Source organism: Pseudomonas sp., from assembly GCF_040514055.1.
Lineage (GTDB): Bacteria > Pseudomonadota > Gammaproteobacteria > Pseudomonadales > Pseudomonadaceae > Aquipseudomonas.
Map to the genome: position 1 here is coordinate 1 of NZ_JBEVDL010000090.1, position 56,739 is coordinate 56,739.

Consider the following 56,739-nt stretch of genomic DNA (forward strand, 5'->3'; position numbering starts at 1 on the left):
AAAGGGTCAGGGTGAGGGGGACGGCTTATCGCAGGCGACCAGGCTGCGAACGCTAGCCGAACTGCGCCAGACCTGCCCCTCACCCCAGCCTTCTCCCGGCGGGAGAGGGGGCAGATCGGTGTGGTGCTTGAGCACTGCGGCCTGGGCAGTGAGCGCCAGCAGAACCCCGCAGGACAAGCCGCTCCCACGCATCCCCTCTCCCTGGGGAGAGGGTCAGGGTGAGGGGAACGGCCCCCGTGCTTGCCGCAAGATCTCGGCCAACACCTCGGGCAACGCCTGCAGCACCTCCAGGTTGCTGAAGCGGATCAGACGGATACCCTGCGCGCGCAGATAATCGCTGCGCAGTTGGTCGTGGCGCAGTCCTTCAACGCTGAAATGCTGCCCACCATCCAACTCCACCGCGAGCTTCAAGGCTACACAATAGAAATCGAGAATATAGGGAGGCCAGGGGTGCTGGCGACGAAACTTCAACCCGTGCAGGCGCCGATTGCGTAACTGCCGCCAGAGCAATGCCTCGCACTCGGTTTGCTGCTCGCGCAGCTGACGAGCAAAGTGCAATTGCCCGGGACGTACCGGCGGTCGGTCACGCGGCATGGCTTCACATCCTTGTGAATTACCTGAAGGCTCTGCGCGCTCAACGCGTCGCCGGCTAACCAGCATCTGCGGCCTGGGCCCCTTCAGCCCCTTACAAACGCAACCTTAACGCCGACCCAGGTCCAGACCAATCACCAGCGGATCATGGTCCGAACCCCGGTAGGGTTCGGCGTTATACAACAGCGTCTGCTGGCGCGGGGTCTTGAACTCGGTGTTGTAGTCCAGCACCCGCGGCTCGTCGGCGTTGATATGCCACTCCGCGGCGCCACGGACCTGTGCCGCCAGGCTGGGGCTGGCCAAACCATGGTCGAGGTAGCCGGACTGGCCGTCGAACACGTAAGAGTAGCCCTTGCCCACTCCGGCATGACGGGCCACCAGGTCCTGGTACCCGGCGGCACGAATCAGCGTGACCGGGTCTTCCTGGGCATAGGCGTTGAGGTCACCGACGATCAGCACATCCACGTCGCGGGCACGGGTCGGGTCCTTCGCCAGCCAGTCGACCAAGGCTTGCGCCGCGCGCGTACGGGTCAGGTTGCAGTTGCCCTGACCGTCGCCCTTGTCCGGATCAGCCACGTCGGCGCAGCTGGAACCCTTGGACTTGAAGTGGTTGACCGCCAGGGTGAAGCGCTCGCCCGTGTCACGCTCGCGGAAGGTCTGGGCCAGCGCCACGCGGTTCTTGCCGTCATTGAAACGGGCATCAACCTTATGGTCCAGCAAGGCCGCCGACTGGTGCGGCAACGCACGGTCACGCCGGTAGATCAGGCCCACGGCGATCTCGTCGCTGCCCAGGCGCTCCACACCGGGATCGACAAAGGCGAAACGCTGGCCACGGGGCAGTGCGGCATTGAGCCCGGCCACCAGGTCGGCGATGGCGCTGGTGGCGCCGTAGCCGTCGTTCTCGATTTCCATCAACCCGACCACGTCGGCCCGCGACGCCAGGATCGCGGCGATCAGCTTGGCCCGCTGACGCTGGAACTCCTCGGCGGTGTGAGCGCCGCGGGAGGTGGGGAAGCCGGCCCCCAGTCCGTCGCCATTGAAATAGTTGAGCACGTTGAAACTGGCCACGCGCAGGCGCCCGTCGAGTCGCGGCGGTTCGGCCGGGCGCGGATTGCTCGGCAGGAAGTTCGGTGTGATCAGCGGCTGGACCCGGTAACGGCCAATGGCGAAGTCCAGTACCCCTTCGATGCCGCTGGCCTGATCGCCCACCCGCAAACTGTTGTAGGCGCTCAATTCCGGTGCCGGGTAGCGCACCGGATCGGGATTCTGGCCACTGCGGCCATCGTCCAGCAACAGCTGATTGAGGGCATTGCGGGCCTGCAGCGCGAGCGCCGGAGCGCCGGGCAGGACCTGGTTGGTCGGTACCATCAAGCGGCCGCCGGACGCCAGCAACACCTCGCCATAACGGCCGAGGTTGTAGACCTCGGTCACCGTCAGCGTCTGCGGCAGCAGCACCCGCATGCCCTCATAAGGCTCCAACGTCTCGATACCGGCCAATGGCAGTTGCAGCACGGCGGCACTCGGCAACGCCTGGCCTGCGGCGAGGACGCTGACCTGCAAGGTTCCTGCCAGCTGGGTCAGGCCGTTGAACTCACGCACCTGGCCACTGACCCGCACCCGGTCCCCGACCTGCACCGGCGTGCCGCTACCGCCGTCGTAGACGAACAGGCCTTCGGAGGTCAGCGGATCGGCATCCACTTGCTGATCAGGGCTTTGCAGGTAAAACCCTTTCAGCTCGCCGGCCCCCTGAAAGTCACCGACCACGACCCCCTCGACCGTGACCTGTTGGCCGACCAGCGGACTGGCGGCGCCAGACCCCTGGACCTGGTAAATCGCACGCGGGCCGGCATCGCCGGCCGCCAGTGTTTCCAACACCTGTTGGGCGCCACCGATATCGGTGCTGTTGCCCGCCTGGGCGGACAGGCCCAACAACGCAGCGCTGCCAAGCAAGGCCAGCTGCACGGCGAAGCGCAGGGAAGGGGTATGACTCATGGATGGTTCTCCGATCAAGACGATTTCAAAGCAACTGCCTGGGAGAACCGCGACGCCATGGATGACGCAGAATGCCGATACGTCCCTGTCGTGTCGCCAATGCACAACGACTCCAGCCCGGGATCCGACCCGGGCTCGTGGAGCCATTGTTTTTAGTTGACCAGCATGACAAGAAAATGACCAGCCGAGAAAAAGTTCTGTAAGACCCCGACGGGCCTTAACCCTCCGCCAGCTCGGCCACGGGTGCCATGCTGCGCTTTAGCAGCGCATAGAGCACACCGGTCAGCAGGCTGCCGGCCACGATCGCCAGCCCGTACCACAGGGCGTGGTTGATCGCGTTGGGAATCAGCAACACAAACAGGCCGCCGTGGGGCGCCATCAGCTTGCAGCCGAAGTACATCGACAGGGCACCGGTCAGCGCACCACCGGCCACACTGGCCGGAATTACCCGCAGCGGGTCCTTGGCAGCGAAGGGAATCGCCCCCTCGGAGATAAAGCACAAGCCCAGTACACCGGCAGCCTTGCCGGCATCGCGCTCGCGGGCATCGAACTTGCGCCGCGCCAACAGCGTGGCCAATGCCATGCCGATCGGCGGCACCATGCCGGCGGCCATGGTCGCCGCCATCGGTGCATAGCTCTGGGAGGCCAGCAGTCCCACGGAAAACGCATAGGCCGCCTTGTTGATGGGACCACCCAGGTCGACGCACATCATGCCGCCGAGCAACAAACCCAGCAGGATGGCGTTGGTGCTGCCCATGCCATCGAGGAAGGTGGTCAGGGCGACCAGCAACCCGGCCACCGGCTTGCCCACCAGGTAAATCATCACCAGGCCGGTGAACAGGCTGGCCAGCAGCGGGATCAACAGGATCGGCTTGAGCGCCTCGAGACTGGGCGGCAAGCGCAGTCCGCGGTTGAGCGCGCGCGCCGCGTAGCCGGCAAGGAAGCCGGCGATGATGCCACCGATAAACCCGGCGCCCAGGCTGCCCGCCAGCAGGCCACCGATCATGCCCGGCGCCAGGCCGGGACGGTCGGCGATGGAGTAGGCGATATACCCGGCCAGCAGCGGCACCATCAGCTTGAAGGCCGCCTCGCCACCGATCTGCATCAACGCGGCGGCCAAGCTGCCCGGCTCCTTGAACGCTTCGATGCCAAAGATAAAGGACAAGGCAATCAGCAAACCACCGGCCACTACCATCGGCAGCATAAAGGACACGCCCGTGAGCAGGTGCTGGTAAGGCCCGCTCGCGCCACCCGCCGTCGCGGCCACCGCCACCCCCTTGGCGAGGGGCGCCTGGACCTGGGCTTCGCCCAGGGCGCGTTCGAGCACCTGACGCGGTTGCTTGAGCGCCAGGCTGGTGCCGCACCGGAAAACTCGCTTGCCCGCGAAACGGGCCGTCTCCACCTCGATGTCGGTGGCCAACAGCACCACCTCGGCAGCCTCGATGTCCGCCGGTGTCAGCAGGTTGCGCACGCCGACCGAACCACGGGTTTCAACCGACAGTTCGTAGCCCAATTGGGTCGCTGCCTGCTGCAACGCCTCGGCAGCCATAAAGGTATGGGCCACCCCGGTGGGACAGGCGGTGACCGCCACCAGACGCGGGCGGTGCGCTGGGGCCGCGGCAAGGACGCTGGCCTGCAGCACTTCGGCCTGCTCGGCAGCGTCGCGCAGGAAACACTGCGGATCGGCCAGCGCCAGCGCCGGGGTCGACTGCACCAGGCGTTTACCGACGAACCGCTGCAGCGCCAACTCGCCAGTCTTGACCACCACCACCAGGTCGGCAGCGGCGATATCGGCATCGGTCAGTGGCGAGCCGATCGCCTGGGGGTCGTGTACCTCGACCCGGGTGGACCAGCCCAGGCGCTGGGCGGCGGCGTCCAGCAGGCGCGAACAGAGCACGCTGGTGACCCGGCCATTGGGGCAGGCAGTGAGAATCAGCAGGTTCATAGAGAAGGTCTCTTATTCTTGTGGGACGTTCGGTGCTAGCACTACGCCGGCCTGCAGATGCGCCAGCTGTTCCGGGTCCTGGATGCCAAAACCCAGCTGGGTCACGGCCTGGGCCGCCACCGCGGTGGCCAGGCGCAGGGTACGTTCGACCGGCCAGCCTTCGAGCAGACCGTGCAGGCTGGCCGCCAGCAGGGAATCCCCGGCGCCCACCGTGCTGCGCACCTCCACCTGAGGCGGGCGTGCCTGCAGGGCGAACCCCGGCCCATGCCAGTCGACGCCATCGCGGCCTCGCGACAGCAGCACATGCTCGATGCCGTCACGCTCACGCAGCGCGCGAACCGCCGCCCGCAGGCTCGGCAGCGAGCGGTCGACCAGGCCACAGGCCTCGGCCAGCTCCTCTTCATTGGGTTTGATCAGCCAGGGCGCCACGCCCAGACCGGCGCGCAGCGCATCGCCGCTGCTGTCCAGCGCCAGTCGCGGGCACAGGGTCTTGAGGACACGCAGCAGCTCGACAAACCAGTCCAGCTCCACACCGGGCGGTAAGCTGCCGGCCACCACCAGGGCGTCATACCCGGGGGCAATCTGCAGCAGGCGTTCCAGCAGTTGAGCGCGATGACTCGCCTCGACCCACGCGCCGCGGCCGTTGAGGTCGGTCACCCGCCCGTCGCGTTCCACCAGCTTGATATTGCTGCGGGTCTCCCCGGGCACCCGGACAAAGGCATCGACAAAATCGCGCCGGGCAAACAGCGCCTCGAACGGCGTCGCATTGGCGCTGCCCAGAAAGCCGCTGACGGTCACCTGGTGGCCGAGGTCGACCAGTACCTGGGCGACATTCAGGCCCTTGCCGGCCGCGGAGCAATGCTGTTCCTGGCTGCGGTTGAGTGTGCCAAGCTGCAGCGAGTCGAACCCTAGGGTCAGGTCCAGCGCCGGGTTCAAGGTCAGGGTCAGAATCCGCGCCATCAGCCCTGCTCCTCCACCAGGGTCCGCACGGCGGCCGCGTTCTCCAGGCCCAGGGCCCGCCGCGCCAGCCCTTGGCAGGCGGCCAGGTTCAGCGTCCGGATACGTGCCTTGACCTCGGCGATCCCCGGAATCGCCAGGCTCAACTCGTCGACCCCCAGCCCCACCAGCAGCGGCACCGCCAGCGGATCGGCGGCCAGCTCGCCGCAAACGCCGACCCACTTGCCCTGGGCATGGGCGGCGCGCACCGTCATGTCGATCAGTTGCAGCACCGCCGGGTGCAGGCCATCGGCCTGGGCAGACAGGATCGGATGGTCACGGTCGATGGCCAGGCAGTATTGGGTCAGGTCGTTGGTGCCAATGCTGAAAAAATCCACTTCCCGCGCCAACTGATGCGCCAGCAGCGCCGCCGACGGCACCTCGACCATGATCCCCAGCTGCAGGTCCTGCAGCGGTATTTCCGCGCGCAAGCGCAGTACCATGTCGCGGGCCTGGCGCCACTCGTCGAGGCCGCCGACCATGGGGAACATGATGCGCAGCGGTCGGTTGTCCGCCGCGCGCAACAGGGCACGCAGCTGGGTCTCCAGCAGCTCCGGACGTTGCAGGCACAGACGGATACCGCGCAGGCCCAGGTAAGGGTTGGCTTCCACCGGGATCGGCCAGTAGGGCAAGGGTTTGTCGCCACCCACGTCCAGCGTGCGCACCACCAGCGGGCGGCCTTGCAGGCCGTCGAACACCTGGCGGTAGTGCGCTTCCTGAATCGCCAGGTCGGGCGCCTGGGCATGGGCCATAAAGAGAAACTCGGTACGCAACAGACCGACGCCCTCGGCGCCCAGCTCCACTGCCCGCACCGCATCGGCGCTGTCGCCCAGGTTGGCGCAGACCTCCAGGCGATGGCCGTCCAGGGTCCGCGCCGGCTCGAAACGCTGCGCCATGGCCGACTGCAGCAGGCTGGCGCGGCGCTCACGGGCGCGTTCGGCCTGGGCCAGGGTCTGCGCGTCGGGCTGGAACACCCAGCGCCCACGCTGGCCATCCAGCAGAACGCTGTCGCCCGTGTTCAATTGCAGCACCAGGGGCCCGGCCCCGACCAATGCCGGGATACCCAGGGCGCGGGCGACTATGGCGCTGTGGGCGGTGGCGCCGCCGCGGGCCGTCAGGATGCCGGCTACCCGCCGCGGGTCCAGGCGCGCCACATCGGAAGGCCCCACTTCGTCCATGACCAGAATATACGGCTGCTCAGGCTCGGCCGTCTGGCCCAGGCCGCAGAGCTCGGCCAGCACCCGCCGACCGAGGTCGCGCAGGTCCGCAGCCCGTTCGGCCAGCAACGCATCTCCCAGACTGGCCTGGTGCAGTGCCGCCGCCTCGACGACTTCACCCCAGGCCGCCGCCGCGCTCTGGCCTTGGGCAATACCGCGATGGGCCTCCTCGAGCAGGGCCGGGTCCTCGAGCATTTCCAGGTGGGTGGCGAAGATGGCGCGAATCGCCTCGGCCTCGCTGCGTGCAATCAACCCCTGCAAGTCGCCGCGCACCTGGTCGAGGGCGCGCTGCAAGGCCTGCCGCTCCTCCAGGTCCGAGGCGCCGCGTAGCGGGAAATCGAAGATCGGCGGACGCGGCGCGTATACCGGCCCCATGGCGAACCCCGGGGCGGCGACAATGGCGGGCAGGACCTGTCCCACCTGGGGCGCCGAGAGACTGGCCGCACAGGCGGCCACAGCCAGCACGCCGGGCAGGGCGGCCAGCGCCTCGACCGCCTCGCCAAGGCCCTGTGCCACGGCGGCCACCAGTGCCGGTAGCGCTTCGGCGGCAATGCCCGGCTCGGCCAGGAACTCCAGCATCTGGCCCGCCCGCGCGCCTAGGCTCAGCAGCTTGCTCAAGCTCTTGGCCGACACCGCCGGACCGTCTTCCAGGCGCACCCGAATCTCGCCGTCGAACCCCTTGGCCAGTTGCGCCAGCTGTTGCGCCGGCCGCGCATGCAGGCCATGGGCATTGGCCAGCCGGACCTGCGCGGTCGGCCAGTCCGGCAGGGCCTCGCCGCCCAGTGCCTGCATCACCTGTTGCCGGTCCTGGGCCAGGCCGAGTGCCTGACCGTGTCCGGCGATCAGCACTTCACACAAACGCTCCAGCAGCGCCCGATGGGCTTCGCCACGACTGGCCAGGCAGAACAGCCCGAGCAGCGGCTGGCCAAGATGACGCAGCGGCCGGGCGGGGGTGACAAAGGCCAGGCCGGGCTGGCGCACCTGCTGTTCGCTGTGCAGCCACCAGAGGCCCTCGCCCAGCGGCAGTGCCTCGACTTGCTGCAGGACGGCGGCGAAGCCGTTGTCGACGCAGCCACCGCGACGCAACAGACGGGCACCGCGCCAGACCAATTCATCGAAGTCTTCCGCCGCCTCGCCCAGCCCGATCAGGCCCGGATCAAGCCGCAGCGCCTCTGGCGAGGCGTGCAGCACCTGCACCAACGCTTCGGCGCTGTCCGCCTGGCGCAGCGCCTCGGCCAGGTCGGTTTCGCCCAGGGCACGGGTCAGGATCTGCAGCAGGTGCAGGTGCTCGTCGGACTCGGCGGCGATACCGATGGCCAGGTAGACCTGCTGATCGGGGCCCCATTCCACGCCTTCGGGAAACTGCAGCAGGCACACCCCGGTACTCAGCACCTGATCACGGGTCTGCGGCGTGCCGTGGGGAATCGCGATACCTTGGCCGAGGAACGTCGAGCCCTGCGCCTCCCGCGCCTGCAACCCGTCCAGGTAGCCGGGGCTCACCCAGCCATCCTCATGCAGCGCCTGGGCCACCAGGCGCAAGGCACTGGCCTTGTCCGCCGCCACCTGGCCCATGCGCACCTGTCGCACTGTCAATTCGAGCATTGTCCTCTCCTGTGCGGCGCCTCTGCAGGCGCCCTTGGCTGCGCCGGATAGCCTCGGACACAGCCTAGCTGAATCGTTTCACCTAATAGGGACAAGGTACGCGATAATGCATAATCCGCAAAGCCCGGCCGTCGTCGACCGGCTGGCGGGCCCACGTACACAGGACAGCGCCTTGAAACTCAGCGATATCGCCCGCCTGGCCGGCGTTTCGGTCACCACCGCCAGTTACGTGATCAACGGCAAGGCCGTGCAGCGGCGCATCAGCGCGGCCACGGTGGCGCGGGTCCAGGCCGTGGTGCAGGCCCACGACTACCGCCCGGATGTCCAGGCGGCGGGGCTGCGTGGCGGGCAAACTCGCAGCCTGGGGTTTATCCTCCCGGACCTGGAAAACCCCAGTTACGCACGCTTGGCCAAATGCCTGGAACGGGGCGCCCGTGCCCGTGGGTATCAATTGCTGATCGCCAGTTCCGACGATCAGCCGGACACTGAGCGGCAGTTGCTCAACCTGTTTCGCGCGCGGCGCTGCGATGCCCTGATAGTCGCCAGCTGCCTGCCCGGCACGGACCACAGCTATCAGCGCCTGCAGGACGAGGGGCTGCCCGTGATCGCGGTCGACCGCGAACTGGACGCGGCGCGCTTCTGCTCGGTGGTCAGCGATGACCACGATGCCAGCCGGCACCTGACCCGCAGCCTGATGCAAGCGCCGTCGCGGCATATCGCCCTGCTCGGTGCCCGCCCGGAGCTGGTGATCAGCCAGGCGCGCAGCGCGGGCTTCCGCGAGGCCCTGGAGGGTTCGGCCAGCGAAGCGCTGCTGGAGCACGGCGAGGCCTTTAGCCGCGCCTGCGGACGACGCCTGATGGAACGCCTGCTGGAGCGCCTGGGCCACCTGCCCGACGCCTTGGTCACCACCGCCTACGTATTGCTGGAAGGGGTCTTCGACGTGCTCAAGGCCCACGGCGAGGTGTTCGACGGCGCTCCCGAGCGCTTGCGCCTGGGTACCTTCGGTGACACCCAGATGCTCGATTTCCTGCCCTTGCCGGTCAACAGCATGGCGCAGCAGCATGATGTGATCGCCGAGCAGGTGCTGCACCTGGCCCTGCTGGCCGTCGAACAGGGGCTGTACCGACCCGGCGTACAGGCGGTGCCACGGACCTTCAAAGAGCGGCGGACAGCGGCAGCATGATGGACCTGATCGATACCCACACCCACCTGGATTTCCCCGAGTTCGATGCAGACCGTGACGCGGTGCTTGCCAACAGCCAGGCGCTGGGCGTGCGACGGCTGGTGGTGCTGGGTGTTTTCCAGGACAACTGGCAGCGACTATGGGACCTGGTGCAGCAGCGGGATGGCCTGTACGCCGCGTTCGGCCTGCACCCGGTCTACCTGCACCAGCATCGACCCGAGCACCTGAGCGAACTGCGCCAGTGGCTGCAGCGCCTGGCGGGCCACCCACGGCTGTGCGCGGTGGGCGAGTTTGGCCTGGACCACTATGTGGCGGGCCTGGACCACAACGCCCAGCAGCGGCTGTTCGAGGCGCAGCTGCAATTGGCCGCCGAGTTCGAGCTGCCCGCCCTGCTACACGTGCGCCGCGCCCACGCCGCCACCATCGCCACCCTGAAGCGCTATCGGCTGAAACGCGGAGGAATCGTGCACGCCTTCAGTGGCAGTCGCGAGGAAGCCCGCGAATACGGCAAATTGGGCTTCAAGCTGGGCCTGGGCGGCGCCGCCACCTGGCCCCAGGCGTTAAGGCTGAGACGGGTGCTGCCGGGGCTGGACCCGGACAGCCTGGTGCTGGAGACCGATGCACCGGACATGGCCCCGGCCATGTACCCGCAGCAGCGCAACAGCCCGGCGCATTTGCCCGCGATCTGCCACGCCCTGGCCGAGGTGATCGGCATCAGTGCCGAGGCGCTGGCCGCGATCAGCAGCCGCAATGCCCGCAGGCTGTTCAACTGGCCCCAGGACTGACCGCCAGCCGTACCAGCACGCGCGACCCTATACGCGAAAGGCGCCGATCAGCTGTTTCAGCTGCGCCACCAGCCCCGACAATTCGCGGCTGGCCTGCTCGGCCTGACCGGCGCCCTCGGCGGTGCGCTCGCCCGCCCGGTTGATCTCGACGATGTTCTGGTCGATGTCATGGGCCACGGCGGTCTGCTGTTCCGCCGCGGCGGCGATCTGCTGGTTCTGGTCGACGATCATGCCCACCGCCCCGAGGATGTTCTCCAACGCCTGCTGCACCTTGCCCGACTCGTTGACCGTACCGTCCGCCATCTGGTGGCTGACGCCCATGGTCTTGACCGCCGCGCCCACGCCGCCGTGCAGCTTGGCGATCATCTGCTCGATCTGCTCGGTGGACTGCTGGGTACGCTTGGCCAGGTTACGTACCTCGTCGGCGACCACCGCAAAACCACGGCCTTGTTCGCCGGCGCGCGCGGCCTCGATGGCGGCGTTCAACGCCAGCAGGTTGGTCTGCTCGGCGATGCCCTTGATCACATCCAGCACCTGGCTGATGGAGGCGCTGTCGGCCGCCAGCTGATTGATCACCAGCACCGACTGGTCGATCTCGTTGGCCAGACGCTGGATGCTGCCCACCTGCGACTCGACCAAAGCCCGCCCGTTGACGGTCTCCAGGTTGACGCTCTGGGCACTGCCCACCGCCGCGGCGGCGCTGCGCGCCACCTCCTGGGCAGTGGCGGACATCTGGTTCATGGCGGTGGCGACCTGGTCGATCTGTCCCAACTGGCCGGCAACCGCCTGGTTGCTTTCGCCGGCGATCAATTCCACCCGCTCGGCCTGTCGCTCGACCTCGACCACGGTCTGTCCAACACGCTCGATCAGGTCGTGGATCTTGCGCACGGTCTCGTTGAAGACCTGGCCCAACTCACCCAGCTCATCGCGACTCTGCGCCTTGAAGCTCACGGTCATGTCGCCCGCGGCGACCTTGTCCATCACCAGGCCCAGGCTGCGCAGGGTGCTGCGGGTCGAGACGTAGAACGCCCCGTAGAGGTAGAAAATCAGCAGAAAAACCAGTCCCAACGCCACCATCAGCACAACCATCTGCGTGCGGTTCTGCACCAGGCGCGCCTGCAATTGCTGATCCAGCAACTGCAGGGCGGAATCGTTGAGCTGGTAGGTCTGCTCCATCAGGGCGCTGACCGACTCGAAAAACTGCGGCCAGGGGGTGTCCAGGGTGTCGGCAATCACCACCCGGTCCTCGAACAGGCTGGCACCGGCCTTCAAACTGTCCTGACTGGCCTTAGCCTGCGCCTCCAGCGCCTGGCGCGCAGCAGGGCTGCCATTGAGCGCGGTCTCCAGGCTCAGGCCGTAGTCGGCGTGAAGCTTTTCCAGCTCCAGCAGCAACTCGTCGAAGGCGGTACTGGACGCGGAGTTGAGAAACCCCTGCCCCAGCGAGTAGGCGCCCATGGCGCGCCCTTCGCTCAGTTTCGAGGTCACCAGAGGGGTTGCCGTGGTGATCAACTCGGTGGTCTGGCGCACTTCCCGTTCCGGGTCCTGACTCAAGCCCGCCTGGCCGGCCACCAGCCTGATAAAGACCTGGGCATTGCCCAGCAGTTTTTCCACCAGGGCCGTTTTACTTTGCAGGGAGGTTTCCGCCTTGGCCGCCTGCAAGGCCGCCTGCATCTCGTCGCGTTTGGCGTTGAATTCCTCAACCTGGGTTGGATCATCCGTCACCGGCACCAGGGCTTTCAGGGCGGTATCCAGCTCCTGCTCGGCCCGCGCGATACGCGCTTCGAGGTCCCCACCCTGACCGGACTGACCGAGCACCACGTTGATCTCCACCAGGTCGCTGAGGTTTTCCAGATCGCGCCGCAAACCCAGGCTGGCCCCCAGCAAATCCAGGCTGTCCAGTTCGGCCCGGGTGCCTACGAACTGCTGATAGGCATCGCGCACCAGGTAATAATTGGTGACCAGCATCGGCAGCAAAAACAGGACGCTGATCAGGCTGAATTTCATTGCAAAACTAAGGCGATTCATCAGCGCGATGGCCGGATACAGCAGGGTCTTCACTAGACGACTCCTCTTTTTATTGTGGTGTACCGGCGAGAACCGACGCTCAAGCCTGAGGCTTGGGCGCGCGAAACACTCGTATAAGCCGACCCGCGGTGGGCCGATCAAGGCGCCCGATAACGCCGTATCAACCAGCGCAATATCACTGAGCCATGAACGACGGGCTACGCCTGTATACCCGATATCGACCCGAGGCTCTGTAACTTAAGGTTAAGGTGAGCAGCCAGCAGGCCCGATTATCGGGCTGCCGCATCGACCGTTCTGGTCTTCGGGCAAGACTAGTCGATGGGGCAGCAGCCAGGGGATGCGCTTAGAGCAACAGGGTCCAGAGGGCAAACACCGCGTACCAGAGCATCGCCGCACGCACCAGCAGTTGCCAGAGCTCATCCAAACTGGCGACCCCCGTCTCGTCCAGCGTCGGCTCGGGCAAGCCGGTGGCGGCACGCCCGGCGCTGGCGACCAGGCGGGGCGCATCCAGCTCCCAGCTCAGCAGGTCCTGCAGCAATGCCCGGCCCACCGCAACGAAATTGCCCACCAGCGCGAAGCTCGCCGCCAAGGCGCGGGCCGGCAGCCAGTCCAGGGCATGCCGCAGCCGATCGGCTCGCTCGCGCAAGCCAGGCTCACGGGCGTGCTCAGCCGTCATGGCGAGCAGACGGTAGGCCAGGGCCACCAGGGGACCCAGCAAGGCGTACCAAAAAATCACCGCGAAAAAACTCTGGTACGCCTGCCACACCAGATAACCTTGGACGTCCAGCAGCAAGCCTCGCTCGTCGGCCGACGACAGGCCCAGGTCGCGCTCGGCAACATGGTAGACCGCCTGCCCATCACCCCGGCGCCAGGCATCACGCAAAGGCCCCAGGGCAGCCAACAGGTCGCCACGTCCCAGGCTGTAAACCAGTACCGCCAAGTGAACTGGCAGCAACAGCCAACCGTAGGCCAAAGGCTTGAGCAGGAGGATCAGCAGGCCCAGCAGCAGCACCGGCAACAGCACCAGCCAAAACAACCCACCCCAGGCCAGTGACGCACTCGACGCCCCGTTCTCGACCCGCGCCAACTGGCGCAGCCAAGGGCCATCGTGCTGAATGCGCCGACGCCAGGCGGACATTTTCTCCACCCAGATCATCAGCAGAAGCACCAGGAAACTCATACCACCTCCTTGCCGGTCGACAATGCGTTACGCACGTAGCCCCAGTCGAACGCCGGGCCTGGATCGGTCTTGCGTCCAGGCGCGATATCACTGTGACCGCAGATGCGTGCCAGCGTGATCGCCGGATAAGCCCTTTGCAAGCACCTGGTCAACGCGATCAACGCTCGGTACTGAGCATCGGTGAACGGCAGCTCGTCCGTTCCTTCCAACTCGATGCCCAGGGAAAAGTCATTGCAGTTCTCCCGCCCCTCGAATTGGGACTGACCAGCATGCCAGGCCCGCTGAAGGCAGGAGACGAACTGTATGAGTTGACCGTCCCGCTCGATCAGGAAGTGCGCGGACACTTTCAGCGCAGCGATCTGCGCAAAATAGGGATGAGCCTCGATCATCAGCCGGTTCTGGAAAAACGCCAGCACCTCACCACCACCGAACTGACCGGGGGGCAGGCTGATGTTGTGCAGCACCAACAGGGATATTTCCGCGAACGGACGCTCATTGAAGTTCGGCGAGGGGCAATGACGAACGTCCTGACACCAACCGGTAGCTGGATCAACCTGCATGCGTAACCCTCCTGCGTCACACCCTGCCGAGCCCTCTTCAAGGCGCGCGGCTCGTAGCCAAAACAACAACGCCCGGCACTGAGGCCGGGCGTCGCTATTTTACCTCAGCGCGGTATCAGGCGCCTTTAAGCCGACGCAGGTTGCCAATCACCGACTCCAGCGCCCGGTCGAACAACAGGGCGTCATCCAGCAAGCGAATAGCGCCGCGGCGGAACTCGACGGCCAGCCCGGTACGGGTTTTTTCCAGCACCTTCATGCCGGTACGGTTGACGAAGACGTACTTGCCGGTGGGTTTGATCATCGCGGCCAGTTTGCAGCGCAGCTTATGATCCTCGTCCTCCTGGAACTCGACCCAGCTGCCCACGCGCAGGTTATCCACTTCCAGCAGCGCTGCGTCATCATCCGGCAGCGCCACTTCAGGCTCGGCCAAACGCGTTTCACCGGGTGCCAGCAGGACAATCTCCTCGACCACCTCGATCATCGCCGGTGGCTCGACAAACACGTCGGCCTCGGCGCTCGAGTCCGCAACCTCGTGCACCTCCAGGTCATCGCCCAACAAGCTGTCCGTGTCCGCCAGAACCTCAACCGGTTCGTTGACCATGGGCCGCTTGAAGCGCTGGAAAGCCTGGACGTGCAAGGCCTCCAGCTGACCGAAGAATTCGCTGGTGGAGAACGGATCGAAGGCCGCGCTGGTCATGCCCTCGCGCAACCCCTTGAGCAGTCCCGGCACCAGCTCCAGCAGGCGCAGACGGGCTTCCGGATCCTCGTGGGGCTCGACGCTCCAGACCAGGTCATCCATGGTGTCGAGGGCGGCCAGCCACTCGGCTGACTCGGTGCCGTGTTTCAGGCAGGTCAGCATCAACACCTTGCTCCAAGCTTCCTGGAGCAGACGCACCACCACTTCCGGCAAGGTTCTGCCAAGCAGACGTTCGTTAAGGGCTTGCTCGACCTGACGCCGTGCCAACTCGGCCTTGGCACTGCCTTCCTCGGCATCCCGAGTGCGTTGCTCGAGCAACTCACTGCGCCGACGCTCGTCGCCGGTAAAGGCCAGGAACTCGGTCAGCAACTCGGAAAAAATACTGGGGTCATCGACGAAGTCATGCAGCAGACGCTGCACCACGTGCTCGATCTTCTGGTACAGGGTGTCGCGCTGGGTATGGTCCTGCTCGCCCCAGCCCAGGGAGGCTGCCGCGATCTCATTGAGCAGGCGGCGTGCCGGATGGCTGCCACGGCTGAAAAAAGTTTTGTCCAGCACCGCGACCTTGAGCATCGGGATCTGCAACCGGCCAATCAACGCCTTGAGCGAATCCGGCAGGGTGCGGTCATCGAGAATGAACTCGAACAACATGGACACTAGGTTGATCACATCTTCATCGACTTCGCCAACCACGCGGGCCTTGCCACTCTTGGCGCTGGCGCGGGTCAGCAGGTTTTCCAACTGGTTACGCAGATCGAACTCATCGGTATCGACCTGCACGGGCAACCGTTGCTGCATATGCGACAACAGGCGCATCAGGTCGTTGCTGGAGATCGGCATGGCATCGGCCGGGGAGGTGCGTTGCGACAGGCCCGCATAACCGACGCCGCGAACTTGCGACAGCAGTTCCTGCAGGACACCGAAGACTTCCTGCACACTTTCTTCGCTGTATCCGCCCTCGCCCGCCTGGCCGCCACGCGTACCCGCCGAGCTGGCGCGGCTAGGGTTACGCCGCGGCGGCGCGGATTTCAGCTCTGGCAGCACGCCGGTCTCAATCAACAACTGATTGGTTTCGGCGTACAGTTGATCAAGGTCGCCCAAGACGTATTTTTCGAACAGCTTGAGGATGATCAGCTTGACCTTGATCTCGACGCCCAGGCTGCTGCAGGCCGCGAGGAAGTACTCGCACAGGAGCGTCGGGCCCAAGGGGTTGGTCTTGTCGTCCAGGCGTTTGCTGATCAGCACATTGAAACGCGAGGTCAAGTGCCCAATGGCCTGGCTGTCGCGACTCATCACCTTGGAGACCATGGTGTCGATGGCTACCGATTCTTCCAGGGCGTCGTTCTGCACCAGCGCGAGCGTGTCGAAAGACACGGCGTCAAGCGGTGGCGCTTTGCCAATTTCGTATTGATTAAGGGCCGCGAAAGCCTCGAAGACCTTCTGCAACATTCCCCGCTCGATGCTCTTGCGCTTGAGTCGCAGGTCGCGCATCGCCTCGAAAAAGGCATTCTGCTCGGCATTGCTGGTCGCACGGTCAGCCATCTCGAACAGAGTGTCGTCCGCGTTATCGAACAGGGCCTGTAGCGCCTGTTTAAGCTGCAGGGCAGCCTTGTCACGCACTTGAGTCAGCGCCACGGGCAGTCTTCCTACCGGCGAAGGGGGCGAGTGTTGTGGTGCCACCTTATTCAGGTGTACCACATTCGCGTCGGTCTTCATTACAAGTCTCCCGCAGACTGCCTTACAAGGTCTGCACAGCGATCAACGGACATCATCCGTAACGTCAAAGGCATGGCGTCAAATTGAGAAGGTAGAGTGATTATGAGACGAGGCTACCATCAACAGGATCTTAATTTCACCCAGACATGACCTGCGTCACAGTTGTTCCTCTCCAACCTCCCAACGGTATCCTGCGCATGACCAACGTAGCCGCCGGTCCAGCAGATCCCAACCCCTGCGCACCAATGGCACAGCGGCGCGGCGCGCCAAGCCTTATAATCGCCCGACTTTGATCCGGAGCCTAGCATGCCCAACCTGATTCTTGCCGACCTGAGTGCTGAAATCGACGCCAATGTGCGTCGTGCCCTGAGCGAAGACCTGGGCAGCGGCGATCTGACCGCGCAGTTGATCCCCGCCGATCGCCTCGCCCACGCCCGGGTGATCACCCGGGAAGCCGCGGTGATTTGTGGCAGCGCCTGGGTCGATACGGTGTTTCGCCAGTTGGATCCGCGGGTGGCCGTGCACTGGCAAGTGGCCGACGGCGAGCGAGTCGAGGCCGATCAGGTGCTGTTCACCCTGCAAGGTCCGGCGCGGGCGCTGCTCAGTGGCGAGCGCAGCGCGCTGAATTTCCTGCAGACGCTGTCCGGCGTCGCCAGTCGTTGCAGGAGTTACGCTGACCTGGTCGATGACACCGGGGTCAAACTGCTGGATACGCGCAAAACCCTCCCGGGCCTGCGCCTGGCGCAGAAATACGCGGTCACCTGCGGCGGCTGCCATAACCACCGCATCGGCCTGTATGACGCCTTTCTGATCAAGGAAAACCATATCGCCGCTTGCGGTGGTATCGCCTCCGCGGTGGCTGCCGCCCGGCAGATTGCCCCAGGCAAGCCGGTGGAAGTCGAGGTGGAAAACCTGGATGAGTTAAAAGAAGCGCTGGATGCGGGCGCCGATATCGTCATGCTCGACGAGCTGTCACTGGCGGACATGCGCCTGGCGGTGGCCCTGACCCAGGGCCGCGCCAAGCTGGAAGCCTCGGGCGGTATCAACCAGGCGTCCTTGCGCCAGGTGGCCGAGACCGGCGTGGACTATATCTCCCTTGGCACCCTGACCAAGGATGTCAAGGCGGTGGATTTGTCGATGCGATTGAGCCTGTGAGCAGAACCGCAGCCGCGTCCGCCGCAAACACTCGGTAAAGGCTGGGCAATCCGGCGGTTGCGCCGATGACACCCGCGCCCCTAACGCTGCCAGATTGCAATCCACCAGCCCCCCACGTGCCAGAACACCGCCATGCCTGCCCGCTACTGCCAGGGCGCCAGATCGACAATGGCGATAACTGCCGCGGATTCTTTATCGATCAATACCACCATGGATTTTACCTTGGCCTTTAGCGGCAACCAGGCATTGGCCTTTGGCCATTCTTGCAACACGGCCTGAACCTTCGCGGCATCGTTGTAACGCTCCAACTGCTCCAGGGGAAAAGCGCGCTTACGCATGGCATCGGCCATTTCCACCAGTGGGCGGTACAGGTTCGGCCGCTGGGCGATATCGACGCCGGCCATTGCCGACTCCAACAGGATTTCCTGACGCTGCTCTGGATTGTCGGGAGAAACAGCACCAACCCAGCCTGGCCCGAACAGCGACGGGTGACGGTAGGGCTCTACCGCTGCGTCCAGTTTGCGCGCATCGATATCTATTACTTGTACCAGATCGAAACGATCGACGTTAAATACCAGCCAGGCGGGTCGTCCTTCGGACACGCTCCACAATCCGTAAGCCAGCGCACAAAGCTGCAGGACAGCAATAACGGTCAAATCGAAAACCAGGGATTTTTTCCCGACCTTGAACACTACCAGGGTCAGCAACGGCCCCAACACAACGTCGACCGCCAACAACAACAGGAAAATATCCGTAACCCCCACCGCCAGGTGCAGCGGCGCGGGGTACCAGAGTTTGAACACCAGCAGCACGACCAGAAACGCAATAAACGCCGACACGGTTAGGTGCAGCAGAAAAGCCTTGAGTCTTGCAGGCATAGAAATATTCCAAGCAATTCAACAGAATCGATAACTTAAACAAAGGATGCAGACAGCACAACGCCCGCAACCAGTGCGGGCGTTGTGTCAACAGCGTGCGGTTCCTGTCAAAGGTGCTGGTAGTGAGTCAACTCAACCAGCCCGCACACCCGTTGGGCAAATCAACCACGGCACTCGGCTGGTGCCAGGTTCATTGGCAGAGTCACGCCAGCAGGAGCGGTGATGCCGCTACCAGCTGGTGGCTGACGGGTGGCGGCGAAGCAGGTCCAAACGATCGGACCAGCTGGGCGAACGCCGTCGTCCAGAGGGGCGTTGTTGGCGCTAGGAACCAGTGCGATGACGTTGTTAGGAGCAGGGGATACACGGTCGCTGAAAGCGATGGTGATGGTACCAACAGCGTTATCGACGGTCAGAGTACGAACGTTGATCGAGCCCGCACCAGCGTTGTCACCCACCATCTGGGTGCAAGGAGCCGGGAGAATGCAAGGAACCGGTACTGCACCAACAGTAGCGATAGACGGGTAGCCAGTGGCCAGACCACCGGTAGCTGGCGGCATAACGTTGGCAGCGTTGTCAGCTACCAGGGTCTTGGCTTCGGCAGCCAACAGCAGGCCTTCAGAAACGCGCGAACGAGCAGTGTAATCCTGGTAAGCCGGCAGGGCGACGGCGGCCAAGATACCGATGATCGCAACCACGATCATCAATTCAATCAGGGTAAAACCCTTTTGCAGTTGAGCTTTCATTCAAGTGTCTCCTGGGACATGGGAAGGTCGTGTGACCTGACATAGATAAAGCAGATAGCGTGCCAGGTTTAAAAAAACGTCTAATCCCTGACCGGCTCCGCCTTAATTCATGGCTCACCGGGCCCGCTGACCTGCACCACAGTGGCATCTCGCACCAGCGGATCGAAAATTCCGCCGATGCGGCATAAAGTGGCCTGAACAAAATCCGGCGCCGGAAAAAACCATTAACTGACAAAATTTGCCACATGCGAACCCTGCATTTGGCAGCGACCGATGACTAGGCTATAAGGCAAGCAGGATTCTCGCGAGCGTGCCCCCTCATGAATGACGTAGTCAACTTGTCCGGCCTGGCCAAACAATTGGTGTTGGCCCAACTGCTGGATGAGAAAAGTGCCCAGCAAGCGCATATGCAGGCGCAGCGCAACAAGATCTCGCTGGTCACCTACCTGGTACAAAACAAACTGGTAAAAAGTCGTCTGTTGGCCGAGGTCGCCGCCGAGCAGTTTGGCGTAGCCTTTCTCGACCTGGGTAGCCTGGACAAGGACAGCCAACCCAAGGACCTGGTTGCCGAGAAGCTGGTGCGCCAACACCGCGTACTGCCACTCTGGCGTCGTGGCAATAAATTGTTCGTGGGGATTTCCGACCCCACCAATCATCAAGCCATTACCGATATCCAATTCAGCACTGGCCTCAATACTGAAGCCATCCTGGTGGAAGACGACAAGCTCGGCGAGGCCATCGAAAAATTCTTCGACAACGGCTCGACTGGCCTGGACAACCTCGACGATCTGGACCTCGATATTGAGGCGTCCGGCGACGGCGCGGCCGATGGAGAGGACGCCCAGGAGGCCGATGACGCGCCGGTGGTGCGCTTCGTCAATAAGATGTTGCTGGATGCCATCAAAGGCGGCGCGTCGGACCTGCACTTCGAGCCCTACGAAAAAACCTATCGCGTGCGCTTTCGCACCGACGGCATCCTGCATGAAATCGCTCGGCCGCCGGTGCAGCTGGCGCCGCGCATTTCCGCCCGCTTGAAGGTCATGGCCAGCTTGGATATTTCCGAGCGGCGCAAGCCGCAAGACGGCCGAATCAAGATGCGCATCTCCAAAACCAAATCCATCGACTTCCGGGTCAGCAGTTGCCCGACCCTCTGGGGTGAGAAGATCGTGATGCGGATCCTCGACTCCTCCAGCGCCCAGATGGGCATCGATGCCCTGGGGTACGAGGAGACACAGAAAGATCTTTACCTGGCCGCACTTAAACAGCCCCAAGGGATGATCCTGGTGACCGGCCCTACCGGCTCGGGCAAAACCGTTTCGCTCTACACCGGCCTGAATATCCTCAATACGGTCGACGTCAACATTTCCACGGCTGAGGACCCGGTAGAGATCAACCTCGAGGGCATCAACCAGGTCAACGTCAACCCCAAACAGGGCATGGACTTTACCGCCGCCTTGCGCGCCTTTCTGCGTCAGGATCCAGACATCATCATGGTCGGCGAGATCCGCGACATCGACACCGCCTCCATCGCCATCAAGGCCGCCCAGACCGGGCATATGGTTATGTCGACGCTGCACACCAACAGCGCCGCAGAGACCCTGACGCGCTTGCGCAATATGGGCGTCCCCTCCTTTAACATCGCTACGTCCATCAATTTAATCATCGCCCAGCGCTTGGCACGCAAGCTATGCGCCAGCTGCAAGAAGGAAATCCCCGTGCCGCGCGAGACTCTGCTGGAGGAGGGTTTTCCGGAAAGCCGCATCGGCAGTTTCAAGATTTATGGTCCGGTGGGCTGTGAAAATTGCAATGGCGGCTACAAAGGCCGTGTCGGGATTTATGAAGTGGTTAAAAACACGCCCTCCCTGCAGCGGATTATCATGGAGGAAGGCAACTCCATCGATATTTCCGCGCAAATGCGCAAAGACGGCTTCAATGACCTGCGCACCTCGGCTTTGCTAAAGGCCATGCAGGGCGTGACCAGCCTCGAAGAAGTGAACCGCGTGACTAAGGATTAACCCATGGCCGTGAAAGCGTTAAAAACCAGCACCTTCAGCTGGGAAGGAACCGACAGGAAAGGCTCCAAGATCAGAGGTGAAACCAGCGGCCAGAATCCAGCCTTGGTCAAGGCGCAATTGCGCAAGCAGGGTATCAACCCAACCAAGGTCAAGAAAAAATCCGTTTCGCTGTTCAGTCAAGGGAAAAAGATCAAGCCAATCGATATCGCCATGTTCGCACGGCAGATGGCGACCATGATGAAAGCCGGTGTGCCCTTGCTGCAGTCCTTCGACATCATCGCCGAGGGGCTGGACAATCCGAACATGCGCAAGCTGGTGGATGACATCAAGCAGCATGTGGCCGCGGGTAACAGTTTCGCCTCATCGCTGCGCACTCGCCCGCTCTACTTCGATGACCTGTTCTGCAACTTGGTGGATGCCGGTGAGCAAGCCGGTGCGCTCGAGGATTTGCTCGACCGGGTCGCGACTTACAAAGAAAAAACTGAAGCCCTAAAAGCCAAGATCAAGAAAGCGATGAACTACCCAATGGCGGTAATCGCCATCGCAATCATCGTTTCCTGCATTTTGCTGATCAAAGTGGTTCCGCAGTTCAAGGAAGTCTTCTCCAGCTTCGGCGCGGAGCTACCCGCCTTCACCACCTTTGTAATCGGACTATCGGAAGGGCTACAGGCACACTGGTACCTCTTTGTCGCCTGTATCGTCGGCTTTGTCTTTGCGTTCCAGGCGGTGCACAAACGCTCGGAGAAATTCCGTAACTCGCTCGACCGCGGCCTGCTAAAGGCACCGATCATCGGCGATATTCTTTATAAATCAGCCGTTGCCCGCTACGCGCGCACTCTCTCGACCACCTTCGCCGCGGGCGTTCCGCTGGTCGAGGCATTGGATTCGGTAGCCGGCGCCACCGGTAATATCGTGTTTAAAAACGCCGTACTGAAAATCAAACAGGACGTCACCTCCGGGATGCAGCTGAACTTCTCGATGCGTTCGACCGAGGCCTTCCCCTCGATGGCCGTGCAGATGACGGCCATCGGCGAGGAATCGGGCGCCCTGGATATGATGCTGGACAAGGTGGCCAGCTACTACGAGGCAGAAGTGGACAACGCCGTCGACGGACTGACTGCCTTGATGGAGCCCCTGATCATGTCCGTTCTGGGTGTGCTGATCGGCGGCCTTATCATCGCCATGTACCTGCCAATTTTCCAACTGGGGAACGTGGTTTAACTCATGCCCTTGCTCGATTTTTTGGCCAGCCATGCGCTGGCCTTTGTTTTTTCTGCACTACTGCTGGGACTGCTGGTCGGCAGCTTCCTGAACGTGGTCGTCTATCGCCTTCCCATCATGTTAAAAAGCGACTGGCAGGGAGAGGCTCGGGAAATACTGGGCCTCCCTGCCGAAGAGAAGGGCGCTACATTCAACCTGTTTTTGCCCAACTCGCAATGCCCCTGCTGCGGTCATGAGATACGCCCCTGGGAAAACCTACCGATCATCAGCTACCTGGCCCTGCGCGGCAGATGCTCCAGTTGCAAATCACCTATCAGCAAACGCTACCCGCTGGTGGAGTTGGCGTGCGGCCTGCTTTCGGCCTATGTAGCCTGGCATTTTGGCTTCGGCTGGCAAGCAGGCGCCATACTGCTGCTGACCTGGGGGCTGCTGGCAATGAGCCTGATCGATGCCGATCATCAATGGCTGCCGGACGTATTGGTCCTGCCGCTGCTGTGGCTCGGGCTGACCCTCAATCTATTCGGCCTGTTTACCAGCTTGGAGGAAGCAGTACTGGGCGCCATCGGCGGTTATTTGGCGCTCTGGTCGGTGGCGGCTCTTTTCAAACTGATCACCCGAAGGGACGGCATGGGCAATGGTGATTTCAAGCTTCTGGCCCTGTTCGGCGCCTGGGGCGGATGGCAGGTGCTGCCACTGACCATTCTGCTCTCGTCGTGTACCGGCGCGATCCTGGGGTCGATCTTGCTGCGCCTGAACAATCGCGGCCTCGGTACAGAAATACCCTACGGCCCCTACCTCGCGCTCGCCGGCTGGATCGCCCTGCTGTGGGGAGACAGCATCACCAGCACCTACCTGCATTTTGCCAATTTTAAATGACCTCCTGGATTCTAGGGCTGACCGGCGGCATTGGCAGCGGTAAAAGCGCCGCCGCCGCACATTTTTCCACCCTGGGCGTGCATACGGTGGATGCCGATCATGCCGCTCGCTGGGTGGTGGAGCCGGGGCGCCCTGCCCTGGCGGAAATCGCCCGGCATTTTGGTGATGAAGTACTGCAGGCCGATGGCCAGCTCGATCGCGCTGCGTTACGCGCCCGGATCTTTCAGGACCCTGCGCAACGCCACTGGCTGGAAGGCCTGCTGCACCCCCTGATCAACCAGGAGTTGCTAGCCAATCTGGCGGGTGCTGAGTCGCCCTACGCTATTCTGGTCTCGCCGCTATTGATCGAGTCCGGCCAGCACACAATGACCACCCGCGTGCTGGTGATCGACGCCCCCGAAACCGTGCAGGTGCAACGGGCCCTGCAGCGCGATCAGGTCAGCGAAGCGCAGATCCAGGCCATCCTGCAGGCCCAGGCCAGCCGTGACGAGCGTTTGCGCCACGCCGACGATGTACTGACCAACGACCGCGACTTAAACTGGCTGCAGACTGAAGTCGAACGCCTGCACCGTTTTTATCTGAGTCTGCGCGGAGGCCGACCATGAACCCACCCTTGACCATCAACTGCCCCACCTGCAACGCACCGGTGGAGTGGTCCAGCCAGAATGTCGATCGCCCGTTCTGCAGCGAACGCTGCAAACTGATAGATCTCGGCGCCTGGGCCGCCGAAGCCCATACGATTCCCGGCGACCCGTTGGACGAAGACGAGCTGTTTTCCGGCGATTTACCGCCGCGTGCGCACTGACTGCAGCTGCGCTACCTGGAGCGAAACTCAAGGCCGCATAAAGCCGTAATCCCTATCGTCGTCCAAGTTATCCGCCAGAAAGCGCAACTCGCGCGCCAGGTCCTCCAAGTCACGGCATGCCACGCTCTGCTGCACCACCGCGCTCAGCAGTGCACGCAGACTCAAGACCGGGTCGTAACCCGCCTTACCGGCACCTTCAAGGTCTTGCTGGACTCGCTCGACCGCCCAGTAATGGATACCCATAGCCACTCCCTTGCAACTGCAAAGATCACAGCATGCCCTCTAGCGGCCCTGATCCGACTGATTCAGGTCAATAGTGCATAGCCGCTTCAGGCTTAGGGCTCCTGGTCCTTCCAGGGCGCCTGCAGGTAGCGACTGCGGTTGAAGGTTTCCAGCCAGTCGGGACAAAAGACCACCAAGGCACTGACCACGGTGCCGTTGATAAAGGCTTCGGGAAACATCACCAACCACAGGTAGCCGGCAAAATCCGCCAGCCAGGGCGGCATCGGAAACAGACCATCGACCCACAACAAGGCCAGGCCTGCCAGCACGCACAGCAGCACGGACAACGCGGCGGGAAAAAAGCCGCAGCAAAAGATATAGACGAACAGATTGCGCGGCTGGGCCCGCTCGACCCGCCAGGCACAGACTTCGGTCACCAGCACGGGAATCACCACCAGCAGCCAGCCATTGATGCCCAGCGCCGCCCAATCCTGACGGCCGATCAGCGCCAGCCCCACTTGCGCCGCCAGGCCCGCCAGCAGCGCCAGAGGCCAGTCGAGCAAGAGCGTCACCGCGGTCATGCCGATAAAATGCACCGACAGGCCCGAGGCGAAATCGCGCCTGACCAGCCACAGCACAAACAGCGCCAACACGGTGCCGAACAACAGGTGCTGGCGGCGACTGTCGCTGAGCAGCTCCAGCCAGGGCGCCCGCCAGACCGCCCAGCACAGCACCGGCAGGTAGAACAGCCACCCCAGCCATTGACTGGTCGGGGACAATAACTCGGCAGCAATCACGGCTTGACCCCCTTCAGCGAGTGGTTCGTATCGGCCCGAAACCGAACTGACGGGCTAACCATGGACCACAGCCACAGCAATTTAACTCAGTTCATCCGCTCTAAAGCGGGCCTTGCGACTGTACAACCGAAAAAAATGCGGTAAGGTCACGCCTTTTTTGGCAGTGCTCAGCTCCCATGCAACGATTTATCCGCCTCTTCGTTCTCTTCGCCAGCCTCACCTATCTGCAACCCTCAGCCGCCAACGAGGGGCCCTACGGCAAGGTGCGGGTCGACGAGGTCACCAGCATCTACGACGGCGATACCTTTCGCGTCACCATCAACGCCTGGCCCGCCGTGGCCGGGCAGCGGGTTCCAGTACGTCTGTTCGGCATCGACACCCCGGAAATGCGCGACAAACGGCCAGATGTGCGCGCCCTGGCCCAGCGCGCCAAGCAGTTCACCGTACAGCAGTTACGCGGCGCCAAAACCGTCGAGCTGCGCGACATACGCCGCGACAAGTACTTCCGTTTACTCGCCGACGTCTGGGTCGACGGTCGCAGCCTGGGTGACCTGCTGCTCAAGCAGGGCCTGGCCAAACGCTACGATGGGGGTACCAAGAGCAGCTGGTAGCGCGATAAGCTCTGAGACATGGACGACTCCGACTACCTGCGCCTGCTGACGCACCAGGCCGAACAGGCCAATACCTTTCTTTCCAATGCGCGCAAGTGGGAGCGCGAACGCTGGGTCTGCCAGCGTCTTCTGCAGGCGCTGAACATCGCCTATCGCACGGATGAGTTCAGCGCTATCCGCCCGGAACCACCGGACGTGCTGTTTCGCGAGGCCAACTTCGAGGTGTTCTGGGTATTGGATGAAGGCAGGCGTCTCAACGATGATTGGCGCGCCGAGCTGGAACGTCGTCGCCAGGCCTTCTCCCTGAGCCAACTGGTCCGCCGCGAGACGCGCCCAAAACGCATTGCGGCCGCTGAGTTGCAAGCCCGCCTGGCGCCCACCTTGCGGAAAAAAGCCCACAACTACCTTGAGCGCGGCCTGGACCCCGCCGAGCTCGACCTGTTGGCCTACGTCAATCTCAAACGCGCCGTTCCGGATTTCAACAGCCCCTTTCCGCCGCCCACCGAGTACCTGCGCCAGGGCTGGCGCTCGCTGTCGTTGGTTGGCCCGACCTACGCGCGGGTGTTGTTCGCCCACGGGCAAGCGCCGGACTTCCTGCGCCATAACCTGGGGCGCACGGTCATCTTCGATGTTGGAGTTGGCCTATGAGCCCCTTGCAGGAATTGCTGGCGCGGGTGCCGCAACAGGGCCGGGTACGCTGGATCGGCGTGCGGCCCGCTTCCCGAGCCCCGATGCTGGCGCTGCAGGCCGTGGAGGCGCGGCGCGAAGCCGGCCTAACCGGCGATCATAGCCGCCCGGGGCCACGCAACGCGCGCCAGGTCACCCTGATTCAATGGGAACACCTGGCAGTGATCGGCGCCCTGCTGGAGCGGCCGCCGGAGCACCCTATTGGTCCGGCGGACCTGCGGCGCAATATCGCTATCAGCGGCATCAACCTGTTCAGCCTCAAGGGGCGGCGCTTTCGCCTGGGCCAGGCGGTACTGGAAACCACGGGCTGGTGCCAGCCCTGCGCCCGCCTGGAGGAACGCCTGGGCCCCGGCACCTTTCAAGCCACCCGCGGCCACGGTGGAATCACGGCGCGCGTGCTGCAGGGCGGCATCATTCGCCTGGACGACAACTTGATCCTCGAGCCACTGTGACCGACCGAACAGAAGCCCGGACCGCCGCTCGAGACTGTCGCTTAAATGCCTTAACCATGCCTAGAATGCGTGCATCACCAGAGAGGTCTGTATGTCCAGCCGACTGAGCCCTGACGACCAAGCACGTGTGGATCGCTACCTGAGCGCCCCTCAGCATCAGGTCGAACGACGGCCTTTCAAAGCCTGGCACCTGCTGCTGGTCACGCTCGTCATCGTTATTGGACTCGGCCTCCTGAGCCGCCTCCTGAGCCGTTTGGTGCTATGAGCCGCTTCGCGCTCGCGCCCACGGCATCGCCGCCGCTTTCTATAAGCCTTGTGAGTACTCACCATGACCCATCGTATCCTGATCGTCGGCGGCGGCGCCGGCGGCTTGGAGTTAGCGACCCGCCTGGGTAACACCCTGGGCAAACGCGGCCAAGCCGAAATCGTCTTGATCGACGCGAACCTGACGCATATCTGGAAGCCCCTGCTGCATGAGGTGGCGGCGGGCTCGTTGAACTCCTCGGTCGATGAGTTGAACTACCTGGCCCAGGCCAAATGGAATCATTTTGCATTCCAGCTCGGGCGCATGTGCGGCCTCGATCGCGCGCGCAAGCAGGTCCACCTGGCTGCCACCCACGATGATCAAGGCGGCATCCTGGTGCCTGAACGCTCCCTCGCCTATGACAGCCTGGTGATTGCGGTCGGCAGCACCACCAATGATTTCGGCACCCCTGGCGCCGCCGAGCATTGCCTGTGCCTCGACACCCGTGAGCAAGCTGAACGTTTCCATGGGCAACTGCTCGGGCACTACCTGCGCGCCCATGCGGGATTGAATGGCGACAACGACCTGATCAGCGTGGCCATAGTCGGCGCCGGCGCCACCGGCGTCGAATTGGCCGCAGAACTCCACCATGCCGCCCACGAGCTGGCTGCCTACGGCCTGGACAGCATCCGCCCGGAAAACATGCGCATTACCCTGATCGAGGCGAGTCCGCGGGTACTGCCTGCCCTGCCGGAACGCATTGGCCGGCCCGTTCACGCCACGCTGGAGAAACTCGGCGTCAAGGTGCTGACCAACGCCTCGGTGAGCGAGGTAACCGCCGACAGCCTGGTAACCGCTCAGGGCCAGGTAATTGCAGCCAGTATCAAGGTGTGGGCGGCCGGCATACGTGCACCGGCCTTCCTGAACGACCTGGATGGACTGGAGAGCAACCGAATCAACCAACTGGTAGTTACCCCCACCCTGCAGACCACCCGCGACGAGGCGATTTTCGCTTTTGGCGATTGTGCCGCTTGCCCACAGCCCGATGGCCGCAACGTCCCGCCACGCGCCCAGGCCGCCCACCAGCAGGCGTCGTTGCTGGTCAAATCGCTAAAACGGCGTATCGCCGGACAACCGCTGCCCGAGTATCGCTTCAGCGACTACGGCTCATTGATTTCGCTGTCGAGCTTTTCCGCCGTGGGCAACCTGATGGGCAATCTGACCGGCAGCGTCATGCTCGAAGGCTGGCTGGCGCGGCTGTTCTATGTTTCGCTGTACCGCATGCACCAAGTTGCCCTGTTCGGACTGTTCCGCACGGCCATGCTGATGCTCAGCGGCCGCCTCGGCCGCGGCACCGAGCCACGCTTGAAACTGCACTGAAGGAACAGCGCCCTCGCGGGGGCGCTTTCACGAGCATCTGGTCGCTTCAGCGAAATGCAGGCAAAAAAAAACGCCCCGAGGGGCGTTTTGTTTTAGGCACTCGATGCAACTGCCATCTTTGCCTTTAAGATTCAACTCCAAAACCGCTGGAGCAGAAAATGGTGGGTCGTGTGGGATTCGAACCTACGACCAATTGGTTAAAAGCCAACTGCTCTACCAACTGAGCTAACGACCCATAAATGGTCGGGGTAAGGGGATTCGAACTCCTGACATCCTGCTCCCAAAGCAGGCGCGCTACCGGACTGCGCTATACCCCGATTAGAAGATGGCTCCACGACCTGGACTCGAACCAGGGACCCAGTGATTAACAGTCACTTGCTCTACCAACTGAGCTATCGCGGAACTTATACCTTCCATCTCAGCACCGGTTTGGCTTTCGCCATTCCCGTATCTGAGGCGCGCTATTCTACGGTTTCAAATCGCCCTGTCAACCCCTTAAACTACAATTAAGACAATGCTTTGCAGCCGAGCGATGGGCTGCTATATCTTCCCTAGAATTGTGATCACAGCAGGATGCGCTTGCCGCAAGGCAAGGCCAGGACAGTCCATGAGTACCCAGGACCCGCCCAACACCCCCAGACCTTCGCACACCCTGGCCAGTCGCGGCATCCAACCGCGCTTTGGCGACCTGGTGCTCGGTTGCCGCAAGCTGGTGATGAATCGCCTGGCCGAGCACTTGACGGGGGTCTTCGCTCAAGTCGATGACACCCTGTTCGAATGCGCGGAAAAAGCCGAAAACAACCAGGTGCAGACGTTGTTCTTCGACAATATGCGCGAGATCCGCAAACAGCGGCCGCAACTCGAGCGCGCCTACCACCAGCGCATCGCGCGGAACTTCTCCGACTTTCTCGACGGCAAGCTGGCGCCGGAGCCCAACACCGACGACCTGGATGCCGAACACCTGTCGCTGGTGCAGAACGACGACTACGAAGAGAGCCTGCAGGTCATCAATATGGTCAGCCGGGTCAAGGCGCGCTGCGCTCAGCCGCTGTTCGCCCTGGACCAGCGCCTGGCCCTGTTGAACAACGGCCAGAAGCTTGGCGAAGACAGCAACCCGTTCGGCCCCCAGGCCATTGCCCAGGCATTTCGTGAGGCGTTGGCGCCCTGCCCGTTTCCCCTGCGGATCAAGGCCATCCTTTATATGCTGTTCGATCAGCATGTCATGCAGGGCCTCGACCACGTCTATGAAGCGCTCAACCAGCGGCTGATCGAAGCGGACGTGCTGCCCAATCTCAAATACAGCGCCCAACGTGCAGCCGATGCCGTAAGACCGCGGCCATCGACCAACGCGCCCACTAAAGAGCGTACCGCAGGCGAAAGCCCGCCAGGCGACACAGCTGGCTCGCGCCCGGCTGCGCCGGCCGACCTGAGCGGACCGCCGCCCAGCGACCCCAATGTACTGTTCAGCGGCCTCGCGGCATTGCTTGGTGAACACCGCCAACGGGATGTCGACGCCCCCCTGCTGGGCGGCACTCGCAGCATTGCCAGCTTCGCACCCCGTGAGGCGTCACAGCTCTACAGCGTTACCGAACTGCTCAATGCCCTCGACCGCCTGCAGGAACGCTCTGGACAGGAGCTGTCCCACCGCCTGCAGAAGCCGCAGCCGGTGCAGGACTTGAAAGCCGACCTGCAGCAGCAATTGGAAGCCCACAGTCACCTGCCCGAGCAGCACCGTGTGTCGGACCAGGAAGCCGATGTCATCGACCTGGTGGGTATGCTGTTCGACTTTATCCTCGACGACGAAAACTTGCCGGACAACTGCAAGACCGCCATCTCCCACCTGCACACGCCTTACCTGAAAGTCGCCTTGCAGGACAAAGCACTGTTTACCCAGCACTACCATCCCGCCCGGCGCTTGCTCAATGCCATGGCGCAGGCCGGGGTGCTGTACGGCTGCGACAATGACGATCGGGGCCTGCTGGCAAAAATCCAGTGGGTGGTAGAGCGGGTGCTGCACGGCTTCAAAGGCGACCTGCAGCTCTTCGAAAGCTTGCTGGAAGAATTCAACGAGTTCGCCACCACGCTCAAACACAAGGTCGAATTACGTGAGCGGCGCGCCGTGGAAGCCGCCAAAGGCCGCGACAAGCTGCTCGGCGCGCGCCAGCAAGCGGTGGAACTTATTGGTGCCACCCTGGCCAGCCGTGAGCCACCGAGCATCATTCGCAACTTCCTGGAAATGACCTGGACCGATGTACTGGTCTTCGTTCTGCTGCGTCACGGCGATCAGAGCGCCGAATGGCGTCGCGCAGGGGAGGTGGCCGAGCAACTGGCCTGGAGTGGCACGCCCCAGGACGAAGCGGGACGCGAGCGCTTGCAAGGGCTGCGCGAAGCCATGCTGGATGACCTGCGCAAAGGCTTGAAGCTGCTCGGTGGCTACCACGAAGACGGTATTCGTCGCCTGCTGCAGGATCTGGTCGCCTGCCAATACGCCGTGCAGGCCAAACAGCCGCTGATTGCCGCCCAACTCAAGCAGGAGCTACCACAAAGCCCGCTGGGTGCCATGCTGGGGGAAGAAACCGCGCTGGTCAGCGCGGCACCGCGCGCCTCCGGCCTGTCACCTCGCGCCCAGCTGCTGGCCAAGGAATTGAGCCAAGTCGAATTCGGCACTTGGTTCGAGTTCGTCAACGGCGAGCAGATCCGCACGCTCAAACTGTCCTGGTTCAGCCCCACGACCCACAACTACATGTTCGTCGACCAGAGTGGTCAGCGCGTGGCCATCAAGCCACTGACCCTGCTGGCCAGCGAAATGGAGCAGGGGCTGGCTCGCATGATCATGCCGGAACGTGGCGCTCCCCTTATGGACCGCGCCCTCCATGCCATCTATCGCGTGCTGCAGCGTTTTACCGGCCGCACGGACGAACCTCGCTAAGGAGCGTATATGGACGATCGTCGTCAGCACAGCCGCCAACACACCGAGCTGCAGCTGGAAGTATTCGATCTGCACTCCGGTCAACGGCTGGGGCGGCTGGTGGACCTTTCAGCGGACGGCTTTATGCTGTTCAGCGACAACCCGCAAACCGCCGATGCCGTGATCGAGTGCCGACTGGTCAGCGCCCAGCCAATCGAAGGGGTGACCGAAGTGAAGCTCGGGGCGGACTGCCTGTGGAGCCGACCCGGCGCCGACGGCCAACACTGCTGGGCCGGCTTTCATATCATCGACCTGGCCGAGGATCAGGTAGCAGCGCTGGAGGTATTGCTCAAGCACCTGTGAGGCGTGCGGCACCAAAAAGCCCCGCAGCGCGGGGCTTTTTAGCGAGTGCAAAACCTCAGACAAAGACCAATGCGTCGCCCTCCACCCGCCCGACTATGGTACTGCCGGGTGCGAAACGACCCGCCAGGATCGCCTGGGCCAAGGGATTCTCGATGCTGCGCTGGATGGCACGCTTCAACGGACGTGCCCCATAGACCGGGTCATATCCCACCGCCACCAGCTTGTCCAAGGCCTCGGGACTCAACTCCAGGCTCAGTTCGTGTTCGGCCAGGCGCCGACGCAAGCGGCCCAACTGGATCTCGGCGATACCGGCAATCTGTTCCCGGCCAAGCGGCTCAAAGACCACCACTTCGTCGATCCGGTTGATGAACTCCGGGCGAAAGTGCGTACTCACCGCATCCATCACCGCCGCATACTGCGCCTCCCGATCGCCCATCAGCTCCTGGATCTGCGCGGAGCCCAGGTTGGACGTCATGACGATCACAGCGTTGCGAAAGTCCACGGTGCGCCCATGACTGTCGGTCAGACGACCATCTTCCAGCACCTGCAGCAGTACGTTGAAGACATCGGGATGGGCTTTTTCCACTTCGTCGAGCAGCACCACCGAATAGGGTTTGCGCCGCACCGCCTCGGTCAGATAGCCGCCCTCTTCATAGCCGACATAGCCAGGCGGCGCGCCGATCAGGCGCGCGACCGAATGCTTCTCCATAAATTCGGACATGTCGATGCGCACCATGGCCTCCTCGGTCTCGAAGAGGAACTCGGCCAGGGCCTTGCACAATTCGGTCTTGCCCACCCCGGTCGGGCCGAGGAAAAGAAACGAGCCACTGGGCCGGTCCGGATCCGCCAAGCCGGCGCGTGAGCGGCGCACCGCGCTGGACACAGCGACCACCGCCTCGTGCTGGCCGATGACCCGCTGATGCAGCAGGCTTTCCATTTTCAGCAGCTTGTCACGCTCGCCCTCGAGCATCTTCGCCACCGGAATGCCGGTCCACTTCGACACGACCTCGGCGATTTCTTCTTCGGTGACCTTGTTGCGCAACAGCTGGTTGTCGGTCTTGCCGTGCTGATCGACCATCTGCAGGCTGCGCTCCAGGTCGGGAATCACACCGTACTGCAGCTCGGCCATACGGCTAAGGTCGCCTTTGCGCCGGGCCGCCTCCAGCTCCTGCTTGGCTTGCTCGATCTGCTGCTGCAGTTGCGCCGACCCCTGCACCTCGGCTTTTTCCGCTTTCCAGATTTCCTCCAGATCGGCGTACTCCTGCTCCAGACGAGCAATTTCCTCCTTGAGGCGCTCCAGACGCTTGATTGCCGCTTCGTCGTCCTCTTTCTTCAAGGCCTGCGCTTCGACTTTCAGTTGAATCAGGCGACGCTCCAGGCGGTCAAGCACCTCGGGCTTGGAGTCGATCTCCATGCGAATCCGACTAGCCGCCTCGTCGATCAGGTCGATGGCTTTGTCCGGCAGCTGGCGGTCAGTGATATAGCGGTGGCTCAACTTGGCGGCGGCAATGATCGCCCCATCGGTGATCGCCACCTTGTGGTGCACCTCATAGCGCTCCTTGAGGCCCCGCAGGATGGCGATGGTGTCTTCTTCCGAAGGCTCGTCCACCAGCACCTTCTGAAAGCGCCGCTCCAGCGCGGCGTCCTTCTCGATGTACTGACGGTACTCATTGAGCGTGGTGGCGCCGACGCAGTGCAGTTCACCGCGCGCCAAGGCCGGCTTGAGCATATTGCCAGCATCCATGGCGCCCTCGGCCTTGCCCGCACCGACCATGGTATGCAGCTCGTCGATAAACAGGATGATCCGCCCTTCCTGTTTGCCGAGCTCGTTCAGCAGGGACTTCAGCCGCTCTTCGAATTCGCCACGAAACTTGGCCCCGGCGATCAGCGCCCCCATGTCCAGGGATAGCAGGCGCTTGTCCTTGAGCCCATCGGGCACCTCGCCATTGACGATGCGCTGGGCCAAGCCTTCGGCGATGGCGGTCTTGCCGACCCCCGGCTCCCCGATCAGAACCGGGTTATTCTTGGTCCGCCGCTGCAGCACCTGAATGGTCCGGCGGATCTCGTCGTCGCGGCCGATCACCGGATCAAGCTTGCCTTCTTCGGCCCGCTTGGTCAGGTCGATGCAGTATTTGTCCAGCGCCTGGCGGGACTCTTCGGCGTTCGGGTCGTTGACCGCCTGACCACCCCGCAGGTTGGCAATGGCATTTTCCAGGGCCTTCTTGCTCACCCCCTGGGCGAGCAGCAACTTGCCCAATTTGGTGCCGTCGTCCAGCGCCGCCAGCAGGACCAGCTCGCTGGAGATAAATTGATCCGCGCGCTGCTGGGCCAGCCGATCGGCCTGGTTGAGCAGGCGTGCCAGATCCTGGGAAATATTCACGTCGCCGGTGGGGTTCTGGATCTTCGCCAACTGATCCAACTCCTTGGCCAGGGCCTGGCGCAAGGCGGCAACGTCAAAGCCGACCTGCATCAACAGCGGCTTGATCGAGCCCCCCTGTTGTTCGAGCAGCGTCTGCAGCAGGTGCACCGGTTCGATGGCCGCATGATCGAGCCCGACCGCCAGCGATTGGGCATCGGACAGGGCCAACTGCAGCTTGCTGGTGAAACGTTCGATTCGCATGGTGCCGTCCTTCCTTCGAAAAGAGAGCAGACCGGTGCGGTGCGCGCACCTGTGCCAAAAGCCTGCCGAGTTGACAGTCTAGATGAGGACGATTGTCAGGGATTCAAGCCGGCAAGCCTTGATCCAGGTCAGCGCCAAGGCACGGGGCGAACCACGGCCCAGTTATTCCCAGGCCTGCGGCCTCAGCCGAGCCAGATCAGGGAGGTGAAACGTCCGGTGCAGGCGTTGCGCCGGTAGGAATAGAAACGTGGATCGCTGTAGGTGCACTGCCCGCCCCCATAGACCGCGGTGATCCCTTGTGCGGCCAGACGCAAACGGGCCAGGGCATAGAGGTCGGCCAGCCAACGCCCCGTATTGCCACTGGGCGCGAAGGCCGCAGACGCCTCAGGCTGTACCGCGACAAACACCTCGCGCACTTCCTCCCCCACCTCGAACGCTGCCGGTCCGATCGCGGGCCCAAGCCACACCAGCACGTCATTGACGGGCACGCCCAGGGCCCGCACGGTGGCTTCCAGCACGCCATTGGCTAACCCGCGCCAGCCAGCGTGGGCCGCGGCGACCCGTTGCCCGGCTCGATCGCAGAACAACAGGGGCAGGCAATCAGCAGTCATGATGGCGCAGGCCACGCCCGGCGTGGCCGTCCAACTGGCGTCGGCGCGGAGTGTGGCGGCGGGGTCGGCTTCAACAACCTGCACGCCATGGACCTGGTCCAGCCAGGCGAGACGGCACCCCAACGCTTGGGACAGCCGTCGGCGGTTTTCAATGACATCGGCTACCGCGTCGCCCACATGCAGGCCGAGGTTCAAGCCGTCATAGGAGCCCCGACTAATCCCGCCGGCACGCGTGGTGACGCAGGCACGGACAGTCGCCGGCGCCGGCCACTGGGGACGCAACCAAGCGTGATGCCAGGCTCCCGGCTCAGCCGATAAAGGCTTCACGGTCCTGCCGCAGCAAGGTCAGCAACCAGACGAAGTCCTCCGGCAAGGGCGATTGCCACTTCATCCGCTGGCCGGTGATCGGGTGATCCAACTCGAGGAAACGCGCATGCAGCGCCTGACGCGGAAACTCCTTGAGCGACTGCACCAGGGTGGCGCTGGCGGCCGGGGGAATGCGAAAGCGACCACCGTAGGCCGGATCGCCCACCAGCGGGTAATTGATATGCGCCATGTGCACGCGGATCTGGTGGGTTCGTCCGGTCTCCAGCTTGACCCGGGTATGGGTGTGGGCCCGAAAGCGTTCCAGTACCCGATAATGGCTGACCGCCTGCTTGCCACCGGCCATCACCGCCATGCGCTGACGCTGCTGGCCATGCCGTCCGATGGGTGCATCGATCTTGCCACCCGAGGTGATCACACCAATGACGATGCATTCGTAGATGCGGCTGACGCTGCGTTTTTGCAGCTGATCGACCAACTGGGTTTGCGCCTGCAGGGTCTTGGCCACCACCATCAATCCCGTGGTGTCCTTGTCCAGGCGGTGCACGATGCCGGCCCGCGGGACGTTGATGATGTCGGGCACATGGTGCAGCAGCGCATTGAGCAAGGTACCGTCCTGGTGCCCGACCGCGGGGTGCACCACCAGGCCGGCAGGCTTGTTCAACACCAGGATATGCTCGTCCTCGTAGACGATATCCAGCGCAATATCCTGGGCCAACCACTCGCCCTGGGCTTCCTGCTCGGCGTTCAGTTCCAGCACCGAGCCACCGTGGACAATGTCACGCGGGCGGATCACGGCACCGTCCACCGTCAGCAAACCCTCCTTGATCCAGGCAGTCAGGCGTGAACGGGAGTGCTCGGGGAAGAGCTGGGCGGCGAGCTGGTCGAGACGTTGCCCGCCCAAATCGGACGGCACCACGGCGCGGAGTTCTATGGCTTGTGTAGTAATTGGAGGCATGCTCGATGACGGCGGGGGCGTAGCCTTTGGTTTCGGCTGCTCGCTTGTGGTTAAATACGGCGTCTTTGTCCCGGGGCTACCGGGGCGCTCATCATAACAGGACGGCCCTGCCCAAGACAGCCAGCCGTCACAGGGACGCAAGCCGCCATGCCAGTGAAACACCTGCTGCTGATCGCCATCCTCGCCCTTACCGCTGCCTGCTCGTCCAACGAAGTCGTGGACGAGAACATGAGCGAGGCCGAACTGTACCAGCAGGCTCAGGCCGACCTGGACGGCAAGAGCTACACCAGCGCGACCAGCAAGCTCAAAGCCCTGGAGTCACGCTACCCCTTCGGCCGTTACGCCGAGCAGGCACAGCTGGAGCTGATCTACGCCTATTACAAAAACGCCGAACCGGAAGCTGCCAAATCGGCCGCAGAGCGGTTTATTCGCTTGCACCCGCAGCACCCCAACGTCGATTACGCCTATTACCTCAAAGGCCTGGCATCGTTCGACCAGGACCGTGGCCTGCTGGCGCGCTTTCTGCCACTGGACATGACCAAGCGCGACCCGGGTGCCGCCCGCGACTCCTTCAACGAGTTCGCCGTGCTCACCAGCCGCTTCCCTACCAGCCGTTACGCCCCTGACGCCAAGGCGCGGATGATTTACCTGCGTAACCTGCTGGCCGCTTATGAAATCCATGTGGCCCACTACTACCTGAAGCGCCAGGCCTATGTGGCCGCAGGCAACCGCGGGCGCTACGTGGTGGAAAACTTCCAGGAAACGCCGGCCGTGGGCGACGGCCTGGCGGTCATGACCGAAGCTTACCAGCGCCTGGGCCTCGATGACCTGGCCGGTACCAGCCTGGAAACCCTCAAGCTGAACTACCCCGCTCATGCCAGCCTGGAAAGTGGCGAGTTCGTACCCCTGGAAGAAGAAGCCGACAACCGCTCCTGGCTGGCGAAGATGACCCTGGGCCTGATCGAAACCGACACACCGCTGCCGCCCGGCCAGACCCGTGCCAGCCAGGACGTGATCCGTCAGTACGAAGAAGCCGAGGAAAGCATTCCCTCCGAGCTCAAGCCGGAGAACCAGACGGAGCAGGAAGACGGCGCCGCCCAGGACAGCGGCCGCTCCTGGTGGAGTTATATGACCTTCGGCCTGTTCGACTGAACGAAACTGAACCACTAAAAGAGGCCTTGCGCCTCTTTTTTTGTTCAGATGCTTCCGCCCGAGACGGCGCCAATTTTATCTACCGGCCTGTGAGCCACTGCATCGCGTCGCGAGAATCTAACCGCGTTTGTACCGACATCTGCGGATTGACTAAACTGCGTACCTGATTAAAAGAAGAGCACTCTATGGGCCTGTCCCGCCTCCTGTTTTGGCTTGCGATCACTCTCGCCGCATTGTGGCTCTGGCGTCGCCTGAGTCGGCGTACCGCGCCCACGCAACAAATCGCCGCACCGATGGTGCGCTGCGTCCACTGCGGCGTGCATGTGCCTCGAGAACAAGCCTTGCGCCAGCAGGATCACTGGTATTGCTGCCAAACCCATCTGCACCAGGGCGCTCCTTCCCGTGAGCACTGAAGTCATCACCCTTGACGACAGTCGGGGCCGCGGCGTACTGCGCCTGTATCACCTCTACCGCGTGACTATTGGCGTGGCCTTGGTCCTGTTGATATCCAGCGATATGGACGACAAAGTCCTGGACCTGGCTAACGCAGAGCTGTTTCGCAACGGCAGCTGGTTCTACCTGATCACCAATATCTTGGTGGCGGTGCTGATGCAGCGACCGCGCCACTTGGCCCAAGTGTTCAGCCTGGCGCTGGCCGATATCCTGCTTTTGTCGGGTTTGCTTTATGCCGCCGGAGGTACAGCCAGCGGCATCGGTAACCTGCTGATCGTCGCGGTGGCCATCTCCAACATCTTGCTGAGGGGGAGAATTGGACTGCTCATCGCCGCGATGGGCGCCATTGGCCTGATATCCTTGACCTTTTACCTGAGCCTTAGTCGCCCGACAGCAACTGCTCAGTATGTGCAAGCAGGTGCGCTCGGAGCCTTATGCTTCGCTGCAGCCTTGCTTGTTCAGGCCTTAACCCGCCGCGTCCAGGTCAGCGAGAGTCTGGCCGAACAGCGCGCGACGGACGTGGCCAACCTGGAAGCCCTGAATGCGCAAATTCTGCAGCGCATGCGCACCGGCATCTTGGTACTGGACACCCAACACCGCGTACTTTTAGCCAATCAAGGCGCCCAGAGCCTGTTAGGCCGCAACAAACTGGAAGGCAAGATACTGGACCCCCACTGCCCTGAACTACTCAAGCGGCTTCAGCAGTGGCGACACAACCCAAGCCTGCGGCCGGAGAGCCTGCAGTTGCTGCTGGACGGCCCCGTACTGCAACCCAGCTTCGTCACCTTGCAACGGGCAGGACAACAGCACACGCTGGTTTTTCTCGATGATATCTCACAAGTTGCCCAGCAAGCCCAGCAACTAAAACTCGCCTCACTGGGTCGCCTAACGGCGGGTATTGCCCATGAAATCCGCAACCCACTGGGAGCGATCAGTCATGCCGCCCAATTGCTGCAGGAGTCAGAAGCCCTCGACGGAGCCGACCTGCGGCTGGCGCAAATCATCCAAGACCATTCCCGACGGATGAATCTGGTCATCGAGAACGTGCTGCAGCTTTCTCGGCGCCGCCAGGCCGAACCACAGTTGCTTGACCTCAAGTACTGGCTGCACCGTTTCGCCAGCGAATTTCGCAACGCGGCCCCAGCCAGTCAACTGCTTCACTTGGAAACCACGGGAAGCACTATCCAGACCCGCATGGACCCCCACCAGCTGACCCAGGTGCTGACCAACCTGGTGGAGAATGGCCTCAGGTACAGTTTGCAAAAACATAAAAAGGCCCAGATCTGGCTCAAGCTGTTTCGCGACGAAGAAAATGATCTGCCTATCCTGGAGGTTCTGGATGATGGGGCGGGCGTAGCGCCTGAACAGGCACAGCATATTTTTGAGCCTTTTTATACCACCGAGAACAAGGGCACCGGCCTCGGCCTGTATATTTCCAGGGAGTTATGCGAAAGCAATCAGGCACGCCTGGACTACAAATTGCGTGAGGGTGGCGGCAGCTGCTTTCGCATCACTTTCGCCCATCCGCGCAAACTGAGCTGACTATGAGCACCCGGCAAAGAGCCCTGATCGTCGACGACGAACCCGATATCCGTGAACTTCTGGAAATTACCCTGGGCCGAATGAAACTCGATACCCGTTGCGCACGCAACGTCAAAGAGGCCCGCGAGTGGCTGGCAAAGGAGCCTTTCGATCTGTGCCTGACGGATATGCGCTTGCCCGATGGCACGGGCCAGGAGTTGGTGCAACATATCCAGCAGCGCTATCCGCAAGTGCCGGTGGCTATGATTACTGCCTACGGCAGCCTGGATACAGCCATTCATGCGTTAAAAGCCGGGGCTTTCGACTTCCTGACCAAACCGGTTGACTTGGCTCGCTTGCGCGAATTGGTCAATACCGCACTACGCCTGGGTGCCGCCGGCACCGAAGAATTACCAGTGGACAGCCGACTGCTCGGCGACTCACCGCCCATGCGCGCCCTGCGCAAGCAGATCGTGAAGCTGGCCCGCAGTCAGGCACCAGTTTATATCAGCGGCGAATCTGGCAGTGGCAAGGAGCTGGTGGCGCGCCTGATTCACGAACAAGGGCCACGCATCGAGCAACCCTTTGTCCCCGTCAACTGTGGCGCCATCCCCACCGAACTGATGGAAAGCGAATTTTTTGGTCACAAAAAGGGCAGTTTCACTGGCGCCATCGAAGACAAACAAGGGCTGTTCCAGGCTGCCAATGGCGGCACCCTGTTCCTTGATGAGGTAGCGGATCTGCCACTGGCCATGCAGGTCAAGCTGCTGCGGGCGATTCAGGAAAAGGCCGTCCGCGCGGTAGGAGGGCAGCAGGAGTTGGTGGTGGATGTGCGTATTCTGTGCGCCACCCACAAGGACCTGGCCGCCGAAGTCGCCGCCGAGCGTTTTCGTCAGGACCTGTACTACCGCCTGAACGTGATTGAGCTGCGCGTTCCCCCACTTCGGGAGCGTCGCGAGGACATCCCTCAACTCACCGAAGTCATGCTCAAGCGCCTCGCCGAGGGCACAGGATCGCCCGCGGCCACGCTTAACGACGATGCTCTGGAAAAATTGAAAAACTACCGTTTCCCGGGCAACGTGCGCGAACTGGAGAACATGCTGGAGCGTGCTTACACCCTGTGTGAAGAAGACTGCATCCAACCTCATGACTTGCGCCTGACGGACACGCCATGCTCCAGCGAAGCCGGCGAGGCCAATCTGGCGCAAATCGACAATCTCGAGGACTACCTGGAAGACATCGAGCGCAACCTCATCATGCAAGCCCTGGAAGAAACCCGCTGGAACCGTACAGCTGCCGCGCAACGTCTGGGCCTGACGTTCCGATCACTGCGTTATCGGCTGAAAAAACTCGGTATCGATTGAGGGACGTGACCCCATATCCGACAGAACCGATACGTGCGCCATCTGTCGCCTGCCACTATCGCCCAGCGAAGCCTCAGGCGGTCAGATTGAACTGATCCTCCCCGTCGGGGCATAGGCCTGCGCATCGACAATAGGGGGGCCTCCCATCATCAGGTCAACCAACAGCCGGCAAGAGGCTGGCGCCAACACCAAGCCATTACGATAGTGACCGCAATTTAGCCAAAGCCCCGAAAAGCCGGGAACCGGACCGATAAATGGGATGCCTTCGGGCGAGCCGGGCCGCAGCCCTGCCCAATGCCCCACTACCTGAGAACGAGCGAGCGCGGGCAACAGCTCGACCGCCGAACTCTGCAAGCTGGTTTTCGCCGAGGAGGTAGGTGTTTTATCGAAATGCTCGAACTCCAAGGTACTGCCGACCAGAATATGGCCATCGCGTCGCGGGATCGCATAGCGCCCTTTCGCCAGCACCATGACCGGCAACTGGCCCGGAGGCCCCTTGTATAGAATCATCTGCCCCTTGACCGGCTCGACGGGCAGGCCTATGCCCAGATGCGCCAGCAGCAGGGCACTCCATGCTCCGGCAGCCAGTACTACCTGGTTCGCGTGCAGCTCGCCCTCGGCGGTGCGCACGCCGAGCACACGCCCTTGCCGCACAATAAAACCGCTGACCTCGGCCCCCTCGCACAGCCGCACATTCGCGTGTAGATGCAAGGCCGCGCGCAACGCTTTGAGTAACCGTGGATTTCGGACATTAGCCAGCCCTGCCGTGTGCAGGGCATGCCGGTAACCATCGCCCAATCCCGGTACGGCTTGATAGAGGCGCTCGCCCGCCACGCCCTGCAGCACTTGATCATGCTGCGCAGCCCAGGCCAAAGCCTCGCCCTCATCGGGCAGATCCAACCAAAACAAGCCCGTCGTGTAAACCTCTGGATCTATCCCTGTCTGCACCCGCAACTCGTCGGCCAAGCGTGGGTAGAATCCCTGGGACCAGCGCGCCAGGGCCGTTACGGCCGGGCTGTTGCGCCAGGGGTAGAGGGGAGAAATGATCCCTCCGCCCGCCCATGAAGCTTCGCACCCGACTGTCCCTCGCTCCACCAACACGACCTGCTGCCCCAGCTCCGCCAAGGCGCGGGCCGTCAGCAAGCCCATCACACCACCACCTACAACAATGCAATCCACCTCAGCCATCAAGCCCCTCCATCCTCTTGTCGAATCGACCCGCACCAGCTAAACCCAAGCTGCGCCAGGACGGCGAAATACACCGCAAAGGAGCTGCCAAATGCACAGCCACGAACGCGCAGTTTCGCTTACAGAACTCCTCATCATACTGACCGTAGTGGCTATCGGCAGCCTAGTCGTGGCGCCGAATTTCTCGGCGCTGATCCAGCGGCACCGCCACCAGGCGCTGGAAGAGCTCCTCAAGCATGCCTTGCAGAGCGCACGAACGAGAGCAGTACTTACAGGTAAAACCACCGAAGTATGCGCTTCCGCCAACGGCCAGACATGCACGGGCCCCTGGATGCAGGGCTGGATCATTCGCGACCTGAGCAGCAGCTCGGTGCTTCAGCAGTTCGCAGCCACACCTCAGGTACACCTGCAATGGACCGGCTACAGCAACAGCATTCGCTTTCACGGGAATGGCACCAGCCCGATAAGCAACGGCCGATTCTACTCGTGCTACCAACAGCAAATATTCTGGCAATTGGTCCTCAATCGGCAGGGCAGGATCCGCAGCGCGGTGCCCCAGGAGAACCGCTCATACTGGCACTTATGCGTGCAGTGAGTCCGGAGTTGAATGTTCCGACCCTGGCCCCTGGCTCGAACCCAGTCAGCCTGCGCCGCACCGACCTCTGCTTGCGAGCGAGGCCGGCAGGTTATCGGCACGGGTGGAACTGTAGTAGCGCGAGCCTGCTTCGCCAGGGTCATGAGCCCTTCTCTACCGCGCATCCCAGCGGCAACGAGCGGCCATGGTAGGCCGGCGAAAACCAAAGTGCTCGATACCGGCCGAGGCGCACCGCCCATCCCGGCAAAGCAGCCTACCGTCATGAGAAAAAAGACAATGCAGCAGCGGTACGCGAAGATGAACCTGTAGATAATTTGGAGCAAACCATGTTGCGTACCTCCCACATGCGCGGATTTTCATTAGTCGAGCTCACGATCGTCGTAGCTCTGGTGGCTATCATAGGCACCATCGCGGCACCGAGTTTCAGCGATCTGTTGCGCTCCAGCCAGCTACAAACCAGCGCGGAAGAATTCTCAACCTTTCTGCAATACGCCCGCAGCCAGGCGATCATCAGCCGCACTCCCTACGAAATCGAGTTTGTGGCTGCCAGCGATAGGTGGGAAGCAAAGAACCTTGCAACTGGCACCGTAGAGCGAGGGGTGACGCTGGATCCGACCAAAGTCTCCTTGCTGGCATTTGATAGCGCAGGGGCCAGTGTCACTAAGATCACCTACTCCGCCATAGGCACCGCGGACAGGCAGACCTTTATTACCCTCTGCAAGGACAATGACGTGAAAACGGGGCACCGCATTATTCTTCAGCCGTCAGGCAGCACGCGCCTGTCAAAAGCCGGTAAAAAAGATAACAAACTTACCAGTCCCGACCTTGTTAGCTGCACCGCACCATGAGGCTTTTCATGAGACAACAGACCGGATTCAGCCTGATCGAAGTTTTGATCACTTTGCTGCTGACGACTATTGGTATCCTCGGCGTGGTTGCCATGCAGGGTCGCAGTATTTCTTTCACCCAGGATTCGATACAGCGAAACACCGCGATTATTTTGAGTGATAGTTTGGTCGAGATCATGCGCAGCAACCCCAACGAGATCTTCTCCAACACGGTGCCGCGGACTCCTCTTAGCACCAAATACAAGAATGCTTCGCTTTTTTACAAGCCTCTTGGGGGCGACTTCGGACCGGCGACCGGCAACTGTGTAGCGCTGCCGAAAACTGCGCAAGAACAACGTGACTGCTGGGTCAAGGCGGCACGGGACCGTTTGCCGGGCGCTACGGCCCTGTTTAACAACAGCTTCTATGTCTGCCGCAGCTCGGCCCGCGGTGTCTGTGACAACCAAGGCTCGATACTTGAGATACAGCTGGCATGGACGGTCAAAGCGGGCGCTTGTCCTGATGTCGAGAACCGCACCCCTAACGACACCACCTGCATTTATAGAACCCGGGTAGAGCTATGAATATGTCCCTTCCTGCAGCACAACGCGGTTTATCCCTGATTGAGCTGATGATTGCGCTGGCCATCGGCAGTTTCCTGGTGGTGGGCATTACGCAAATTTTCATCGACAATCGCCGCAGCTACAGCTTCCAACAAAGTGAAGCTGGCAATATCGAGAGCGCACGTTTCACCGAAATTGTACTCAACAACTACCTGAGCAAAGCCGGCTATCGCCGAAGCTCCGATCAGGACTTGGAGTTCGCCTTCCCCGCAAGCCCCGCGGGTACCGACTGTAGCGCGTTCACCGCGGGCAATCCGATTACCACGACCCTCGATGCACAAGGCATCTGTATTCGTTATCAACCCGTGGTCAGTGGTGAACCGGATTGCGAAGGTAATGCATCGACTGCATTTAAAAGCCCATTGGCCCCATTTCCTGAAATCACCAAGAATAATTTGATCGTACTTGCGATCAAGTATTTCCCCGCGGGTGCGACCGTCCCCAGTGAGGCTACCCTGCTGGACTATGGCTCTTTACGCTGCAAAAGCATCAACTCGACCGCCTCCAGCGGTTACACCGAGTTGCTGGACGGCATCGCCGATTTCCGCCTGGAGTTCGGCGTTGGCACCAACGACCTGTTTGGTAAACAACTACGCAACGATGCCAATCGTTTCGTCAAGGCGGCGGACTGGAACGCCGCCATTGGCCCAATTCGTGCTGTTCGTTACTCGGTGCTGCTCTCCAGCACGGAAAACAAACGTGATGGCGACTCGAAAATATACAGTGACTGGTATGCGAGCGCCGACGCAGCCGCCCAAACTCGCCTGACGGCGGGTGAAAAAGGTCGGACCTACCAGTTGGCCAGCAGCACTCAAAACCTGAGGAACCTCATGCCATGAAGGCCTTCAACCCCAACCGTCAAAACGGGGCAGTATTGTTGGTTGCCCTTGTCATGTTGCTGGTATTGACCTTGCTCGCAGCCAACAGCATGCGCAACGTCTCACTGGAGTTTCGGATTACCGCAAACCGCGCCCAGGCCCTGCAACTGAGTAACTCTGCCGATGCCGCCCTACGCGAAGCCGAGTTCCGCTTTTATGACCCCAGCTTTCTCCGCGATAAGCTGGAGCCGTCAGCGGCCAATTGCGCTACGGCCAATGTACTGAAAATCAATGGCGCCAACAAACCTTGCCTGCTGGGGATCCAGGAAGCCAAACTGCTGGAGTTCGTGCTGACGCCAACTGTCCTTGAGGACAGCACCAAAAGCACCTATCTAACCTCAGCCTCAACAGGCGGACTTATTTGGATGCCTTATCGTGGCCTGGACGCTGCGGTCCCGACCAGCGCGGAATACCCCTCGACTTGGAACACCTACTTGATTACCGGCGGGCCTGACGAAGCCAACCCCGCCAACGTCGAGTACTCTGCAGCGGGCGAGGCAAAAGGTACGTTTACCTACCTGGTGAACGGCCAGTCCTCGAACAACCTCGGTAATAGGCAAGCGTTGCAGTCTACCATTTCCAACATCTATGTCGGCCTGAACAATTGAAGGTGTCAGCCATGAATCATTTTTTCAATACCGGCAAGCTCACCCTTGCCAGTCTGCTGACAGGAGCCGCTATTTTCGGTTCCTCCTTCGGCGCCCATGCCGTCGTTTCGCAACAGCCGCTGTCCCTGACCGAAGGTGTCGCACCGAACCTGCTAGTCACCCTCGATGACTCCGGCAGTATGGCCTGGGCCTATGCTCCAGATAGCATCTCGGGCCAATCCGGGGCGAGGGCCGGCCGTTCCAGTAGCTACAACTCCATGTACTACAACCCGGCCATCACCTATGTCATTCCCAAGGTCGTCAGCCTGGTCGCCGGAGAAGTGGTAGTCACCAGTTACCCTACGCCCAGCTTTACCGCGGCCCGGGAAGATGGCTTCAACGTTTCCAGTGCTGCCGTCAACTTATCGAATAATTACCGCGCCCAGTGGCAGTCGTTTATGAACAGCTGCCCCTCAGGTGTTAGCTGTAGCAGCGGTGCGGCGGCGGCCCATTATTTCCGCTATAACGTCAGCGGCTCCTGCCCAGCCACTCCAGTATCGGCCGCCGACGCCTGTTATTCGCTGGTTACCATTCCCAGTGCGCAGCAAACCAATTTTGCCATCTGGTATTCTTTCTACCGCACCCGTAACCTCGCCACACGCTCGGCCGCCAACCTGGCGTTTCTGACACTGCCGGAAAACGTTCGGATCACTTGGGGCGCGCTCAACACCTGTAACATCGGTAGCGGCAGCACTTCGGGCACTTGTAACACCAATATCATCAAACGATTTTCTGACGCCCACCGGGTAAATTTTTTCAAATGGCTCTCCGTGCTGCCTCAAGCCAACGGCACCCCCCTGCACGCCGCCCTGACCCGAGCTGGCGAATTTGTCAAAACCAACACCAAAGCTTACCTGGACGATGACGGCAGTAACTATGCCTGCCGGGCCACTTATCATATCTTGATGACGGACGGCACCTGGAACGGTCGAGGCGCTGGCGGCACCAACTCGGATGGCGGACTGGCCTACCCCTATAAGGATGACCAAACCAACACCCTGGCCGACCTCGCTTATAATTACTGGGGCACCGATCTCAGGCCATCCATGCCGGACAAGATCAAACCGTTTATGCCGTACACCACCGCCAATACGGCGGATAACGAACGAGATCCGCGCAACAACCCCGCCAATTGGCAACATATGGTCAACTTTACCTTGAGCCTGGGGCTTTCCACCGGCTTGAAGCTGAGCACGGCTCCCACGTGGAGTGGTGCTACCTTCACCAATCTGGCAGAACTGCTGGCCATGGGTGGCGCTAATGGCAAACGCTGGCCTGCGCTGGATAACGACAGTGTCAACAACATCTATGACCTGTGGCATGCCGCCATTAACTCCCGCGGCGAGTTCTTCAGCGCCGACTCTCCGGACACGCTGATCGCCTCGTTCAGCAGTATTCTCAACCGCATCGGCGACCGCACCGCCTCCGCAGCCGCGCCGGCAATCAACTCCGGCCTGCAGGATGATGGCACTGGCGATCTGGTCAGCTACGCGTTCAAAAGCTCCTACTCCAGCAATGATAGCTGGGCAGGCGACTTGAACGGGTACAAGACCACCAAAGTTTGGAACGGCACCGCCTTCAACATCACTACGACGCCACTCTGGTCGGCACGCAACCTGCTCGCCTCCCAAAGTTGGAGCCTGCGCAATATTCAGATAGCCGCCACCAGTGGCACCACGAAACTTAAGCCACTGAGCTGGACGAACGCGGGCGACAGCAACACGGTGGGAACCCTGGCCTACTGGTTGCGCCAGAACCCCGACAATGTGGATACCCTGGACAGCACCGACACCCTGGCCCAAGACCGCCTAGCGTTCCTGCGCGGTGACCGTTCGAAGGAGACCACCTCATTCCGTAAGCGTGTCACGGTCTTGGGCGATATGATCGCCTCCAAGCCGGCCACCGTGCGAGGCGCTCGCTATCTCACCACCTACGCCAACAAAATCGAGCGTAACGATAGCTACACGGCATTTCTGGAAACGCAAAAAACGCGCGTGCCACAAGTGTATGTGGGCGCGAACGACGGCATGCTTCACGCGTTCAATGCCAACACCGGCGTAGAGACCTTTGCCTTCGTTCCAACGGCGGTGTTCAGCAAACTGCATAAGCTGACCGGCAAGAATTATGAGGGGGCTTTTCACCAATTTTATGTCGAGGGCTCGCCCACTATCGCCGACGCCTACATCAACAACCAATGGCGAACATTGCTGATCGGCACCCTCAAAGCTGGCGGCAAGGGTCTGTTTGCCCTCGACGTCACCGACCCGAACGCCATCAAATTACTCTGGGAGTTCAGCGACAGCAGTATTCCGTCCGCTCAGACCGTACGGCTGGGCTACAGCTTCTCGCAGCCAACAGTTGCCCGCCTGCACAATGGCAAATGGGCAGTGGTGGTGGGCAATGGTTACTCGAGCGCTAATGACACCAATGGCAAAGCGGCTTTGCTGGTTATCGACGCCGCCACCGGCGCGCTGACCAAAACCCTGGAGGTCCAAGGGACCGCCGGCTCAGCCAATGGCCTGTCGACACCGCGCCTGGCAGATATGAACGTTGATGGTGTCGCCGACTTCGCCTACGCGGGCGATCTGCAAGGTAATATGTGGCGGTTCAACCTTGCACCACTCAGCGGCGTGCCTAATGCGCCCTTCCAGCGCAGCAACAATGAAACCAGCGCGGCGGAATCCAGCTTCAAGGTTTCGTTTGGCGGTAAACCTTTGTACACGGCACTTTCTGCCACCGGCTTGCCTCAGGCGATTACCGCAGCACCTGCTATCGTTCGGCACCCCTCGCGTTACGGTTATATGGTGATCTTCACCACGGGCAAATACTATGAAGAGGGCGACAAGGCCGGCATAGCTAACTTGACTCACAGCATTTATGGCATCTGGGACGTTCGCAGCGTTAAAGACTCGGATTCGATCACTCGGCAACCCACCTCATTCACCCGCAGTAAATTGCAGGCACAGGTCATGGACTCTGTGCTGACAGCGGAAGTCGCCGGACGTGGAGCACGGAAGCTAACGAGCAATAGCGTGGACTGGGCCGAGCCACCGGTTTCCCCGTCCACCACATGGACCGACGTTGGCAAAAAATACGGTTGGTATTTCGATTTTGCACTGCCCAAGGAGCTGTCGATCGAAAACCTTAACGTCTTGGGCAAAACGGTCTTTTTCCAAACCCTGGTCCCCAATGTCGACCCTTGCATTTCCGGAGTGGCAAACTGGAGTTATGCCATCGATGCCGAATCCGGTGGTCGCACCTTGCATCACGCGTTTGATCAACGCGAAGTCGGTCACCCAGAGACAGTCATCTCGGCTATCCAACAGGACGGCGAGGGCGGTCATTCGGTCAGCCAAGACGTGAGTGGCAACTTTAAACTTTGCACGGGTACTGAATGCGAAACCATCACTCCCGATCCAGAAAGTATCGGCCGCCAAAGCTGGCGCAAAGTAGAGGAGCACTGAGTATGCTACGTCGCGGATTCAACTTGGGGTTGGCGCTGTGCGCCGCCCTGCTGGCCTCCAATGCCGGCGCCGCTGGAACCTTCGAAGGCGCAGGTAAAGTCACATCGGTAGACGTGGGCAAGAACCTGGTGCTGCTCGAAGAACAGCTTTATAGCCTACCCAACACCACGGCATTGAACGGGACCCCGGTGATATATCAGTTGCGGCCTGGTTCGCAGATTGGCTTTAGTGGCAGGGTCGCAGCGCCCTACTTTGTCATTGACTCTGTTTATATCTATCCGGAGCAATTACAACAGCCGCATGAATCCCTGCTAGGATCGCCAAAATGATCAGGTCGAACAAAGGTTTCACCCTTATGGAGCTGATGATCGTGGTGGCGATCATCGCCATTCTTGGCGCGGTTGCCTATCCGACCTATGTCAACTCGGTCATCCGTGGCAATCGCTCGGAAGGCAACGCGCTACTTAACAATGCCGCCGCCGCACAAGAAAAATTCTCCAGTCAAAACACACGCTATGCCACCACGCTGGCCGAGCTGCGTTTGACGGCGAACTCCACGAACAGCCTCTACCAACTGGCGATTGTCCCGAACGCCAACCCCGGGCAGTTCAGCCTAACTGCAACGCCGATAGGTAAACAGCTTGGGGATACCGAATGTGCAGTGCTTGGTCTCGACCATCTGGGCAACCGTACTGTCACTGGCACTAAATCCGCCCAACCTCAGGACTGCTTCAAGTAGCGCTCCCACGCGTTGAGTGCCCGCGCTTCGCGCGGGCACTTCATCGCCTTGAGATGCTCCAGGGCACGTCTAGGCTTGCGGGCGAACGCGTTTGGATTCATACAATCCGCCTGAAAGGCCTCAACCCTGGCAGCAATTGCTACCAGGGTTGAGGCCCCCTCTCTGGAGTTCGGCCATGCACTCAGCGCGCTCTGGCAGCCCCCCCTTTCAATGCGTAAGCTGCCACCCCCGCGGCAGGTGCGCAAATGCGTGCCAAGGCCTCCCAGGGGATCGGCACACGCCGGCAAGGTATTCGTTCTGTCTTGATCAGGCGGCGCTCAGGCCCGTTTCCCACTTAACACCCGACCGATCGCCCGGCATTTAAAGTGGTGCTGCCGAACCAATAGCCGATTTCGGTGGCGGTTTTTCGATCAGCGCGGGCGGGCGTACTGGATTTGGCCATGCTGTAGCCTGCACGTCGCGTTGCAGGGCCTGTCTCGCCGGGCAAACAAAAGACGACTAAAGAAACTGTTTTCATAGGGCCTAGAACCTTACATCCAGGACCGGCCCCAAGACCACATGACTCATCGCCACGGGCTTAACGACGTGAGCCAGTCCAGGGCTTGCTCGGTAAACGCCCAACGAGGGTTCGCTAAAGCGCTGTCAGGCGTAACTCCTTGGGCATCGAAAAGGTTACGTTTTCCGCCCTGCCCTGCAGCTCCTCGGCACCGCTGGCGCCCCATTCGCGCAGTTGTTCGATGACCCCCAATACCAGCACTTCCGGGGCCGAGGCGCCGGCGGTCATGCCGATGCGCTGGACGCCGTCGAACCATTCGCGCTTGAGGTCTTCGGCACCGTCGATCAGGTAAGCGGGGGTACCCAGACGCTCGGACAGCTCCCGCAGGCGATTGGAGTTGGAGCTGTTGGGGCTGCCGACCACCAGTACCACATCGCTTTCGCTGGCCAGTTGCTTGACCGCATCCTGGCGGTTCTGGGTCGCGTAGCAGATATCGTCCTTGCGCGGCCCGCCGATGCTCGGGTACTTGGCCCGCAGCGCGTCGATCACCCGACTGGTGTCGTCCATCGACAAGGTGGTCTGGGTCACGAAGGCCAGCGCCTCGGGATTGCGCACCTGCAGCCGCGCCACATCCTGTTCGTCTTCCACCAGGTAGATGGCACCACCGTTGCTGGCATCGTACTGGCCCATGGTGCCCTCCACCTCCGGGTGCCCGGCGTGGCCAATCAGGATGCACTCGCGCCCGTCACGGCTGTAGCGCGCCACCTCGATATGCACCTTGGTCACCAGCGGGCAAGTCGCGTCGAACACCTTCAGACCCCGGCCTGCGGCCTCCTGGCGCACGGCCTGTGACACCCCATGGGCGCTGAAGATGACGATGACGTTATCCGGTACCTGTTCCAGCTCCTCGACGAACACCGCGCCACGGGCACGCAGGTCTTCCACCACGAACTTGTTATGCACCACCTCGTGGCGCACATAGATGGGCGGACCGAAGACTTCCAGGGCGCGATTGACGATTTCGATCGCACGGTCGACGCCGGCACAGAAGCCACGGGGGTTGGCGAGTTTGATCTGCATGGAGGTTCTCGACAGGCGAAAAGGCGGAAATAGGCGCCAGTTTACCTCAGCCCGCCGCCAGGGTGGGCGGCACTGCCTACCGACTGAACCGGATCTGGATCAACCGAGGGCGCGGTCTTGCACCGCGCTCGGCTCGCCCAGGCATTGACAACGCCCTTAGAGCGCCTTGACCTCAATAATCTCGACTTCGAAGTGCAGGGTCTTGCCTGCCAGCGGATGGTTGAAGTCAATCGTCACCTGCTGTTCGTCGAAGGCTTTCACTACCCCCGGCAGCTCGGTATTGGCCGCGTCGTTAAAGATCACCAGCAGGCCTTCGGACAGTTCCATGTCCTGGAACTGGGCGCGCGGCATCACTTGCACGTTCTGCGGGTTCGGCTGGCCAAAGGCATTCGCCGGCTCGACCTGCACGGTGCGCCGATCGCCGGCCTTGAAGCCGAACAGCGCGGCTTCAAAGCCCGGCAACAGGTTGCCATCGCCAACCTTGAAGGTGGCCGGCGCCTTGTCGAAGGTGCTGTCGACCACATCGCCATTGTCCAACTTGAGGGCGAAATGCAGGGTCACCTGGGTATGGGCGGCGATCCGTGTGTCTGTGCTAAGGGCATCAGTCATGGGCGGTGGCTCCACGTTTGTCGGCCTTGCCGGAGCGGAACATGTCCAGGGCCAGCATCACCGCGCCAAGACTGATGGCGCTGTCGGCCAGGTTGAAGGCAGGGAAATAATGACGGTTCTGCCAGTGCACCAGGATAAAATCGACCACATGGCCGAGCAGAATCCGGTCATGCAGGTTACCCAGGGCACCGCCCAGCACCAGCGCCAGGGCCACCGCCAGCCAGGTCTCATGGGCCTTCAGGCGCTTGAGCCAGATCACCAGCACCACACTGACCACCAGGGCGATCGCGGCGAAGAACCAGCGCTGCCAGCCCCCGCCATCGGCCAGAAAGCTAAAGGCCGCGCCGGTGTTATAGGCCAGCGTCCAGCTGAAATAACCGGGAATCACCTCGACCTGCTGGTATTTTTCCAACCAGCCTTCGAAGTAAGCCTTGCTGAGCAAATCCAGCACCAGCACCAGCAGGGTCAGTCCGAGCCAGGGCAGTTTCCCCAGGCGACTGCGCAACGTGGTATCAGACATGATGACGCACCTCGCCTTGTCCTTCGATATTGCTGACACAGCGGCTGCAGATCTCCGGGTGCGCGGCGTGCTGACCGACGTCCGCGCGATGGTGCCAGCAGCGCGCGCACTTGGCGTGCGCCGACTTGACGATCTTCAGCTTCAGGCCCGCCACCTCGGTGGTCACTGCCTCGGCCGGCGCCTCGTCCAACGGCGCCAGCACCGCCGCCGAAGTGATCAGGGCGAAACGCAGCTCGTCACCCAACTGCCCCAGGGCGCCGCGCAGGGCCTCCTCGGCATACAGGGTCACCTCGGCCTGCAGGCTACCGCCCAGGGCCTTGGCCGCGCGCAGGGTCTCGAGTTCCTTGTTGACCGCCACCTTGACCGCCATGACCTGCTCCCAGTACGGGCGATCCAGGGCGACGTCGGCCGGCAGTTCGCTCAGGCCTTCGTACCAGGTATTGAGCATCACCGACTCGTTGCGCTCGCCCGGCAGGTACTGCCACAGCTCGTCGGCGGTAAAGGCCAGGATCGGCGCGATCCAGCGCACCAGCGCCTCGCTGATATGGAACAGCGCGGTCTGGCAGGAGCGGCGCGGCTGGCTGTCGGCGCCGGTGGTGTACTGGCGATCCTTGATGATGTCCAGGTAGAAGCCGCCCAGCTCCTGCACGCAGAAGTTGTGCACCTTGGAGTAAACGTTCCAGAAACGGTATTCGCCGTAGTGTTCCTGCAGTTCGCGTTGCAGCAGCAGGGTGCGATCCACCGCCCAGCGGTCGATGGCGATCATTTCGTCGGCCGGCAGCAGGTCGGTCGCCGGGTTGAAGCCGCTGAGGTTCGACAGCAGGAAACGCGCGGTATTGCGGATGCGCCGGTAGGCATCGGCGCTGCGCTGGAGGATCTGGTCGGACACCGCCATCTCGCCCGAGTAGTCGGTGGCCGAGACCCACAGGCGCAGGATATCGGCGCCCAGGGAATCGTTGACCTTCTGCGGCGCGACCACGTTGTTCAGCGACTTGGACATCTTGCGGCCGTTCTCGTCGACCACGAAGCCGTGGGTCAAGAGTTCACGGTAAGGCGCATGGTTGTCGATGGCGCAACCGGTCAGCAAGGAGGAGTGGAACCAGCCGCGGTGCTGGTCCGAACCTTCCAGGTAGAGGTCGGCCTGCGGGCCGCCGGGCTGGCCCTGCGGGTGCGAGCCGCGCAGCACATGCCAGTGAGTGGTGCCCGAATCGAACCACACGTCCAGGGTGTCGCTGATCTTGTCGTACTGCGCCGCCTCGTCGCCCAGCAGTTCGGCCGCCTCCAGCTTGAACCAAGCCTCGATGCCCTGCTGCTCGACGCGCAGAGCCACCTGCTCCATCAGCTCGACGGTACGCGGGTGCAGCTCGCCGCTTTCCTTGTGCAGAAAAAACGGAATCGGCACGCCCCAGTTGCGCTGGCGCGAGATGCACCAGTCCGGCCGGTTGGCGATCATCGAATGCAGGCGCGCCTGGCCCCAGGCCGGCACGAACTGCGTGTCCTCGATGGCCTTGACCGCGCGCTGGCGCAGGGTCTCGCCGGTAACCGGTGGCTTGTCCATGCCGACAAACCACTGCGCGGTGGCGCGATAGATCAAGGGCGTCTTGTGCCGCCAGCAATGCATATAGCTGTGGCTGATGGTTTCGGTGTGCAGCAAGGCGCCGACCTCGCGCAACTTGTCGACGATCAGCGGGTTGGCCTTCCAGATAAACTGGCCGCCAAAAAACTCCAGGGTCGGCACGTAGACGCCATTGCTCTGCACCGGCGTAAGGATGTCGTCGTTGACCATGCCGTAACGCTTGCAGGTGACGAAGTCGTCCTCGCCATAGGCCGGCGCGGAGTGCACCACACCGGTGCCGGCGCCCAATTCGACGTAATCGGCCAGGTACACCGGCGACACGCGGTCGTAGAAGGGGTGGCGGAACTCGACCCGTTCCAGGGCTTCGCCCTTGGCGGTCGCCAGCACCGTACCGTTCAGGCCATAGCGGCTCAGGCAGGCTTCCACCAGCGCCTCGGCCAGGACCAGCAGGCGATCGCCGACGTCGACCAGGGCGTAATCGAACTCCGGGTGCAGGTTCAGCGCCTGGTTGGCCGGAATGGTCCAGGGCGTGGTGGTCCAGATCACGATGGCCGCGGGCTTGGCCAAAGCCGGCAGGCCGAAGGCGGCCGCCAGTGTCGCCAAATCGGCGGCCGGGAAGGCCACATCGATGGTGGCCGAGGCCTTGTCGGCGTACTCGACTTCCGCTTCGGCCAGGGCCGAGCCGCAGTCGAAGCACCAGTTCACCGGCTTCAGGCCCTTGAACACGAACCCGCCCTTGACCATTTCCGCCAGGGCGCGGATCTCACCGGCCTCGTTGGCGAAGTCCATGGTCTTGTACGGGTTGCTCCAGTCGCCCAGCACGCCCAGACGGATAAACTCGGCCTTCTGGCCCTCGATCTGCTCGCTGGCATAGGCGCGGCACAGCTCGCGGGTCTTGTCCGCCGGCAGGTTCTTGCCGTGGGTCACCTCGACCTTGTGCTCGATCGGCAGGCCGTGACAGTCCCAACCCGGCACATAGGGCGCATCGAAACCGCTCAGGGTCTTGGAGCGGATGATGATGTCCTTGAGGATCTTGTTGACCGCATGACCGATATGGATGCTGCCGTTGGCGTAGGGCGGGCCATCGTGCAGCACGAATTTCGGGCGACCCTCGCCAATCTGCCGAATCTTCCCGTACAGGCCCATGCTGTCCCAGCCCTGCAGAATCTGCGGTTCGCGCTGGGGCAGGCCGGCCTTCATTGGGAAGGCGGTGTCCGGAAGGTTCAGTGTGGCTTTGTAGTCGGTCATGTCAGGCTCTTCACTTCGTTAAGCGGTTGACCCAGCCAATGGGCACGGGCGGCGACGATATCGGCATCAATCGCCGTCTTGAGCGCCTCCAGGGAGGCGAAACGCTGCTCGTCTCGCAGCTTGTGGTGGAAAGCCACCGTCAAACGCCGGTCATACAGGTCGCCGGCAAAATCCAGCAGGTGCACCTCCAGGTGCGCGCGGCCATCCCCCGCCACGCTGGGCCGGACGCCGATATTGGCGACGCCTGGCCATGGCCGGCCGTCCACCTCGGTGCTGACCAGGTAGACTCCGGTCAATGGCACGCGGCGGCGCTTGAGTTGTACGTTGGCGGTGGGCGTGCCCAGCTGCCGGCCCAGCTTCTGCCCGTGCAGCACCCGTCCGGCGATCTGAAAAGGACGCCCCAACAGGCGTTCGGCCAGCGCAAAATCCGCGGCCAGCAGGGCCTCGCGCACCCGCGTGCTGCTGACCCGCAGACCATCGACTTCGACGGTGGCGGCGGCCTCGACACTAAACCCCTCGGTAGCGCCGGCCTGCAGCAGAAAGGCGAAATCGCCGGCGCGGTCGCAGCCAAAGCGGAAATCGTCCCCCACTTCCAGGTGCTGTACACCCAGGCCCTCGACCAGCACGGCATGCACGAATTCCGCCGCGCTCAGCTCGCGCAGGCGCCGGTTGAACGCCAGGCACAGCACCCGATCGACGCCCTCGGCGGCCAGCAGGTCCAACTTGTCGCGCAAGCGGGTCAGGCGCGCAGGCGCCGTATCGGGGCCGAAAAATTCCCTCGGCTGCGGCTCGAAAATCACCACGCAGCTGGGTACCCCCAACTCGACGGCGCGTTCACGCAGACGCGCCAGGATCGCCTGGTGGCCACGGTGAACCCCGTCGAAATTGCCGATGGTGGCGACACAGCCCAGATGCTGGGGCCGCAGATTGTGTAGGCCTCGAACCAGCTGCATAGGACGCTTCTTGCTCGCAAAGTCGTCGATTATAACCGCACCGGGCTCCGGACAACAGGCAAGCCGCCAGACAAGGCATCAGGACTGTCCGGAGCGGGACCCGCGACACATCTGAATGGCCCTCAGGACCACCCCAGGCCCTTAAAACAACGCCCGACGGGTAAAGTCCCGGAGCCGGAAGCCCAGCAGCAGCAGCATGCCGAAATAGGCCAGAATACCGCCGCCCACCAACGCACCCAGACGCAGCAAGCGCTGCAACATGCCGCCCTGATCCCAGGCCGGCATCCAGTGCAGCATGGCCAGCAACACGGCCGCCATCACCAGCACCGCCACCAGCAGCCGCAGGAAAAAGTGCCACCAGCCCAGTTGCGGGGTATACAACGCCTGTTTGCGCAACTGCCAGTACAGCAACCCGGCGTTCAGGCAGGCCCCCAGGCCGATGGCCAG

The 56,739-nt window shown here is 62.2% G+C and carries 50 protein-coding genes, 3 tRNA genes and 1 pseudogene (1 of these 54 only partly in view); 27 read left to right on the plus strand and 27 right to left on the minus strand.

The features are described 5' to 3' along the window. Positions 1–213 precede the first annotated feature (213 nt). The 5 genes from ABWY06_RS23910 to ptsP all read right to left on the minus strand — a co-directional run bounded on the left by ABWY06_RS23910 (position 214) and on the right by ptsP (position 8,343). A complete protein-coding gene (locus ABWY06_RS23910; RefSeq protein WP_353928086.1) occupies positions 214–594 on the minus strand; it encodes an endonuclease domain-containing protein in 381 nt (126 codons plus the stop codon). A gap of 105 nt (positions 595–699) precedes the next feature. Then, a complete protein-coding gene (locus tag ABWY06_RS23915) occupies positions 700–2,583 on the minus strand; it encodes an ExeM/NucH family extracellular endonuclease (protein ID WP_353928087.1) in 1,884 nt (627 codons plus the stop codon). A gap of 217 nt (positions 2,584–2,800) precedes the next feature. After that, a complete protein-coding gene (locus tag ABWY06_RS23920; RefSeq protein WP_353928088.1) occupies positions 2,801–4,528 on the minus strand; it encodes a PTS fructose-like transporter subunit IIB in 1,728 nt (575 codons plus the stop codon). Positions 4,529–4,540: 12 nt separating this feature from the next. After that, positions 4,541–5,488, minus strand: a complete 948-nt coding sequence (pfkB, locus tag ABWY06_RS23925; protein ID WP_353928089.1) for a 1-phosphofructokinase — start codon at positions 5,486–5,488, stop codon at positions 4,541–4,543. After that, positions 5,488–8,343, minus strand: a complete 2,856-nt coding sequence (gene ptsP / locus ABWY06_RS23930; protein WP_353928090.1) for a phosphoenolpyruvate--protein phosphotransferase — start codon at positions 8,341–8,343, stop codon at positions 5,488–5,490. Before ptsP ends, pfkB begins: the two co-directional genes overlap by 1 nt. A 172-nt stretch (positions 8,344–8,515) precedes the next feature. Between ptsP and cra the strand changes: the two genes are divergently transcribed. Then, a complete protein-coding gene (cra, locus tag ABWY06_RS23935) occupies positions 8,516–9,526 on the plus strand; it encodes a catabolite repressor/activator (RefSeq protein ID WP_353928139.1) in 1,011 nt (336 codons plus the stop codon). Then, positions 9,526–10,311 (plus strand): TatD family hydrolase, encoded by a 786-nt coding sequence (locus ABWY06_RS23940; RefSeq protein WP_353928140.1) that lies wholly within the window; start codon positions 9,526–9,528, stop codon positions 10,309–10,311. The genes cra and ABWY06_RS23940 overlap by 1 nt, the downstream gene beginning before the upstream one ends. 27 nt (positions 10,312–10,338) lie before the next feature. Here ABWY06_RS23940 and ABWY06_RS26005 read toward each other — a convergent pair whose 3' ends face one another. The 5 genes and pseudogenes from ABWY06_RS26005 to ABWY06_RS23960 all read right to left on the minus strand — a co-directional run bounded on the left by ABWY06_RS26005 (position 10,339) and on the right by ABWY06_RS23960 (position 16,489). Next, the gene (locus ABWY06_RS26005) at positions 10,339–11,052 is read right to left on the minus strand and encodes a methyl-accepting chemotaxis protein (RefSeq protein ID WP_502948245.1); all 714 of its coding nucleotides are present in this window, start codon (positions 11,050–11,052) and stop codon (positions 10,339–10,341) included. Positions 11,053–11,196: 144 nt separating this feature from the next. Then, positions 11,197–12,336, minus strand: a pseudogene (locus ABWY06_RS26010) (HAMP domain-containing protein); the annotation flags it as partial. A 343-nt stretch (positions 12,337–12,679) separates the two neighbouring features. Beyond that, positions 12,680–13,516 (minus strand): regulatory signaling modulator protein AmpE, encoded by an 837-nt coding sequence (gene ampE, locus ABWY06_RS23950; RefSeq protein ID WP_353928092.1) that lies wholly within the window; start codon positions 13,514–13,516, stop codon positions 12,680–12,682. Continuing rightward, the gene (gene ampD, locus ABWY06_RS23955; protein WP_353928093.1) at positions 13,513–14,076 is read right to left on the minus strand and encodes a 1,6-anhydro-N-acetylmuramyl-L-alanine amidase AmpD; all 564 of its coding nucleotides are present in this window, start codon (positions 14,074–14,076) and stop codon (positions 13,513–13,515) included. The genes ampE and ampD overlap by 4 nt, the downstream gene beginning before the upstream one ends. A 115-nt stretch (positions 14,077–14,191) precedes the next feature. Next, a complete protein-coding gene (locus ABWY06_RS23960) occupies positions 14,192–16,489 on the minus strand; it encodes a DUF1631 domain-containing protein (RefSeq protein ID WP_353928094.1) in 2,298 nt (765 codons plus the stop codon). Positions 16,490–16,795: 306 nt separating this feature from the next. Between ABWY06_RS23960 and nadC the strand changes: the two genes are divergently transcribed. Continuing rightward, complete coding sequence (gene nadC / locus ABWY06_RS23965) at positions 16,796–17,644, plus strand: carboxylating nicotinate-nucleotide diphosphorylase (RefSeq protein ID WP_353928095.1); 849 nt, start codon at positions 16,796–16,798, stop codon at positions 17,642–17,644. A 143-nt stretch (positions 17,645–17,787) separates the two neighbouring features. Here the strand turns inward: nadC and tfpZ are convergent, their stop codons facing one another. Both tfpZ and ABWY06_RS23975 read right to left on the minus strand, forming a co-directional pair. Then, entirely contained in the window at positions 17,788–18,522 is a 735-nt protein-coding gene (gene tfpZ, locus ABWY06_RS23970; RefSeq protein ID WP_353928096.1) for a TfpX/TfpZ family type IV pilin accessory protein, read from the minus strand. A 161-nt stretch (positions 18,523–18,683) separates the two neighbouring features. Beyond that, positions 18,684–19,265: a pilin gene (locus tag ABWY06_RS23975; protein ID WP_353928097.1), complete on the minus strand. Its 582-nt coding sequence runs from the start codon at positions 19,263–19,265 to the stop codon at positions 18,684–18,686. A gap of 320 nt (positions 19,266–19,585) precedes the next feature. Between ABWY06_RS23975 and pilB the strand changes: the two genes are divergently transcribed. The 5 genes from pilB to yacG are packed head-to-tail and all read left to right on the plus strand — an operon-like array spanning position 19,586 to position 24,182. After that, positions 19,586–21,280, plus strand: a complete 1,695-nt coding sequence (gene pilB, locus ABWY06_RS23980) for a type IV-A pilus assembly ATPase PilB (RefSeq protein ID WP_353928098.1) — start codon at positions 19,586–19,588, stop codon at positions 21,278–21,280. Positions 21,281–21,283: 3 nt separating this feature from the next. Beyond that, the gene (locus tag ABWY06_RS23985) at positions 21,284–22,501 is read left to right on the plus strand and encodes a type II secretion system F family protein (RefSeq protein ID WP_353928099.1); all 1,218 of its coding nucleotides are present in this window, start codon (positions 21,284–21,286) and stop codon (positions 22,499–22,501) included. A gap of 3 nt (positions 22,502–22,504) precedes the next feature. Then, positions 22,505–23,377, plus strand: coding sequence for a prepilin peptidase (locus ABWY06_RS23990; protein ID WP_353928100.1), 873 nt, complete (start codon positions 22,505–22,507; stop codon positions 23,375–23,377). After that, entirely contained in the window at positions 23,374–23,982 is a 609-nt protein-coding gene (gene coaE, locus ABWY06_RS23995) for a dephospho-CoA kinase (protein WP_353928101.1), read from the plus strand. Before ABWY06_RS23990 ends, coaE begins: the two co-directional genes overlap by 4 nt. Continuing rightward, positions 23,979–24,182 carry a DNA gyrase inhibitor YacG gene (gene yacG / locus ABWY06_RS24000; RefSeq protein WP_353928102.1) on the plus strand — a complete coding sequence of 68 codons (204 nt, stop codon included), beginning with the start codon at positions 23,979–23,981 and terminating at the stop codon, positions 24,180–24,182. The genes coaE and yacG overlap by 4 nt, the downstream gene beginning before the upstream one ends. 27 nt (positions 24,183–24,209) lie before the next feature. Here yacG and ABWY06_RS24005 read toward each other — a convergent pair whose 3' ends face one another. Together ABWY06_RS24005 and ABWY06_RS24010 are read right to left on the minus strand one after the other, a co-directional pair. Then, positions 24,210–24,425, minus strand: a complete 216-nt coding sequence (locus tag ABWY06_RS24005) for a hypothetical protein (RefSeq protein WP_353928103.1) — start codon at positions 24,423–24,425, stop codon at positions 24,210–24,212. A 92-nt stretch (positions 24,426–24,517) separates the two neighbouring features. Then, entirely contained in the window at positions 24,518–25,201 is a 684-nt protein-coding gene (locus tag ABWY06_RS24010; RefSeq protein ID WP_353928104.1) for an energy-coupling factor ABC transporter permease, read from the minus strand. A 176-nt stretch (positions 25,202–25,377) separates the two neighbouring features. On the opposite strand from ABWY06_RS24010, the gene ABWY06_RS24015 reads away from it, so the two are divergent. The 5 genes from ABWY06_RS24015 to ABWY06_RS24035 all read left to right on the plus strand — a co-directional run bounded on the left by ABWY06_RS24015 (position 25,378) and on the right by ABWY06_RS24035 (position 28,575). After that, on the plus strand, positions 25,378–25,812 hold the full coding sequence (locus tag ABWY06_RS24015) for a thermonuclease family protein (protein WP_353928105.1): 435 nt from the start codon (positions 25,378–25,380) through the stop codon (positions 25,810–25,812). An 18-nt stretch (positions 25,813–25,830) separates the two neighbouring features. Next, the gene (locus ABWY06_RS24020; RefSeq protein ID WP_353928106.1) at positions 25,831–26,460 is read left to right on the plus strand and encodes a DUF1780 domain-containing protein; all 630 of its coding nucleotides are present in this window, start codon (positions 25,831–25,833) and stop codon (positions 26,458–26,460) included. Next, the gene (locus ABWY06_RS24025) at positions 26,457–26,951 is read left to right on the plus strand and encodes an MOSC domain-containing protein (protein ID WP_353928107.1); all 495 of its coding nucleotides are present in this window, start codon (positions 26,457–26,459) and stop codon (positions 26,949–26,951) included. Before ABWY06_RS24020 ends, ABWY06_RS24025 begins: the two co-directional genes overlap by 4 nt. Before the next feature lie 91 nt (positions 26,952–27,042). Next, positions 27,043–27,216, plus strand: coding sequence for a DUF3094 family protein (locus ABWY06_RS24030; protein ID WP_353928108.1), 174 nt, complete (start codon positions 27,043–27,045; stop codon positions 27,214–27,216). A 63-nt stretch (positions 27,217–27,279) separates the two neighbouring features. After that, entirely contained in the window at positions 27,280–28,575 is a 1,296-nt protein-coding gene (locus tag ABWY06_RS24035; RefSeq protein ID WP_353928109.1) for an NAD(P)/FAD-dependent oxidoreductase, read from the plus strand. A gap of 159 nt (positions 28,576–28,734) precedes the next feature. On the opposite strand, the gene ABWY06_RS24040 is transcribed toward ABWY06_RS24035, so the two are convergent. The 3 genes from ABWY06_RS24040 to ABWY06_RS24050 all read right to left on the minus strand — a co-directional run bounded on the left by ABWY06_RS24040 (position 28,735) and on the right by ABWY06_RS24050 (position 28,977). Continuing rightward, positions 28,735–28,810, minus strand: a tRNA-Lys gene (locus ABWY06_RS24040). A 5-nt stretch (positions 28,811–28,815) separates the two neighbouring features. After that, positions 28,816–28,892, minus strand: a tRNA-Pro gene (locus ABWY06_RS24045). Positions 28,893–28,901: 9 nt separating this feature from the next. Next, positions 28,902–28,977, minus strand: a tRNA-Asn gene (locus ABWY06_RS24050). Between the two features lie 205 nt (positions 28,978–29,182). Here ABWY06_RS24050 and ABWY06_RS24055 point away from each other — a divergent pair. Both ABWY06_RS24055 and ABWY06_RS24060 read left to right on the plus strand, forming a co-directional pair. Then, complete coding sequence (locus ABWY06_RS24055; protein ID WP_353928110.1) at positions 29,183–31,504, plus strand: DUF1631 domain-containing protein; 2,322 nt, start codon at positions 29,183–29,185, stop codon at positions 31,502–31,504. 9 nt (positions 31,505–31,513) lie between these two features. Then, the gene (locus tag ABWY06_RS24060) at positions 31,514–31,846 is read left to right on the plus strand and encodes a PilZ domain-containing protein (RefSeq protein ID WP_353928111.1); all 333 of its coding nucleotides are present in this window, start codon (positions 31,514–31,516) and stop codon (positions 31,844–31,846) included. A 55-nt stretch (positions 31,847–31,901) separates the two neighbouring features. On the opposite strand, the gene clpB is transcribed toward ABWY06_RS24060, so the two are convergent. The 3 genes from clpB to rluD form a co-directional block, all read right to left on the minus strand. Beyond that, the gene (clpB, locus tag ABWY06_RS24065; RefSeq protein ID WP_353928112.1) at positions 31,902–34,466 is read right to left on the minus strand and encodes an ATP-dependent chaperone ClpB; all 2,565 of its coding nucleotides are present in this window, start codon (positions 34,464–34,466) and stop codon (positions 31,902–31,904) included. Positions 34,467–34,648: 182 nt separating this feature from the next. Then, positions 34,649–35,404 (minus strand): peptidoglycan editing factor PgeF, encoded by a 756-nt coding sequence (gene pgeF / locus ABWY06_RS24070; RefSeq protein ID WP_353928113.1) that lies wholly within the window; start codon positions 35,402–35,404, stop codon positions 34,649–34,651. After that, positions 35,385–36,359 (minus strand): 23S rRNA pseudouridine(1911/1915/1917) synthase RluD, encoded by a 975-nt coding sequence (rluD, locus tag ABWY06_RS24075; protein ID WP_353928114.1) that lies wholly within the window; start codon positions 36,357–36,359, stop codon positions 35,385–35,387. The genes pgeF and rluD overlap by 20 nt, the downstream gene beginning before the upstream one ends. A 147-nt stretch (positions 36,360–36,506) precedes the next feature. On the opposite strand from rluD, the gene ABWY06_RS24080 reads away from it, so the two are divergent. From ABWY06_RS24080 to ABWY06_RS24095, 4 genes are all read left to right on the plus strand, one after another. Continuing rightward, on the plus strand, positions 36,507–37,511 hold the full coding sequence (locus ABWY06_RS24080) for an outer membrane protein assembly factor BamD (RefSeq protein WP_353928115.1): 1,005 nt from the start codon (positions 36,507–36,509) through the stop codon (positions 37,509–37,511). 185 nt (positions 37,512–37,696) lie between these two features. Beyond that, a complete protein-coding gene (locus ABWY06_RS24085) occupies positions 37,697–37,924 on the plus strand; it encodes a PP0621 family protein (RefSeq protein ID WP_353928116.1) in 228 nt (75 codons plus the stop codon). Next, the gene (locus ABWY06_RS24090; protein WP_353928117.1) at positions 37,914–39,506 is read left to right on the plus strand and encodes an ATP-binding protein; all 1,593 of its coding nucleotides are present in this window, start codon (positions 37,914–37,916) and stop codon (positions 39,504–39,506) included. Before ABWY06_RS24085 ends, ABWY06_RS24090 begins: the two co-directional genes overlap by 11 nt. A gap of 2 nt (positions 39,507–39,508) precedes the next feature. Continuing rightward, on the plus strand, positions 39,509–40,849 hold the full coding sequence (locus ABWY06_RS24095; protein ID WP_353928118.1) for a sigma-54-dependent transcriptional regulator: 1,341 nt from the start codon (positions 39,509–39,511) through the stop codon (positions 40,847–40,849). Between the two features lie 81 nt (positions 40,850–40,930). Here the strand turns inward: ABWY06_RS24095 and ABWY06_RS24100 are convergent, their stop codons facing one another. Further along, the gene (locus ABWY06_RS24100; protein ID WP_353928119.1) at positions 40,931–42,037 is read right to left on the minus strand and encodes an NAD(P)/FAD-dependent oxidoreductase; all 1,107 of its coding nucleotides are present in this window, start codon (positions 42,035–42,037) and stop codon (positions 40,931–40,933) included. A 91-nt stretch (positions 42,038–42,128) separates the two neighbouring features. On the opposite strand from ABWY06_RS24100, the gene ABWY06_RS24105 reads away from it, so the two are divergent. The 8 genes from ABWY06_RS24105 to ABWY06_RS24140 all read left to right on the plus strand — a co-directional run bounded on the left by ABWY06_RS24105 (position 42,129) and on the right by ABWY06_RS24140 (position 49,810). After that, positions 42,129–42,632: a GspH/FimT family pseudopilin gene (locus tag ABWY06_RS24105; RefSeq protein WP_353928120.1), complete on the plus strand. Its 504-nt coding sequence runs from the start codon at positions 42,129–42,131 to the stop codon at positions 42,630–42,632. A 326-nt stretch (positions 42,633–42,958) separates the two neighbouring features. After that, a complete protein-coding gene (locus ABWY06_RS24110) occupies positions 42,959–43,480 on the plus strand; it encodes a GspH/FimT family pseudopilin (RefSeq protein ID WP_353928121.1) in 522 nt (173 codons plus the stop codon). 8 nt (positions 43,481–43,488) lie between these two features. Then, on the plus strand, positions 43,489–44,043 hold the full coding sequence (gene pilV / locus ABWY06_RS24115; RefSeq protein WP_353928122.1) for a type IV pilus modification protein PilV: 555 nt from the start codon (positions 43,489–43,491) through the stop codon (positions 44,041–44,043). After that, a complete protein-coding gene (locus tag ABWY06_RS24120) occupies positions 44,040–44,921 on the plus strand; it encodes a PilW family protein (RefSeq protein ID WP_353928123.1) in 882 nt (293 codons plus the stop codon). Before pilV ends, ABWY06_RS24120 begins: the two co-directional genes overlap by 4 nt. Next, on the plus strand, positions 44,918–45,568 hold the full coding sequence (locus tag ABWY06_RS24125) for a pilus assembly protein PilX (RefSeq protein WP_353928124.1): 651 nt from the start codon (positions 44,918–44,920) through the stop codon (positions 45,566–45,568). Before ABWY06_RS24120 ends, ABWY06_RS24125 begins: the two co-directional genes overlap by 4 nt. An 11-nt stretch (positions 45,569–45,579) precedes the next feature. Beyond that, positions 45,580–49,071: a pilus assembly protein gene (locus ABWY06_RS24130; protein WP_353928125.1), complete on the plus strand. Its 3,492-nt coding sequence runs from the start codon at positions 45,580–45,582 to the stop codon at positions 49,069–49,071. A 2-nt stretch (positions 49,072–49,073) separates the two neighbouring features. Beyond that, complete coding sequence (locus tag ABWY06_RS24135; RefSeq protein WP_353928126.1) at positions 49,074–49,400, plus strand: PilY2 family type 4a fimbrial biogenesis protein; 327 nt, start codon at positions 49,074–49,076, stop codon at positions 49,398–49,400. After that, positions 49,397–49,810: a type IV pilin protein gene (locus tag ABWY06_RS24140; protein WP_353928127.1), complete on the plus strand. Its 414-nt coding sequence runs from the start codon at positions 49,397–49,399 to the stop codon at positions 49,808–49,810. Before ABWY06_RS24135 ends, ABWY06_RS24140 begins: the two co-directional genes overlap by 4 nt. Before the next feature lie 631 nt (positions 49,811–50,441). Here ABWY06_RS24140 and ispH read toward each other — a convergent pair. From ispH to murJ, 6 genes are all read right to left on the minus strand, one after another. After that, the gene (gene ispH, locus ABWY06_RS24145) at positions 50,442–51,386 is read right to left on the minus strand and encodes a 4-hydroxy-3-methylbut-2-enyl diphosphate reductase (RefSeq protein ID WP_353928128.1); all 945 of its coding nucleotides are present in this window, start codon (positions 51,384–51,386) and stop codon (positions 50,442–50,444) included. A gap of 156 nt (positions 51,387–51,542) precedes the next feature. Next, a complete protein-coding gene (fkpB, locus tag ABWY06_RS24150; RefSeq protein ID WP_353928129.1) occupies positions 51,543–51,995 on the minus strand; it encodes an FKBP-type peptidyl-prolyl cis-trans isomerase in 453 nt (150 codons plus the stop codon). Continuing rightward, the gene (lspA, locus tag ABWY06_RS24155; protein WP_353928130.1) at positions 51,988–52,515 is read right to left on the minus strand and encodes a signal peptidase II; all 528 of its coding nucleotides are present in this window, start codon (positions 52,513–52,515) and stop codon (positions 51,988–51,990) included. The genes fkpB and lspA overlap by 8 nt, the downstream gene beginning before the upstream one ends. Continuing rightward, the gene (gene ileS, locus ABWY06_RS24160; RefSeq protein WP_353928131.1) at positions 52,508–55,339 is read right to left on the minus strand and encodes an isoleucine--tRNA ligase; all 2,832 of its coding nucleotides are present in this window, start codon (positions 55,337–55,339) and stop codon (positions 52,508–52,510) included. Before ileS ends, lspA begins: the two co-directional genes overlap by 8 nt. Then, positions 55,336–56,292 (minus strand): bifunctional riboflavin kinase/FAD synthetase, encoded by a 957-nt coding sequence (gene ribF, locus ABWY06_RS24165; RefSeq protein ID WP_353928132.1) that lies wholly within the window; start codon positions 56,290–56,292, stop codon positions 55,336–55,338. Before ribF ends, ileS begins: the two co-directional genes overlap by 4 nt. Positions 56,293–56,433: 141 nt before the next feature. Next, on the minus strand, positions 56,434–56,739 hold the end of the coding sequence (gene murJ, locus ABWY06_RS24170; protein WP_353928133.1) for a murein biosynthesis integral membrane protein MurJ. It continues 1,245 nt past the right edge of the window; only the last 306 of its 1,551 coding nucleotides appear in the window; its start codon lies off the right edge, out of view; it ends in the stop codon at positions 56,434–56,436.

Bases quoted from the DNA above. Each gene is read 5' to 3' on its own strand.
- ABWY06_RS23910 (WP_353928086.1), bottom strand. From the start codon at position 594: ATGCCGCGTGACCGACCGCCGGTACGTCCCGGGCAATTGCACTTTGCT.
- ABWY06_RS23915 (WP_353928087.1), bottom strand. From the start codon at position 2,583: ATGAGTCATACCCCTTCCCTGCGCTTCGCCGTGCAGCTGGCCTTGCTT.
- ABWY06_RS23920 (WP_353928088.1), bottom strand. From the start codon at position 4,528: ATGAACCTGCTGATTCTCACTGCCTGCCCCAATGGCCGGGTCACCAGC.
- pfkB (WP_353928089.1), bottom strand. From the start codon at position 5,488: ATGGCGCGGATTCTGACCCTGACCTTGAACCCGGCGCTGGACCTGACC.
- ptsP (WP_353928090.1), bottom strand. From the start codon at position 8,343: ATGCTCGAATTGACAGTGCGACAGGTGCGCATGGGCCAGGTGGCGGCG.
- ABWY06_RS23940 (WP_353928140.1), top strand. From the start codon at position 9,526: ATGGACCTGATCGATACCCACACCCACCTGGATTTCCCCGAGTTCGAT.
- ABWY06_RS26005 (WP_502948245.1), bottom strand. From the start codon at position 11,052: ATGAACCAGATGTCCGCCACTGCCCAGGAGGTGGCGCGCAGCGCCGCC.
- ampE (WP_353928092.1), bottom strand. From the start codon at position 13,516: ATGAGTTTCCTGGTGCTTCTGCTGATGATCTGGGTGGAGAAAATGTCC.
- ampD (WP_353928093.1), bottom strand. From the start codon at position 14,076: ATGCAGGTTGATCCAGCTACCGGTTGGTGTCAGGACGTTCGTCATTGC.
- ABWY06_RS23960 (WP_353928094.1), bottom strand. From the start codon at position 16,489: ATGAAGACCGACGCGAATGTGGTACACCTGAATAAGGTGGCACCACAA.
- nadC (WP_353928095.1), top strand. From the start codon at position 16,796: ATGCCCAACCTGATTCTTGCCGACCTGAGTGCTGAAATCGACGCCAAT.
- tfpZ (WP_353928096.1), bottom strand. From the start codon at position 18,522: ATGCCTGCAAGACTCAAGGCTTTTCTGCTGCACCTAACCGTGTCGGCG.
- ABWY06_RS23975 (WP_353928097.1), bottom strand. From the start codon at position 19,265: ATGAAAGCTCAACTGCAAAAGGGTTTTACCCTGATTGAATTGATGATC.
- pilB (WP_353928098.1), top strand. From the start codon at position 19,586: ATGAATGACGTAGTCAACTTGTCCGGCCTGGCCAAACAATTGGTGTTG.
- ABWY06_RS23985 (WP_353928099.1), top strand. From the start codon at position 21,284: ATGGCCGTGAAAGCGTTAAAAACCAGCACCTTCAGCTGGGAAGGAACC.
- ABWY06_RS23990 (WP_353928100.1), top strand. From the start codon at position 22,505: ATGCCCTTGCTCGATTTTTTGGCCAGCCATGCGCTGGCCTTTGTTTTT.
- coaE (WP_353928101.1), top strand. From the start codon at position 23,374: ATGACCTCCTGGATTCTAGGGCTGACCGGCGGCATTGGCAGCGGTAAA.
- yacG (WP_353928102.1), top strand. From the start codon at position 23,979: ATGAACCCACCCTTGACCATCAACTGCCCCACCTGCAACGCACCGGTG.
- ABWY06_RS24005 (WP_353928103.1), bottom strand. From the start codon at position 24,425: ATGGGTATCCATTACTGGGCGGTCGAGCGAGTCCAGCAAGACCTTGAA.
- ABWY06_RS24015 (WP_353928105.1), top strand. From the start codon at position 25,378: ATGCAACGATTTATCCGCCTCTTCGTTCTCTTCGCCAGCCTCACCTAT.
- ABWY06_RS24020 (WP_353928106.1), top strand. From the start codon at position 25,831: ATGGACGACTCCGACTACCTGCGCCTGCTGACGCACCAGGCCGAACAG.
- ABWY06_RS24025 (WP_353928107.1), top strand. From the start codon at position 26,457: ATGAGCCCCTTGCAGGAATTGCTGGCGCGGGTGCCGCAACAGGGCCGG.
- ABWY06_RS24030 (WP_353928108.1), top strand. From the start codon at position 27,043: ATGTCCAGCCGACTGAGCCCTGACGACCAAGCACGTGTGGATCGCTAC.
- ABWY06_RS24035 (WP_353928109.1), top strand. From the start codon at position 27,280: ATGACCCATCGTATCCTGATCGTCGGCGGCGGCGCCGGCGGCTTGGAG.
- ABWY06_RS24055 (WP_353928110.1), top strand. From the start codon at position 29,183: ATGAGTACCCAGGACCCGCCCAACACCCCCAGACCTTCGCACACCCTG.
- ABWY06_RS24060 (WP_353928111.1), top strand. From the start codon at position 31,514: ATGGACGATCGTCGTCAGCACAGCCGCCAACACACCGAGCTGCAGCTG.
- clpB (WP_353928112.1), bottom strand. From the start codon at position 34,466: ATGCGAATCGAACGTTTCACCAGCAAGCTGCAGTTGGCCCTGTCCGAT.
- rluD (WP_353928114.1), bottom strand. From the start codon at position 36,359: ATGCCTCCAATTACTACACAAGCCATAGAACTCCGCGCCGTGGTGCCG.
- ABWY06_RS24080 (WP_353928115.1), top strand. From the start codon at position 36,507: ATGCCAGTGAAACACCTGCTGCTGATCGCCATCCTCGCCCTTACCGCT.
- ABWY06_RS24085 (WP_353928116.1), top strand. From the start codon at position 37,697: ATGGGCCTGTCCCGCCTCCTGTTTTGGCTTGCGATCACTCTCGCCGCA.
- ABWY06_RS24095 (WP_353928118.1), top strand. From the start codon at position 39,509: ATGAGCACCCGGCAAAGAGCCCTGATCGTCGACGACGAACCCGATATC.
- ABWY06_RS24100 (WP_353928119.1), bottom strand. From the start codon at position 42,037: ATGGCTGAGGTGGATTGCATTGTTGTAGGTGGTGGTGTGATGGGCTTG.
- ABWY06_RS24105 (WP_353928120.1), top strand. From the start codon at position 42,129: ATGCACAGCCACGAACGCGCAGTTTCGCTTACAGAACTCCTCATCATA.
- ABWY06_RS24110 (WP_353928121.1), top strand. From the start codon at position 42,959: ATGTTGCGTACCTCCCACATGCGCGGATTTTCATTAGTCGAGCTCACG.
- pilV (WP_353928122.1), top strand. From the start codon at position 43,489: ATGAGACAACAGACCGGATTCAGCCTGATCGAAGTTTTGATCACTTTG.
- ABWY06_RS24120 (WP_353928123.1), top strand. From the start codon at position 44,040: ATGAATATGTCCCTTCCTGCAGCACAACGCGGTTTATCCCTGATTGAG.
- ABWY06_RS24125 (WP_353928124.1), top strand. From the start codon at position 44,918: ATGAAGGCCTTCAACCCCAACCGTCAAAACGGGGCAGTATTGTTGGTT.
- ABWY06_RS24130 (WP_353928125.1), top strand. From the start codon at position 45,580: ATGAATCATTTTTTCAATACCGGCAAGCTCACCCTTGCCAGTCTGCTG.
- ABWY06_RS24135 (WP_353928126.1), top strand. From the start codon at position 49,074: ATGCTACGTCGCGGATTCAACTTGGGGTTGGCGCTGTGCGCCGCCCTG.
- ABWY06_RS24140 (WP_353928127.1), top strand. From the start codon at position 49,397: ATGATCAGGTCGAACAAAGGTTTCACCCTTATGGAGCTGATGATCGTG.
- ispH (WP_353928128.1), bottom strand. From the start codon at position 51,386: ATGCAGATCAAACTCGCCAACCCCCGTGGCTTCTGTGCCGGCGTCGAC.
- fkpB (WP_353928129.1), bottom strand. From the start codon at position 51,995: ATGACTGATGCCCTTAGCACAGACACACGGATCGCCGCCCATACCCAG.
- lspA (WP_353928130.1), bottom strand. From the start codon at position 52,515: ATGTCTGATACCACGTTGCGCAGTCGCCTGGGGAAACTGCCCTGGCTC.
- ileS (WP_353928131.1), bottom strand. From the start codon at position 55,339: ATGACCGACTACAAAGCCACACTGAACCTTCCGGACACCGCCTTCCCA.
- ribF (WP_353928132.1), bottom strand. From the start codon at position 56,292: ATGCAGCTGGTTCGAGGCCTACACAATCTGCGGCCCCAGCATCTGGGC.